The organism is Flavobacterium sp. LB2P53, from assembly GCF_003970305.1.
GTDB lineage: Bacteria > Bacteroidota > Bacteroidia > Flavobacteriales > Flavobacteriaceae > Flavobacterium.
The window spans coordinates 1-57671 of the sequence record NZ_RYDG01000009.1; the positions used below are offsets into that span (position 1 = coordinate 1).

The window sequence follows — 57671 nt, forward strand, 5'->3', positions numbered from 1 at the left end:
ATACTATAAAAAACCTAATTTTAAATACAATAAATAGCTGTAAATCAAAACAATAAAACCTTAACTTAATGACATTGTGCACGCGCCACGCGAACCCAAAGCACCATCACCATACATTTTAAAGGAACGCACATTTAGATTATCTGTTTTATAAATTCCTTTTTTTAAGTATAAATCAATGTTTTTTTGATTTGCAGTAATCATTGCATATACATTAAGCTTCATCACTTTTGCCTTTTGCAAACTATCCATCAAGTGAATAATATCCGGATCCAATCCTGCATCATTTACGGTCGTCAATCCGTAATCAAACATCACTTTTTCGGCATCAAGCAAAGCGGCTATTTGTGTTTTACGAGTTGGTTTTGGAATTATTTTGAACACTAATTCCATTGGATTGTCTACTAAAATTCCCGTTGGCTCCCCGTTTGCAATTTCGATCTGACCACCATCAGCTTTCGTATCCTTTGTGATTCCTGCTAACTTCAAAGCTTTACTATTCACAATAATGGCATGACCGTCGATTCGATTTAAAACTACAGGAATATCAGGAAACGCAACATCTAAATCTGCTTTTGTTGGATATTTTTTGACTTTCCAATCGTTTTGATCCCAACCATTACCCACAATAAAGGTTGGATTTTTATCTTTTTGAAAAGCCTTTAAACGGGAAATTATTTCGTTCATGCTTTTGGTACCGCGCAAATCCGATTCCTGCAAGCTCAATCCATAGCTATAAAAATGGCAATGTGCATCAATCAGGCCTGGATAAATGAATTTGCCTTTCGCATCTATCGTATTCTTGGATTCATATTGTTTTGAAATTTCACCATTAGTCCCAATAGCGATAATTTTACCTTCATCGATTGCCATAGCCGAAGCTTTCTCAAAGGAGTTATTGACCGTGTAAATAGTGGCACCGGTAATAATGGTATCAACGGAAATCTTATTTTTTTGATCACACGAAATCAATAAAAATAAAACAAAGAATAAAGTAATATATCTCATAATAAACATTTTAGTTTTGCTAATATAAAGAACTCCTCCTAATTATTTTAGACAATGTGTAATTATAATGTTTTTTCAAATTCTAAACTGCTCTCGAAATATATTTCTCATAAAAAACGCTCTCAAAATGGAGAGCGTTTTATCTATTTATAAAATCTTAATTAATTGTATTTATGCTTTTGCATACGCATCATCATGCACACTTGCCACCGCTCTTCCAGACGGATCATTCATGTTTTTGAACGCTTCATCCCATTCCAATGCAATTTTTGTACTACACGCCACACTTGCTTCTTGCGGCACACACAAAGCGGCGGCATCACTTGGAAAATGCTCATGAAAAATAGAACGGTAATAATATTCCTCTTTTGAAGTAGGAGTTTGCAACGGAAATTTATATTTAGCATTTGCTAATTGTTCATCCGAAATTTCAACAGCTACAACTTCTTTTAATGTATCAATCCACCCATAACCTACACCATCACTAAATTGTTCTTTTTGTCTCCAAGCTACACTTGGCGGCAACATCTCTTCAAAAGCTTTACGAACCACCCACTTTTCCATAGGATGTTCTGCATTGATCATTTTATCTTGTGGATTAACGCGCATCGCCACATCCATAAATTCTTTATCTAAAAATGGCACACGTCCTTCAATTCCCCATGCTGCTAAACTTTTGTTCGCTCGTAAACAATCGTACATGTGCAATTTACCTAATTTACGTACGTTTTCTTCGTGAAATTCTCTCGCGTTTGGCGCTTTGTGAAAATACAAATATCCTCCAAAAAGTTCATCTGCTCCTTCACCTGATAACACCATTTTGATACCCATAGATTTAATAACTCTTGCCATCAACCACATTGGTGTCGACGCCCTTATTGTAGTCACATCATACGTTTCTAAGTTGTAAATTACATCTTTAATTGCATCTAATCCTTCTTGAATAGTGAATTTAATTTCGTGGTGAATGGTTCCAATATGATCCGCAACTATTTGCGCCGCAGCTAAATCTGGAGAACCATCTAATCCTACCGAGAAAGAGTGCAATTGCGGATACCAAGCATCGGCAACATCTCCGGATTCAATACGTTTTTGCGCATATTTTTTGGCGACAGCCGAAGTAATAGAAGAATCTAAACCTCCAGAAAGCAAGACACCATAAGGTACATCGCTCATTAGTTGTCTGTGAACCGCTGCTTCTAAAGCCACTTTAATTTCGTCAATGCTGGTTACGTTGTCTTTTACAGCATCATAATCTGTCCATTCTCTTTTGTACCATTGTACAAATTCGCCATCTTTACTTGACATATAATGTCCTGGAGGAAACAATTGAATTTTAGTACAATAGCCTTCTAATGCTTTCAATTCAGAAGCCACATAAAAAGTTCCGTGTTCATCCCAACCTATGTATAATGGAATAATTCCCATGTGATCCCGAGCAACAAAATACTCGTCTTTTTCGACATCATAAATAGCAAATCCAAAAATCCCATTCATTTCATCTATAAAATGAGGCCCTTTTTCTTTGTAAAGTGCTAGAATTACTTCGCAGTCACTTTCGGTTTGAAAGTTATATTTACCCTCAAATTGTTTACGTAATTCTCTGTGGTTGTAAATTTCACCATTTGCCGCTAAAACAAGTTGTTTGTCTTCACTGAACAACGGTTGTTTCCCTGAAGCAGGATCAACGATTGCCAGTCGTTCGTGAGACAAAATGGCTTTTTCATTACTAAAAATTCCACTCCAGTCCGGTCCACGATGACGGATAATTTTAGACATTTCTAATACTTGCGGTCTTAAAACTTCCGCTTTTTGTTTTAAATCAAAGGCACATACTATTCCGCACATAATTTTTTTGTTTAAAGTTTAAGGTTTGCTTCGCCTGTTCGAGTAAAACTCTCGAGTCAAGTTATGAAAGAAACCTGCTTTGTTCATTTTGATAGGGCAAAGATGGAGTTATAGTTCTAATTGAAAAACGCAAATACTATTTTTAGTTATAATTTATAACTAAAAAATAGTATTTGCGTTTAAAACGTAATTGAAAGGTGATAAAAATAGAATTGAAGTTGCGGATTGTAAAATGGGACGCGGATGAGACGGATGTAAATAACGGATTTTTATTTAATATCCTCAACCAAATACTTCGTACCATTTATCTCAAAAGTAAATCCTTCTTGATTTCCCATGAGTTTATTTCCCAAAGGAGATTGTGGTGATAATGCGATAATATTGATTCCTTCGACATTGATTTTAGGAAGTGCCACACTCAGGTACAAATAGATTCCGTTCGCTTTTACCAAGCTCCCCACAATAATGGTTTCGGCAACTGTGCCAGCATCAATTTTATCCAAAACTGTTTTTTGGTCCAGTACTTCTCTCAATTTACGATTGAGTTTTTCCTGCTCAATGTGCATCATAGACAAAGCGGTTTCATGTTTATCTCCGGCTGAACCTTTAGCATCGTTTTTAGAATCTTCGGTAAGTGCGACAATCATGTCTTTGAAAACATCGATTCGATCCTGAACTAATTGCAGGTAATGGGTATGTATTTTTTGTTTGAAAGTCATAAGTAGATTTACATGCCTGACAGGGTTCAAAACCCTGTCGGGCATTCAAAGTTTTTAAATAAAAAAAGCGAAGATTGTTTTACTTTTCGGCTCCTTCTCCTTCGGGGAGGCCTGGGGTAGGGATTAAAAATCAAATTTATAGTTCACGCCTAAAATCACCTGAAATCCCTGCACTGGATAATTTTGCCATTTTTGGTAGGCATTATTAGTGATATTATTGGCTCTGGCAAAAGCAGTCAATCGGTCGCTATATTTGTAACCAACATTTGCATTGACATCAAAATAAGACTTCAAAGTTACAGGAGCAGCGTTAGTCACCACATTGGTATTAACCTGAAAATCTTTTCGCTCGCCCACATAGAACACATTTGTACCAGCAAACCACTTCTCTGTTATGTTAACATCCAAGCTTGAATTTAATTTTATAGCCGGCAAATTCCACGCTTCTTGTTGAAAATCATTTGTAAAACTGCTAAAGCTTCCGTTGATTCCAAAAGTCACGTTCTTAGAAAAATCAGCTTTTACTTCACCATAAAAATTCAACGTTCTCATATCGTCATACACCACTTGAAAAGAATTCCCAAAAGCATAGTCCTGATTGGTTGCATTTTCATTGTAATCATTGCTTTTAAACAACGCCTTATTGCGCTCATTAATATATGAACCTCTTATATTATAACTCATATTATTAGTCAATTTCCCTTTTAATCCTGCAAAAACATCATACTGCTGATCCGTAGGTGCAATAGCGAGTGTTGGTGACAAAAAAGGATTTTCATCTACAAAGTCCTGGTACGAGTTTTGTTTTAAATTTCCTTCGGCTCCCGCATAAAAAATCATCAAATCACCAACAACATTATAGGAAGCGTTAAATTTTGGATACACAAAAAATTTATTATTGCTGTTTTGATTGTCCAGACTATAAAAAATAGCGGCACCAATATTCAGTGTCCAATCCTCCTCCTGCATCACAAAACTAGGTGCAATTCCCAGATTTGTAAAACCGTATTTGATTGGTTCTGTATTGGTATTTAAATAATTATTATTGAAACTTCCACCAACATAATCTATGATTAAGTCCGTTTTTACAGCACTATCCATCACATCAAATTCTACAGTTGGCTTGGCGTAAAACCTATTTTCTGAAGAATCAAAAATATCAGAAAAATGATTAAATTTTAGACTCATTTTATTAAAAAAACTTTCGTTAAAGGCTACATTCCCTCCTAACGTCAGCGTACTGTAGGATTGCTGCGGCCTGATTCCACTGATCAAGATTGCTCTGTCCTGAGGCGCCAGCGTAGTACCAAAATCAGCCGGTAATCCATACCAATTGTACGTTTGGTTTTGATATCCTAAATCCAGATTCCATGAAACTTCTTTTCGATTTGATCCATACATCAAATCAATCGAAGTGTCATAAAAACGATCGTCCAGAATCACCTTTTCAATACCCCCTTGGGAGGAGTGATGCCGAAACATGCCACCAATATAATCCGTAGCATTAAGGTCATGATTCACATATAATTCCCCTACAAAGGTTCCGTAATTCCCTACACCAAATGTGGCGTAGTTTTGAAACAAAACGGCTTCTTTTTCTTTCTCTACGCCTGCTGCTTTTCCTTTAGACGGCGTGAAAGTTGATGCTACCGGGAAAGAGAAAATAGTATACTTTACGGTTTCCTTTTTCGTATTATCTTCTTCGTCCAGCAACGGTGTTTCCTTCACTTTGAAAGCATCTAATATGGTTGGTGTGTAGGGCTTGACTACATTTACGGTCTCGGTACCTATTTGCTCTTTCTTTTGTGCAAATGAAACTTGAGAAACGAAAAGAAATAAAATCCCCAACCCAACGCTCCCCAAAGGGAACGGATCCGAAAACGTTACGCTATTATTTATAACCGATATTACTTTGTTTTTAAATGTCATGTTTTATTTTTTTACTGCTAACTTCCTACTGCTACTTTTTTTACTACTGCATTTTTAACCGGTACGTTACACTTCCCATTCTCCTTTTGCGAGGTATTGTGTTTTTCCCCCAATTTTAATATCAAACTGATTTTCAGCTAATTTTCCATCGAAATAAATCTGAGAGGCTCTGTTTATAAAATCGCCCTGATGATTAATCATTTGAATTTCCGGCGAGTGATATTTTAAAAGAAAAGCCTGTAAACACGTGCTCGCACTTCCCGTAGCCGCGTCTTCTATAAGCTGATTTGCTTCAATACAAAACATCCTGCTACTCAGCTTTTTTTCTACCAAACAATAAAAATACAACGCTCTATGACTGGTTTTGCAGTGTGCATGCAGCCATTCGTTCATTTTATCCTTATCAAGAATCAAATGCTCTAGTGCCTTTTTACTTTTAATAGGAACAATCACAAAAGCGCTTCCTGTAGTCACTTCCTGAATGGGAAATTCATCCTCAAAATCAGCTCTGCTTAAATTGCTGAAGGATAAAAAATCTTCCGTTAAAAAAGTATTCAAAAACTCCGGTTGAGCCGCCTGTAGCCAAACCAAATCTCCCGATTGATGTACCGGAATTTCACCAATTGGAACCGACAGCGAAATCTTTTCAGGTTTATTCTCAAATATTTTATGCATCAAAACCCATGATGTTCCTATGATTGGATGGCCTGCAAACTGCATTTCGTGGTCTGGTGTGAAAATCCTAATCGCAGCAGTTTTATTCTCCGGTTGAAGCTTAGTAATAAAGGTGCTTTCGGCAAAGTTGATTTCGCGGGCAATTGTCTGCAGCTGCTGGTCGCTCAAGGAATCAGCACCTAAAAAAACCGCGAGTTGATTGCCTGTATATTTATTCTCTGCAAAAACATCAACGATGTAAAAAGGTAGATTCATTCCGTATGTTTTTTTTTGTTTTCAGTTATTTTTTCGCGTTGATTTTGGTTGTTTTTCTAACTTCCACTCACAGCTTTATTTAGTTATCGATGCATTTGTTTTGGACTCTTCCGCTTTAATTCTTTCTAATTCAGTTTGTGCCTCTGAAACTACATCCTGAAAATCAGTAAAATTCTGAATGACGTTTTCTAAAATGTAAGTCGCCTGATAGCTGTCTTTGAGTCCGTAAAAATTTTTCGCCATTAAGACTAATCCTTTGGCTCCAAAATACTTATAGCTCGCATAATTTTCGGCTAATTTTTGAACGGCAACATTAGAAGCTTCAAAATTTTCTTCTTTATTTTTAAAATAAGCATCGTAGTACAGGGCTTCGGCCGCTAATTCCCCCTTAGCAATTGTCATTACTTTGGCATAAGCCGCTCGTGCTATGGCTTCATCACCAGTTTGCATTGCTGCGCGTGCAATGATAATTTGCGCATCACTTTTGACATTATCATCAGTCTTTGGATTCATTAAGACTTTCTCCGCGTACACTACTGAATTTGGATAGTCCTTATTTTCATAAAAACATTTCATCAGATTGGATTGTGCAAATGTTTTATTCTGAGAAACATCTGCTTCGTTTTCTAGACGGGACAATACCGGAATTGCTTTGTCATATTCCTTATTTTTCAGAAAAAACTGTGCCAAACGCACTAAAGATGGCTCCGTAAATTCACTTCTGGATTGGGCTATTACAAATTCATAATTAGGAATTGATTTGCTTTCAGATCCTTCAGAAAAATACAATTGCGCCAGGTAATAATTAGCCTTCAAGGCGTGTATTCCTGGGGAAAATTGACTTAAATACCCGCTGAAACCTGTAATTGCCTGTTTGGTATTGTTTTGTTGAAATTGTTTTTCGGCAGCTTCAAATGTATCATTATCCAGCTCTGCATCCGTGACAGCCACAAAATCTAGGGTACGTACCCAAATTGCATATTCATCTACTCGGCCCGTATCTACGTAAATTAATCGGGCTGCAGCTACTGCTTCTAATGCCTCCGGAGACCGAGGGAATTCAGCCGCTACTTTCTTAAACTTCACTACTGCCTGATCATTCCTGTCTGAATTAAAATAAATTAATCCCTGGCGCAAAATAGATTTTGAGGCAAAAGAACTCTTTTTGAATTCTGTATTCAGTTGCTCATACGCTTTTAAAGCCAAATCATTTTTATTTTCGGCAACATACGTATTCCCTAGTTCAAATAAAGCATCATCTCGGTAACCCGATTTTGGATACAATTGTAAAAAAGCATTCAATTCCTCTATTTTTTTATCGTTTTTATCCATAAATCCATAGGAAATTGCTTTTTGAAAATACGCATAATCCGCATCGACACTTTTAGAGGCTATCACTTTAGAGTACGCATCCATTGCGGGACCGTATTTTGAGGTTACAAAACGACAATCTGCCAAACGCAAATACGAATCATTCAAACGCACTTTATCCTCTGGTGCTTTTTCAATCTGATTTTCGAAATAATTTCCTGCCTGATCGTACTCTTTCAATTTGAAATAAGCATACGCAATCGTGTAATTGTGATTTTTATATTCAGGAGTTTTTGAGGCTTGTGCAAAGCCTGCAAATTGTTTGAAACTCAACAACGCATTTTTAAAATCATTCAAAACATATTCTGTTTCTGCTTTCCAGAAAGCCGCTCTGGCAGTAAAATACGGATCTTTCTGTTCGTTCATAGACTGCGTAAACATAGTCAAGGCTTCCGGATAATCACCGTCTGTATACAATTCTAACCCATTGAAAAAAGTAACTTTCTGGTACGCTAATTTGTTTTCAGGGGATCTGTTTTTTTCCAATATTACTAAGGCCTCTTTATAGTTTTTAGAAGAAATATAAGAATCAATCAAGAGTCTTTCTATTTCTGAACGGTTGGCATTATTGGGGTATTTCTTCAAAAAAGCATGCAAAATTGCAGGCACACTTTGATAGGAATTTCCAAGTTCATAGCTTAATTTAGCGTAATTCAAACCCGCATCTTCCTGTATTGCTTCGTCAAATGACATTTCCGACGCATTTTTGAAAGCATTTAAAGCTTGCTGTTTCTTGTTTGTATTGAGGTAACTTTCCCCCAAATGATAATAGGCGTTTTGTGCAACAAAATCTTTCCCACCTATGATTTTATTGAACTGAGAAATGGCATTTTCGTAGTCTTTTTGTTTGTAATACGCATATCCTAATTGGTAAAAATCCGTATTATTCCATCTTCCTTTTTTACCTTGATAAGCAACTAAATAGGGAATTGCGGTATCGTATTTTTTTAAATTAAAATAGCTTTCGCCAATGATTTTATTAAGTTCCGATTTTTCTAAAGGATTTGATTTGGCCATTGCTTTTTCCCCTAAATCAATTGCGTTTTGGAAATTTCCTAATTTAAAATTCATATCCGCCTGATAATAAGACAGTTTTTCCTTGTATTTTTCTTCTCCGGAAACGGCGTCAAAATATTTTGTCGCTTGCTTATAATCATCTCCTTCATAGGCCATAAATCCCAAGTAATATTTAGCTTGCGAACCATATTCAGGAGCATTCACCACTTTATTAAAATAAACAGTTGCCTCTTTTTTCTTTTTGGCATTAAAAAAACTATACCCTTTTTGAAAATTAAACTGGTCTTGTTCCTTTCTGCTCAGATTCCTTTCATCCACTTTGTCAAACCATTGCAGGGCTTGGGGATAATTTCCCAAACTAAAATGATACTGTGCCACCTCGATATACGCTTGATTTTGTTTGACACTCGTAGGATAATCCGAAACAAAGCGTTCCATCATCTGATCTGCATTGGCTTGATTAGTACGAATGGCGCAATTTGCCACATAATAGGCACAATCTGATTTTAATTCATCGGTGCCGGCGGATTCTTTTACTTTATTAAAAATAATTTGTGCCGATGCATATTGTTCTTCGTTAAACAACGAAACCGCTTTGTTGAAATCCTTTAAATCGTGGGTATAAATAGTTGATTTTTGTGCCGAAATACTGATAGTGCTACTAATGAAGAAACTACAGAAAAGCCAAGAAATTTTACGCATTGTGGTTTTATTTTAATAATTCAAATGTATTGCATTCTGATCTTTATAACGAATTGCGATTGGTTTTTATTATGAATATTTTTTTTTAACCGTTTATAATTTAACCTTCTTAAAACAGACTGACCAATTATTATACCTTTTAATAACCTGATCACCGGATCCGTTAACACAATAGTAACGGACAACGAGTTTTGGCTTAACACCTTAAAAATATCTTTACTTTAATAAATTTAAACATAAACATATAAAAAAAATGAAAGTTAATTACTATTTTATTTTATTGAGTACACTATGGTTTTTTACTATTAAAGCACAAGAAAACAGCACTTTAAATGGAATTATTACAGACGAATCAGGCAAACCTCTTATTGGTGCATCAATCAACATTAATACCACATCTAAGAACACGATAACTGATATTGCTGGAAGTTACCAATTGCAAAATATAAAATTCGGCACTTACACAATTCAAGTGGCCTATCTTGGTTACGAAAGCCAAAAAATTTCAATCTCCTTAAACCAATCCGAAACAACACAAAATTTTATTTTAAAAGAAAGTTCCTTTCAATTAGATGGTATTATTGTTACCGCCCAAAAAAGAGAACAATTAAATAAAGATGTTCCCATCGCCATTACCTCTTATGGGGGGAAATTTATTGAAAATTTAGGGATTTCAGAATATGATGCCTTTTCAGATTATGTTCCTGGATTACAAATCCAGATTCAAAGTGTAAATAATCCTGGGATCGTTATTAGAGGGATTACCAGTGATAGTGGGGATTCTCGAGTAGAACCACGCGTTTCAATTTTTCAAGATGGCGTTTCCATCAGTAAATCCAGAGGATCTGTAGTAGAGTTATTTGACATTGAACGCGTTGAAGTTCTAAAAGGCCCTCAGGGAACTCTTTTTGGCAGAGGTGCACAAATTGGTGCCATGCATATTATTCAAAACAAAGCTAAAAACGAAAATTCAGGAGAACTAAAAATAGGAACGGGTAATTACAACCAGTTCTCAATGAATGGGTTTGTAAACACTTCCCTTATTAAGGACAAACTATTTGTAAGAGTAGCCGGAATCCTGAGTAAAAGAGATGGTTTTATAGAAAACAGATCCGGAGGCAACTTGAATGGTAAAGAAACACTAGCTTTTAGAACTTCCTTAAAATATTTAATGAGTGATAAAACCAGTTTAGATTTAATTGCAAACTGGCAACAGGATACCCCACCGGGAACGGGTTTCAAAAGCGGAACTTATGCCCCTTTAGGCGGAACAACCAACCCAAATACCTTTGCGGACTTAGAAAGAGGAACCGAATTGGGGATCGACAGAAAAGTTTATGGTCTTACAGCGATATTGAAATCTGAAATCAATCCTAATTGGGATATGACCGCCACCACAGCTTACAGAGAATTTAAATCAGATGAAGCTTTTGATGCCGATGGTACGGCAGCTCCAGTGCTTTACTTTAGAGAAATTGCTGAAGGAAAACAATTCAGCCAAGAAATGAGATTTAATTTTAATGATAAAAATAAATTATCCGGTTTCGTTGGCGCAAATGCTTTTTACGAAAAAGGATCTCAAGCGGTTCCTTTTGAAGTAAATGAACAAAGTTATTTTGCCTTATTGGCAGCTAGAAACACACTAATCGTTAATGGCGTTCCTACCTTATACCCAAATATTCCAAACGACCCTGCTTTTGGTCCATTGGCAGGAGCTCCGCTTTTAGCTTTCAACAAAGAAAAATCAACCAATTTTGGAGAGAATTATTCTGGAGATATCTTCGCAGATGCATCTTATGATTTAACTGATAAATTGACTTTTACTTTGGGTGTAAGAGCTACTTTAGAAAATAGTAATGCCGGTTTAGAGGTTCAAAATGCAGATCAGCCTGGTGTATTGGGTAATTTTTTAGGAGTTTTTCCTAACAACTTATTTGCTCCTACAAATGGAAAACGTACTGCCAGCGAAACCTTCACCTCAGCTGTTGGACGATTTGCTATAAATTATGATATAACGGACCACATTACTCTTTTTGGGAATGTTGCCAGAGGCCGAAGACCTAACGTAATTAATGTTACCGCGAAAACTGTTAATGTATTATCGGATGAAACGGTATGGTCTTATGAATTTGGCGCCAAATCTCTCTTCCTAAACAACCGATTGCAATTTGACATCAATGCTTTTATATACGATTACAGCAATTTTCAAACGACTATCGCACGATTAGACGAACAGAATGGTTTAGTGATTCAGCCAAATGACAGCGGTTCTGCCTCAACTTTTGGTTTTGAAACGGCCTTGCAATATCAGTTTACAAAAAACAGTTCTTTCTTTGTCAATTATGCGTACATCGATGCTGCCTTTGATGAAACGGATTCAGACGGAAACCAACAACAATTGGCGGGAAATACTTTTCGATTGACTCCAAAACATTCCTTTTCTGTTGGTTTTAATTACAATCCATCTGTAAACACTATCTTAGACCTTTACCTTAGACCAAGCTATACATACAAATCGAAAGTGTTTTTTGAAGAAACAAATTTACCTAATATTTCACAAGCAGGGTATGGTCTTTTGAATATCAGAACAGGATTAACCATTAGAAAAAAATACGAAATAGGATTATTCATGACTAATCTTTTTGACAAAAAGTATATTATTGATGCCGGAAATACCGGTGGTGCTTTTGGAATACCAACTTTTATAGCTGGTGCACCTCAGTTCTATGGTGTACAAATGGCTGTTAAATTTTAACAAAAATGAAAAAAACAATAAACACACTACTTGCAGCACTCTTTTTTTGTACTTCTATTTTTAGCCAAGTAGGAATAAGCACAGTAGAAATATCCAGCTTAGATTCCTATCTCGCTACTACAGAGGCCAAAGTAATTGGAATCAAGCCAAACAATGCGGCTAAAATAATATGGGCTGATGGGTATGAAAACAAAAAAACAGCTGTTGCTTTTGTTTATTTGCATGGTTTTGGCGCTAGTCACCGTGAAGGAGAACCGGTTTTAAAAATGCTTTCTACACAATACAAAGCCAACATCTACCTCTCGCGTTTAGAGGAACATGGTATTTATCGTAAAAATACCTTTGAATTTCTTACGCCTGAAAACTATATTGCCTCTGCAAAACTAGCATTAGAAATTGGGAAAAAACTGGGAGAAAAAGTAATTTTGGTCAGCACCTCCACAGGGGGAACTTTAAGCTTGAAATTGGCATCCGAAGATCCTAGCATCTCGGGATTGATCCTCTATTCGCCTTTTGTCGATTTATTTAATCCTGCTATGGCGGGTATTATTCTGCCTGGTGGTAGAGAGAAATTCAAAGCAAACATCGGTGGCGATATGCAAACACAAAACCGCCCAGAGGAACAAGCTAAGTACTGGTCTACCAATTACCACGTCAATGGCTATGTTTCCTTAATCACTATGCTTAAGCAAAACATGACTGAAACTACATTTACAAAGGTCAAGTGTCCGGTTTTCTTAGGCTATTATTACAAAAACGAAAAAGAACAAGACCAAGTCGTTTCCGTTTCTGCCATGCATACAATGTACAACTCTTTAGGAACGCCTGAAAACAAAAAAACAAAAATAGCCTTTCCAGAAAGTGGGGATCATGTTATTGCTTGTGATTTACGTTCAAAGGATTGGCAAGGTGTTTATCAGGCTACGGTAGACTTTTTAAACCAAACAATTTTACAATAAAAACATGAATAAAATCATAATAACAGCAGTTTTAGCAATATGTACGCTAGGTTGCAAGGCTCAACAAGAAAAACAAACAGTCCAATTACTTCCTGGTGAAATTCAAACTCTCTTTAATTTTGATTTACAGGGGCATCGTGGAGCAAGAGGACTCTACCCCGAAAATTCATTAGTTGCCTTTGAAAACGCAATCAAATTGGGAGTAAACACCTTAGAGCTAGACGTAGTTGTTACAAAGGACGACCAAATACTGGTATCACATGATCCATTTTTCAATCACATAATTTGTTTGGATAGTTTGGGAAACACTATTAACAAGGAGGACGAATTAAACTTAAATATCTATCAGACTACTTATTCACAAATACGTCAATATGATTGTGGTAGCATCAAACATCCACAATTTCCGGAGCAGACTAATAGTAGGGGTTCAAAACCATTGCTGTTGGATGTAATTGCGCAGTCTGAACTTTTATCTGACCAAAAGATCTTCTATAATATTGAAATAAAAAGTACTCCAGAGGGGGACAATAAATACCATCCAACACCTCAGGTTTTTGCAGATTTATTTATTAAAACAATCCAAGGACGTATCCCTATGGAAAGACTAACAATCCAGAGTTTTGATTTTAGAGTACTGCGCTATATCCATCAAGCCTACCCTGATTACAAACTAGCGGCTCTGGTGTACAAAGATAGTGTCAAAACAAATTTAGATGCTTTGGGATTTATCCCAGACAGCTACAGTCCAGAACATACGCTATTGACTGCCGAAATTGTAGCGGAATTACAGGCCAAAGGAATGAAAGTTATTCCTTGGACTATTAATGAAGCAAGTCGGATGAAAACGGTTCTAGGTTGGGGAGTTGATGGCATCATAACGGATTATCCCGATAGAGGATTGCGCTTTAAAAAATAAGAACTTTCGTCTTGATTTCATTTGTTCCTTAAAGCAACAAAACTATCCTGTTTGGGTGAGGCTACTGAAAAGGTCCTTAACAAATTATATTTCATTAAAAGAGTAGAAAACCTTCATTTTCTACTCTTTTTTTATGCTAAAATAGGAACTTCAAGCAGCAATAAAGTGCGGATAAATTGGCTTTAAATAAAATTCGGACTTTCCCTTGTTTATACCTGTTTTTTGAAAATCCGTTGAATAGAATAGAATTTATTTTGAATAGAACCGTTATCTTGTTACTTTTACCCCATAAACAAACTGTATTATGTCACAATCTGTCCTGTCTTTAAAAAACGTTACTATTTTCCAAGAACAAAAAACTATTTTAGCTCATGTAAATTTGGAGGTAAAACATGGTGAATTCCTGTATATTATAGGAAAAACAGGTTCCGGAAAAAGCAGCTTAATGAAGACCTTGTATGGTGATTTGGCTTTAAAAGAAGGTGAAGGAAGTATTGTTGACTTTGATTTAGCCACCTTAAAAGAAGATGATATTCCGTTTTTGAGAAGAAAAATTGGAATCGTTTTTCAGGATTTCAAATTACTGCCGGACAGAACCATTAAAGACAATATGTTATTTGTCCTGAAAGCTACAGGCTGGACTGATGCTGATGAAATGCAGCGAAAAATTGATGAAGTGCTGGACAAAGTAGCAATGAAAGAGTTTGGCAACAAAATGCCACACCAAATTTCAGGTGGTGAGCAACAACGTGTTGCCATTGCCAGAGCTTTACTCAACGATCCTGAACTTATACTTGCCGATGAACCTACCGGGAATCTGGATCCACAAACCAGTGCTGAAGTCTTGGAAGTTTTAAAAAGCATCAATGCCAATGGAAAAACAGTCATTATGGCCACTCATGATTATGCGTTGCTTATGAAATTCCCTTCGAAAACATTAAAATGTGAAGACGAACGAATTTTTGAAGTAGTGCAACAGAGAGCCGTGTAATGCTTTCTATTCTTATCCCAATATACAATTATAATGTGTATCCTTTAGCATTGGAGCTGCGCAAACAATGTTTGGAATGCAATATTGATTTTGAGATTTTATGCCAAGATGATGCTTCTGATTCTTCCCTAAATATTTTTAATGAAAAAATAAATTTGCTTTCTCACTGCAGTTTTGTTTCATTAAAAGAAAACATTGCCCACAGAGAAAACAGGAATTCACTTGCCGAAAAAGCAAAATTTGAGTATTTACTTTTTATAGACGGGGATTCTACTATTGTGAATTCTGATTATATCAAAAGATATTTATCAAATTTATTTGATTTTGATGTGGTTTATGGAGGACGCTTGCATCCAGAAAAATGTCCTTCTGATAATCAAAAACTACGCTGGAAGTACGGAAGATTCATTGAAGATAAATCTGCTGCAAACAGAAAGACAAAACCCTACCACTCACTACTTTTTAATAATACCATAATTAAAAAAGTCTGTTTTGACACGGTACAATTTGACAAAACCATAAAAAAATACGGTCACGATGACACCCAACTCTCGTTTCAACTAAGCAAATTAAAATCCAAAGTAAGCCATATAGAAAACCCTGTTGAACATGGCGATTTAGACACTAATCTAGTGTATTTGAACAAGACCAAAGAGTCTTTAGAAAATTTAAATTTATTGTATCAGAAGAAAAAAATTGACATTGAATTTGTACGATTATTACAACTGTATCATTTTTTAAAAACAACCAAATCAACTTTTATTATTTCAAAAATAAATGCCGTTTTTGAAAAATTATTATTTAAAAACTTGACCGGAGAAAATCCTAATATACTGGTTTTTAATTTGTTCAGAGCAGGTTATTTATGCTCCATTGACTTTAAGAGCAGAACCTAAACTCCTTTTTTGAGTCCAATAAACAATTGATGCCAAGTTTGCATAATGGCATCGATGTGATATTTTTTACTCGATAATTTTGCCTTTTTTGCCATTTCACTTCGTAACACCTCGTTTTCGATTAAAATTTCTATAGCCGCTACATAATCCGATTCGTTCCCGTTTTCAATCAAAAATCCATCTTCTTTATGCGTGATTATTGCTCTTGGTCCGCAAGGACAATCGTAAGCAATACAGGGTAATCCGGAAGCCATTGCCTCAATTAACACCATTCCAAAACCTTCATATCGAGACGTCATCAGATAAAATGAAGCATCTAAATATTTTTCGTTAATATTCTGAACAGGTTCATAAAAAACTATATTATTTGAAACATCCAATTTTTGGGCAAGTTGTTTTAAATCGATATTTTCATTAGATTTTCCATAAATTTCCAATATCCAATCTGGATGTTTTAAAACCACTTTTTTCCAGATGTGCAACATGCTGTCAAAACCTTTTTCGTACGTATGTCGCCCTACCGCAATTACTTTTTTGTTTGTTAATTCACCAGATTTTTCCGTTACAAACCATAAAGGATTCGCAATAACCAGTGTGTTTTTTATGTTCCATTCTGAAATACTCTCGTTTGTTTCAACAACAAATCGATTGTATTTTTTTATTCCGTTTTTTTTCAGTTGTAAAACAAGATTCGAGAACAATTTAGTAAAACTGTTTGTCACAATTTCACTTTCTTCAATAAACCTGGAACTATGCATTTCTAGCACCAGAGGAATTTTATATTTTATAATAAAAGGAATTAAATATGCCTTTAGACCATTATCACAAACAAGTATAATATCCGGGTTTACAGTCTTAATACAACTGTTTAGTTTCTTACAATACGCTTTCAAAAAAGAAAGATTTTTTCCTTTTAAAATCATATCGTGAAAAGTGATCTTCTTATTAAAAGAATAAAACAAAGGAGAATGACCTCCGTTTTGAGTCAGAATAACAACTTCATAGCCTAATTGTTCAACCAGATAATTGGCTTTGACAGCAATAACTCTTGCCACACCTCCGGCGTTATTAATGTTAGGAACTACAAATAGCAACTTCATTTTTTTGATTTCAAAAATTCGTCATAATCTCTGATATAATCTTCTTCTTTAAACATATCTGAGGCTAAAACCAAGCAAACTGATCCCGAAGAAAAGTTTTGCAGTTCTCTCCAAATTCCTGTTGTAATAAGTAAACCTACGTTTGGTTTATTTAATAGGTAGCTTTTTTTCTCGATACCGTCATGAACAACCACCTCAAAACTACCGCTCAATGCAATTAAAATTTCTTGTTGCTGAATATGGGAATGACCGCCTCTAAAAGCAGTACTAGGCACATCAAAGAGATAGTAAATTCGTTTGAATTCAAATGGAATTACACCACTTTGAATGTAGGCTAAGTTTCCACGAACATCGTCTATTACAGGAATTTTTAATACTTGTACGTTTTCTACTGTTGTCATTTTCTGCTAATTTTCATTACATCTAACCATTGCATGCCTATATTTTCAATTGAGAAGGATTGTACGCTTGCCAATGCATTTTGTTTACAATGCTGATACAATACTTCGTCTTCAATGAATAAATTCATCGCTTCCGTCATTTTACTACCATTTTGATTTTCAACTAATAAACCATTTTCTTTATTTACAATTATTTCACTTGGACCGGCTAAGCAGTCAAAGGATATTACCGGCGTATTACAGGCTAATGATTCTAGTAGAACATTTGGCAGTCCTTCATTCAAGCTACTCAAAACAAAAAATTTAGCATTTTTCAGGTACTTAAACGGATTCTGTTTAAACCCTAAAAAATGAACTTTATCTCCCAGCTTTTTTTCTTTTACTAACTTTAAAAGAATATTTTTTCTTTTGCCTTCCCCTAATAAAACCAAATGTATCCCTTTTTGGGATAAAGTCGAATGGGCATACGCTTCAATTAATTTATCAAATTGCTTGATATTAGTTTCCATTTGACCTATCCCAATAATATACTTGAAGTTAAGTGAAACAGGTTCTTCACTCTTCCTGACAATTTCCTCAATATCTATAGGGTTGTAAATGGTAATTGCGTTTTTCAGCTGGTGCTTTCGCGCTATTAACTCTTTCGATTGATTAGAAACACTAACCACTTTATAACAATTTCCATACATGTATCGGGTAAGCACCGACCAATTGGGCATATAATGATTAATCAAATAACTGTGCACGGTGAAAATAGTATTGGTTTTATAAAGCCATTTTGAAATTAATAATTCTTGAATGGGTTTTATCCTAAATCGGAAATCAATAATAAAATCAAATTCATGCTCTTTCAAATAGTTCTTCAAAAATAAAAACCGACTGAATTTATTTAAAAAACCGTTGGTTTTGTTTTTCATTTTACCCAAATTGACTAATTTTCCGGCATAGGAATAGGAAACGGCATCCAGGACAATAATAGTATGAACTTCTATGCCCTGTTTTTCAAAAAAAAAGGATAAAACAGCCATCACTTTTTCAGCACCTCCATCACTTAATCGGTACCCTATTAATGCGATTTTATATTTTTTATTGGGTATTATCATTCTCAATTTGTTATTTTCGTCTCAAATATAACGCTTTTAAAAAAACATGCAAGATAATCCACTAGTCACCGTTATTTGTTTGTGTTACAATCATAAAGATTATGTAATAGAGAGCTTAATGTCCGTATTAAACCAACATTACGATACTATTGAGTTGATTATCGTAGACGATTGCAGTACTGATAATTCTAAATCCGTAATTGAGAAATGGCTTCTGGATTATCCACAAATTCCATTTATAGCCAATGACACTAATTTAGGGAATACTAAGTCTTTCAATAATGCCTTAAAAACAGCAAAAGGGGATTATATTATTGACTTGGCTGCTGATGATGTATTATTGCCCAATTGCATCACTTCACAAATAAATGCTTTCAACAACACAACTTTTAAAAATCTTGGAATTGTATATGGAAACGTCGAATTAATCACTGAAAAAGGCAAACACGAATCTTATTATTTCCCTGTTGATAGCTTTCAAAAGGTAGTCAAGGAAAGAACAACGGGAGATATTTATGAATCCGTTCTTTCTGGTGGTGACTGTATTTGCTCCGTTTCATCAATGGTCAAAAAATCACTGTTCGATGCTTTGAACGGCTATGATGAAACGCTGGCGTACGAGGATTTGGATTTTTGGATTCGGGCTTCTCGAACGTACGAATTTGACTTTATTGATGCTATTCTAGTTCAAAAAAGAATTGTACACCACTCCCTAGGCACTCATTTTTTTAAGAAAAAAGATGCCAGAGCCAGAAAAATTAATCAGAGTACATATTTGATCCTTAAAAAAGCAATTGGGCTCAATAGAACAAAAAAAGAGGATAAAGCAATTTTAAAACGCATTCATTTTGAGATGATTCTCACCTATAAAACTGCTCATAATACGTTGTTACTGCGCTATATTATTATGGAAATTAAGTTGCGATTTCATTTGTTAGCTTCATAAACTACACTATCAAATACTCGTCCAGCAAGGCTTTCTCTCCTTCCCAATCTCTGGAAATGGCGTTTTTTATAAATTTTGCCGGAATACCACCAATCAAAATATTTGAACCAAATGACGTATAATCCGCAGTACACACACTACTGGAGCCTATCGTACAAAAATCAGGGGTAGTCGTATTTTGCAGTACCGTAACCCTGCTGGCTGCATAGTTGTAATTTCCTATTCTAATTGGTGCAGTCATTTTAAACTTTTCACCCGTAGTAGTATCCATCATCTGATGGAAATTAGTGTCCATGATTTGTGATTCCGAACCAAAACGGGCATAATCCCCCAATACAACATGCTCCATACAAATCAATTTTGCATTTGAGGCCAATGAAGCCATGTGTCCCAATTCGCACAATCCACCGTCACCAACATAAATAAAATAATCTTTACCTAATTGTATGTGACCTTTAAAAATGAGCGTTCCCAAAATAGTGATTTCGGCAATTCCTTTGTGAAGCGTATTTATTTCATAGGGTTGTCCAAAACCAATCATTCCTTTTTTGACAACCCCCTCAATTTTGATTGCACCCGTTATTGAAGTAAATTTTACTTTTCCATAAAAAAATACAGGGAGCTGCTTAGCAATAGGATACGGGAATTTTTTAAAATTAAAGTACAGTGTTTTGGTCCAGTTTACGGAATAATACAGTTGTAACCGATGATAAAAAAATCTTACTTTTCTGTAAACATTCTTAAGTATTTCAATCATTCTTTTTCTTAATTATAGCATTGAACAATTCTTTTAATGCGGTCTTTTTGTTCATTTCAAATAAAACAAAAACAATCGACACTACTACCATTAGTGACATTAAGCCATACTTTAAAATTGGATTTGGAAGGTATCGGAACAAAAAAGTTGCCACACACAGCAAGATGCAAATTAAATAAGTGTTATAAAAATCGCTTTCAAAATAAAACCCATATCTTTTTTTGGTGATTATTTTTAAACCCAAAAAATGAATGAAATAATAGAGCAAAAAACTAAATCCAAGACCTTCCAAACCATAATAATAATACCCTAAAACATTCAAAATAAGCGAAATGCTATTAAATCCAACAGCAGTTCGCATAAACATTTTCGAATCGCCTTTGGCAATCAAAATATAGCCCATTGACCACGAAACGGCCCGAAACAACATTGCTATTATTCCAAAACAAACCATTGGAATAATGGCGTTGAATTCCGGTGTAAATATAATTTTCACAATCAACGGAATGCACGTTAAAAACAAAATGATTACCGGTGTAATAATCAATATTGAAACAAACGATTGCTGAACAACACTGGTTCTTACTTTTTCATTATCCGCACTAATGAACGCTAATCTTGGAAAATAATCGGTACTCATGACCGTAAAAATTACTCCCACATAGGAATTCAACAAGGTAAAACCGGCATTATAAAACCCAACTTGTTCTAAACCACCCCATTTTCCAACAAAAATTTGAATCAAATACGTTGATAACAAGGTCAGCAAACCACTTAATGTCAATAAAATACCAAGTCTAATAATACTTTTTCCTTCGGTATTTCCTTGTTCTTTGGAAAACACATTTTTTTCAAATGGTATTTTTTTCGAATAATAAAAAGAAACCAATAGTGAGGCTAAAGAGGCAACTATGATGGTGGGGACAATGGCATCAATCCGGTAATAATAATACAACGGAATTGAAACTAACAACCCCAATCCATTTCCATAAAAATTAGCTTTGGCTAAAAACCGCATTTTTCTTAAACCCTGCAAAACAACCAGCTGGCCAATCATTAATTGCCGGAACAACAAGGTGATCGAAATAAAAACAAAGGTAAAAGTATGATTCGAATTCCCAAAAGTAATTTGGCTCAGCCAACTAGAAAACAGGATCACAAGAACGCATCCTAAAATCCCGGTTAGTACTGCGAGCTTTTTTATAAGTGCTGCTACAGATGCAATCGTACTTAAATTGTCGTTTTTGTAGCTACTGGAAAGGTGTTTTACACCACTGGTTTCAATCCCTAAACCAGTAACACCGCCCACAAGATTCATCGCCGAGTTCAACAAAGAAATAATCCCCATTCCCTCAGGCCCAATAAAAACAGTAATACACTTAGTCCGGATAACCCCAATAATAATCATAAAAAACTGAACACCTCCAAAAAGCGAAGTCGTTTTTACAATGCGATGATATGACGTTTTACTATCGGACATTTTTAATATGTATTTAAAATTGCAATAATATGACGAACCTCCTCCGGTGTCAAGGCAGGACTTATGGGCAAACTCAAAACTTCTTCATGAATTTTTTCAGTAATTGGAAAGGACAACATATTCCATCCCGCAGTCTCGGAAGAGAAAGCTTTTTGACGGTGGGGCGAAACTGGATAATGGATAACCGTTTGAATTCCGTTTTGACGTAAATATTCTTGTAAATCCGTTCTATCCTGAGTTCGAATGACAAATAAATGAAAGACATGATTGTTTGACAAATCCCAAAATGGAAGTATTATTTTATCGTTTTTTATTTCTGATAAATAGCGATTGGCAATTGTTCTTCGGCGGTCGTTCTCAGCATTTAAAAACGGTAATTTCACATTTAAAAAAGCAGCTTGCAATTCGTCTAATCTGGAGTTTATCCCTACATAGTCATTATAATACTTGGTTTCCGATCCGTAATTTCGAAGCGACTGAATAACCCTGGCTAATTCAGAATCATTAGTCGTAACGGCACCGGCATCGCCTAATGCCCCTAGATTTTTCCCAGGATAAAAACTATAGGCTTGGGTTTTTGGCTTTTGGTTTTGGGTCTTCGCACTTTCATCTTCAAAGGAAGCCCCGTGAGCCTGAGCCGCATCTTCTACTACTAATAAATTGTTTGCTGCAGCAATTTCATTTATTTTCTCCATTTCTGCCAGCTGTCCGTAGAGATGAACGACTAGAATAGCTCCTGTTTTAGAAGTGATTTTTGCTGTAATTAAATCGGGATCCAAGTTATAGGTTTCTAATTTTGGCTCGCTCAGAACCGGAATTAAATCTGCTTGCAAAATAGCGAGAATACTGGCAATGTACGTGTTTGCTGGCACAATGACTTCGTCCCCTTTTTGCAGTTTTCCTAACACGATATAGGCTTTAAAAATGAGCACTAAAGCATCAAAACCATTTCCCGTCCCAATACAGTATTTTGTTCCGCAATAAGCCGCAAAATTGGTTTCAAACTCGCTGACTTCATTCCCTAAAATATACCAACCATTCGCTAAAAACCCTTTTAATTTTTCCTGAAAAGCAGTCTCATAGGGCTTGTTTGTTTTTTTTAAATCTAAAAATGGTATCATACTAGATTCATTTTATAAAAGTCTTGACCATATACCGTGCAGCCTAATTCTTCTTTTTGTTTCAAAAGTCCGGCATGAAATCCGCTTTCATTAGTATCATTTACAATACCCATATCAAAAAAAAGCATGCCTTGTTTTTTGTATTTTTCTATTAAGGTAATAAATGCAAAATCCAATGCGCGCAACTCCTCGCCTTTTTTAGTGGTAGCTCCGTATTGTGATTTCACCACCGTTTCGGTTTCAAACAGCGTCACTCCGGCAACTATTACATCGTCATAATACACTGAAAATTGTTTGATGTTTTGCGGAAATAATATCTTTAATTTTGTGATTTCTTGCAAGGTATGAACTGGTTTTGCATTGTATTTTTCACGCAATCTTGGTTCTAAAACCAATTCCCAGAAAGAGTCCGGCTCCGCTTCCTCGACAAGTTGCAAGTCGAATGCTTCCATTTTTCTCAAATGCTTCAATTTACTTTTAGAAACAGTCAGTGGCATTGCTAAATTAATGGCCAAATTCATTTCTTTCTTCTCCAGAAAAGCGCCTTTTTTAAGCAGGAAAAACTCCATTTCAGCATTTCCTTTTGAAAGATAAAAAAAAGGGATTTGTTTCAAATAAAAGGATTGGATGCTATGGTCTTTAAAAAAAGACAAAAGACAGTCTACAAGTTCCGCTACTATTTCTGCTTTTATTATAGCTGAATAAACCAAGCCGCCATAGGTCAAACCCTGATGTGAAAAAATGCTGTTTTCCAATTTATTAGCTGGCAAAACTGCTACCAGTTTTTGTTTGTCATAAATCAGTACTGAAAAATCTTCAAAGCGATCCTCATGGTATTCCATAAAATCACGGTGAAACAAAAAGGTAGCATTTTTGGCTTGACCAATAAAGGAATTCCAATGGGTATAATCGCTTTTTTGATATCGTTTGACGGTATAATTTTTCACGCTTTGGTTTTAGACTTTGTGAAAGTAATCATTTTTTATTTAGGTTCTAAAGTGGGCAGATACCATTTGAATTTTACGGCCATCAACCGAATTATAATAATAAAAATTGACGTTGTTATGTATAAAATATCCTTATCCAAATTAAATTCTCGAAGCATAAAAAACAGCATTCCGCCCAGAATACAAATCGTGGCGTAAATTTCCCGTCTGAAAATCACCGGAATATCGTTGCATAAAATATCCCGAATAACCCCTCCAAAACAAGCTGTGATCGTTCCTAATGCAATGCATATAACAGGATGCAAACCAATATTTATTCCTTTTTCAAGACCAATTAATGTAAAAACGCCCAGCCCGACGGTATCAAATAAAAACAAAGAAGTGCGCAAACGATCAAATTTTTTCCTGAAAATAATCGACAAAACAAACCCCAAAAAAATCACATACACGTAATTCAGGTCCAGCATCCAGCCCACGGGCGTCCTACCAATCATAACATCTCGTAAGGTTCCGCCGCCAACAGCCGTTACAAACGCAATGATGAACACCCCAAAAGGATCGAGTTTTTTACTCATAGCGGTCAATGCGCCTGACATGGTAAAAGCAATCGTACCGACAAAGTCTAGAAAGTAAAACATTTAGATTGAAATTTTTTAAATATGGAATTTCTACAAAAATAAAGAAAATACTCGTAAAAATAACCAAAGCAACTGGCATTAATGCTGCTATTGCTTCCAAATAAATATTCGGATCAGATTAGAAAACTGGATTTTCTCTGTGTATCTTTGTCGTGTTTAATTAAATAGAGGAAAGCCTTGAAACAAATTACTTCGATACAAAATCCGCACATAAAATCCTTAGTGCAATTGCAGGAAAAAGCAAAAGCGCGCAAACAATCCGGTACTTTTTTGATAGAGGGAAAACGGGAAATTTCAATTGCCATCAAAGGCGGTTACGAAATAGAAACTTTATTGTTTTTACCTGAACTTTGTTCCGAGACTGAAGCGCATCAATTTTCTGAAAATGCAGAATTGATCGAAATCAACAAAGAAGTCTACCAGAAACTGGCTTATCGCGATACCACCGAGGGTATTTTGGCTATAGCCAAAACCAAATCATTGCGATTATCCGATTTAGAATTATCCGAAAACCCATTGATTCTAGTTGCTGAAGCACCTGAAAAACCGGGAAACATTGGCGCTTTGTTGCGCACTGCGGATGCTGCTAATCTGGATGCCGTGATTATTGCCAACCCAAAAAGCGATTTATACAACCCAAATATTGTGCGTTCCAGCGTAGGTTGTTTGTTTACCAACCAAATTGCAACCGGAACTACAGCAGAAATTATTGCTTTTTTGAAGGAACGAAAAATCAATTTTTATTGTGCAACGCTACAAAACTCCACTTCCTATCATACCCAAGATTACACCACACCAACGGCTTTAGTAGTAGGAACAGAGGCAACTGGCTTGACAGCAGCATGGCGAGAAGAAGCCACGCGAAATATTATTATTCCAATGCAGGGCGAAATCGATTCTATGAATGTTTCCGTTGCTGCAGCCATCTTGATCTTTGAAGCCAAAAGACAACGGGGATTTTAGACTGAAGATGAATGCTTTTTTGATAGGAGATTTCAAAATTTTCATTGGCACACCTAAAGACAATTGGTTTAGAGAAGTGCAACTTTCAGGTAAAAGAGAAATTTTATTTTGCTTCCAAACGTTCCCACAACTTTATGGTGCTATTTTTTCTGCAAAGACAGTAATTGTGTGGTAAAATGGAATAATCCTATTTTCATGCTGATGTGTATTTATTTTTAGAATGTGGGGCAATTGAAAAGCAGTCTGAATCACAATAAAACCCATTTCCGGACGGACTGATTTCAGTTATGACTTTCAAAATTTAGCGTTTAAAAAAATCCTGTAATATCGTGCTTAAATAAAATTGCATATCTGCTAACTTATTGCTATTTTTAAGAAATGAACCATGCCGTTATGATCGAAATAGATTTAGAAAAAGAAAATAAAGCTATAGCTCAGGAGTACAAAGAGTTACTTCGAATAAGCTACCAAACCTTGAGTGATGAGGACAAAAAACTCATCCGAAAAGCCTTTGATGTATCTGTAGAAGCCCATAAAGAGCAACGCAGAAAGTCCGGTGAAGCCTACATTTTTCATCCTATCGCTGTAGCAAAAATTGTTGCTTCAGAAATAGGTTTGGGAGCAACCTCTATTGCAGCTGCATTATTGCATGATGTGGTCGAGGATACGCCCACTACAATTCAGGACATCGAGCGCTTATTTAATCCTAAAGTAGCCCAAATTGTTGAAGGATTAACAAAAATATCTATGGTGCAAAGAGACCTGAACGTTTCAATGCAAGCCGAAAATTTTCGCAAGATGATTTTGACGCTAAATGATGATGTGCGCGTAATCCTGATTAAACTTGCTGATCGCCTGCACAACATGCAAACCATGGATTCGATGCAAGAGGACAAGCAGACTAAAATTGCATCTGAAACCTTGTACATTTATGCGCCACTGGCCCATCGATTGGGTTTGTACAATATCAAGACAAAACTGGAAGATTTAGGATTAAAATATACGGAACCAGCAGTATACAATGAAATCGTAAGTAAAATAAAAGAAACTAAAGAGGAGCAGGATGCGTATATTGAGGCTATTTCAAATATTTTAAAAACATCCTTAGATACTGAAGGAATTGATTATATCATAAAAGGCCGTCCAAAATCAATCTACTCCATCCGGAGAAAGATGCAGGCTCAAAATGTAAGTTTTGACGAAGTGTATGATAAATTTGCACTCCGAATTGTTTACAAATCAACTCCCCATGACGAAAAATTCATCGCCTGGAAAATATACTCCATTGTAACGGACCACTACAGGCCCAGCCCGAGTAGGTTGCGCGATTGGATTTCGTCTCCAAAATCTACTGGCTACGAAGCATTGCATATTACCGTAATGGGACCCAAAGGGCGCTGGATTGAAGTTCAGGTACGCAGCGAACGCATGGATGAAATTGCCGAAAAAGGATATGCTGCGCACTACAAATATAAAAATGGCGCTACCGAAGAAAGTGGTTTGGATGTCTGGCTCAATTTACTAAAAGAAGCCTTAGAGAATTCTGAGACAAATGCAGTAAATTTTGTGGAGGATTTCAAGATGAATTTATATTCAAAAGAAATTTTTGTTTTTACCCCAAAGGGAGAAATAAAATCCTTGCCCAAAGGTGCTACATCGCTTGATTTTGCTTTCAGCATTCACTCCGAAATAGGCATTCGCACCAGGGGAACACGTGTAAACGGAAAATTAGTCCCGTTGAATTTTGAATTAAAAAGTGGTGATCAAATTGAAGTAATCACGTCACAACATCAAAAACCAACGATCAACTGGCTGGATTATGTGACCACTTCAAGAGCCAAAACTAAGATAAAAAATGTTTTAAACGAGAACACCAAGAAAATTGGAGAAGAAGGAAAAGAACTGCTGACGCGTAAACTAAAGCATTTAAAAATAACTTTAAATGAATCTGTTGTAAATGAGCTAGTCAATTTTTTTAAGTTAAAAACAAGCTTAGATTTATTTTACAGAGTCGGGATTGGCGCTATAGAAAACCAACAACTCAAAGATTATGCGGCCCAAAAAAGCAATACTTTTATTAATTTTTTCAAGAATAAAATAAAACGAACCGCCAGCACAGCTGATGAGGACATTCATAAACCAATAATAAGCAGCAATTATGACATGCTCGTATTTGGCAAAGAACATGACAAACTGGATTATAAATTATCCCCGTGTTGCAACCCAATTCCCGGGGATGACGTGTTTGGGTTTGTCACGATAAACGAAGGGATAAAAGTGCATAAAAAAGATTGCCCAAACGCGATTGGAATGCAATCCAACTATGCCTACCGGATCATGACGGCCAAATGGATTGACTCTTCCCAAGAAGAATTCAAAGCCATCATAAACATAACCGGAATGGATGTTTTAGGACTTACCAACCAGCTGACAAAAGTGATATCGAATAATATGCATGTGAACATCCAGAGTATTTCTTTGAGCACAGAGGCAGGTATCTTTCATGGGCAGGTGGCCGTAATTGTTCAGAACAATACAATCTTAAAAAAATTAATCAATAATATCAAAAAGATTGATGGAATAGATAAGGTAACCCGAGTTTATAAAACCTAGAAAAGTTGCTGGTTTTTTACATAATGTAGCTTTTCATACCTGAAACGGAACAAACTTGAAACTAAACAAACCGGAAATTTTAATCTTTAAACTAAAAAATTTATCTTTGCCAGCATATGACACTCATTTCCACAGATAACAACAAGAATCAAGAAATTGTAAAAAATGTTTTCACAATGTATCTTGAAAAAAAAGGACATCGCAAAACGCCTGAACGTTATGCTATTCTTCAGGAAATTTACGATAGTGAAGAACATTTTGACGTAGAGAATCTCTACATCAAAATGAAAAATAAAAACTATCGGGTTAGTAGGGCAACCCTTTACAATACTATCGAATTATTATTGGACTGTGCTTTAGTGCGCAAACACCAATTTGGACAGAATCAGGCACATTACGAAAAATCATATTTTGACAAACAGCACGATCACATTATCATGACTGATACCGGTGAAGTAATCGAGTTTTGTGACCCTAGAATCCAAAGCATCAAAAAAACAATTGAGGAAATTTTCGATATAGAAATTACAAATCACTCCTTATACCTTTACGGTGTAAAAAAGGAAAAGAATACTCTGGACGAACAAGATCGTTCCTAAATACAAAAATTAACTACAAATAACATATAGAATGACGGTAGATTTATTACTAGGGTTGCAATGGGGAGATGAAGGAAAAGGAAAAATTGTGGATGTTCTTACTTCGAAATATGACATTATTGCACGTTTTCAAGGAGGTCCAAATGCAGGACACACTTTAGAATTTGATGGAATAAAACATGTTCTTAGAACTATTCCTTCCGGTATTTTTCATAAAACTGCTGTAAACATCATTGGAAACGGAGTTGTAATTGATCCTGTAGTTTTTCAAAAAGAAATTGAAGGCCTTGAAAAATTTAATTTAGACATCAAAAACAAATTAATCATTTCAAGAAAAGCGCATTTAATTTTGCCAACGCACCGCTTGTTAGATGCCGCATCAGAAGCATCTAAAGGAAAAGCAAAAATTGGTTCTACTTTAAAAGGAATTGGCCCTACTTATATGGACAAAACCGGAAGAAACGGAATCCGTGTGGGTGATATTGAATTAGAAGATTTTACAGATCGTTACAGAGCTTTGGCTGACAAGCACGAAGCCATGATAAAATTCTATGATGTTGCGATACAATACAATTTAGAAGAATTAGAAAAAGAATTTTTTGAAGCTATCGAAGAGCTAAAAAAATTAGACTTTATTGATAGTGAAGAATATTTACACCAAGCGCAAAAAGCAGGTAAATCAATATTATGTGAAGGAGCCCAAGGTTCGTTATTAGATGTTGATTTTGGAACCTATCCATTTGTGACTTCCTCTAATACAACTGCCGCAGGCGCTTGTACCGGTTTAGGGATTGCTCCAAATAAAATCAAGGAAGTATACGGAATCTTCAAAGCCTATGTAACACGCGTTGGAAGTGGCCCGTTCCCTACTGAACTTTTTGACGAAGATGGTGCAACTATGGCCCGTGTTGGAAATGAATTTGGATCAGTAACCGGCAGACAAAGACGTTGTGGCTGGTTAGACTTAGTAGCACTGAAATATGCGGTTCAGGTGAATGGTGTAACCCAACTGATGATGATGAAAGGGGATGTCCTTTCAGGATTTGAAACGTTGAAAGTATGTACGGAATACAATTATAAAGGAGAAAATATTTCACATTTCCCATACAACATTGAACCGGAAAATGTAACTCCAGTGTATCAGGATTTCAAAGGATGGAAACAAGATTTGACTGGTATGACCACATATGATGAGTTACCAATCGAATTAAAAGAATACATTGAATTCATCGAAAAAGAAGTAGAAGTGCCTATCAAAATTGTTTCTGTAGGTCCAGACAGAAAGCAAACGATTCTGAAATAAGATTATGAAACGTCCCGATAAATCGGGACGTTTTTTTTAGTTTAAAAATCAATTCCTACGAATGAAAAACCCAACCATTAAAATACAAAAAACCGAATTGCTCTCAGACAATTGGTACCTTTTAAACAAAGTCACTTTTGACTATCAAAAAAAAGACGACTCCTGGATTACCCAAAAAAGAGAAGTCTATGATAGAGGAAACGGAGCCGCCATTTTACTTTATAACACTTTACAAAAAACCGTTATTCTTACACGCCAGTTTCGCTTGCCAACCTATCTTAACGGGAATGAAACCGGCATGATGATTGAGGTTTGTGCCGGCCTTTTGGATCAAGACAATCCGGAGCAATGCATCATTAGAGAAACCGAAGAAGAAACAGGATATCGTATTTCTACAGTCAAAAAAGTCATGGAAACATATATGTCGCCAGGAGCTGTAACTGAAATATTGTATTTATTTGTTGGCGAGTACGATGAATCTATGAAAGTAAGTGACGGTGGCGGAGTAGCACATGAGGAAGAAAATATAGATGTGATTGAAATGTCTTTTGAAGAAGCGTATGCCATGATTGAATCTGGTCAAATGCAGGATGCCAAGACTATTATGTTACTACAGTATGCTAAAATTCATAATTTGGTTTAATGAGTAATCCCACTAAAGGAGTTCTATTTGCCTTATTTGCTACCTTGTTATGGTCCGTAAATATGGTCATCGCCAGTGGCATAAAAGACCACATTCCTCCTATAGGACTGGCCTTTTGGCGCTGGACAATTGCATGTCTCGTTTTGGCTCCATTTGCTTTAAAAAGCACTACTAGAAATTTCACAATTGTTAAAAAACACCTCCGGTATCTTGTGTTTACGGCGGTATTGGGAATCACTATTTTCAACACGTTAATTTACATTGCAGGAAAAACAACGAGTGCTGTGAATTTATCGCTAATCGCCATTTCGATTCCGTTATTTATTGTTGTAATCTCCAGAATTATTTTTAAAGAGACCGTATCTAATCTGAAAATCATAGGAATTGTAACTATAATCACAGGGGTTCTAGTGCTAATTACCAAAGGTTCGCTTCAGGCCTTGCTAAAAATCAACTTTACCATTGGGGATTTATTGATGCTTGTGGCTTGCTTCTTTTTTGCGTATTACACTATTTTAGTGCGTAAAAAACCACCTGAATTAACACCAAAAGTATTTTTGTTTAGTGTTTTTGTAATAGGCACACTGCTCCTTTTTCCTTTTTATCTTTGTGAACATTTGTTTTACAAAAAAGTTGTTTTTGACACTAAAACGATTCTGATTACCACCTATGTTGGCATTTTTGCTTCGCTGGTTTCTTTCTATTTGTGGAACGAAGCCATACGATTGATAGGCACATCGAAAACAGCTCTAATCTATTATTTAATCCCAATATTCAGCGGTATTCTTGCTTACTTTTTCCTAAATCAAGCAATTGGATTGATACAAATTATTAGTATGGGCATCATTGTTTCTGGTTTATTAATTACCAATAAGAAGTAATTTTTAATTTTTGACAAAATAGAAAAGCAGAATGAATTTATTTTCATTCTGCTTTCATGTTTATACGGTTTTCTAAAAAACATTATTTATTGGGCTGCGGAGTCATTCGCAAATACGGTTTAACCCTTTCGTAGCCTTTTGGAAATTTAGTCGGGATATCTTCATCTTTAACCGCAGGCGAAATTACAACACTGTCTCCATCTTTCCAGTTGGCCGGTGTGGCCACGCTGTAATTAGCTGTCAATTGCAGACTATCGATGACACGCAATAATTCATCAAAATTTCTACCGGTTGATGCCGGATAGGTCAATGTCAATTTTATTTTTTTGTCTGGTCCTATTATAAAAACGGAACGAACGGTGAAACTCTCACTTGCATTGGGATGAATCATGTCATATAGTTCCGCGATATGCTTGTCTTCATCGGCTATTATAGGGAAATCTACAGTAGTATTTTGAGTTTCATTGATGTCTTTAATCCATTCCATGTGTGAATCGACGCTATCTACACTCAATGCGATTACCTTGACATTTCGTTTTTTAAATTCAGGATAATACAGTGCTGCTGTTCCTAACTCAGTGGTACAAACCGGTGTAAAATCAGCGGGATGTGAGAACAAAATGCCCCAGGAATCTCCCAGCCAATGATAAAATTCTATTTTTCCTTGTGACGTTTCTGCTTCAAAATCAGGAGCAATATCGCCTAATCGTACTGTTGCCATGCTTGTTTATTTTAATAATTAGTAACACTGTAAGGTATTGAAATAAACACACTATAGAGGGAAAACAACTCTTAAAATTCTACTAATTTTTATAAAAACCAGAATGAAGCCCTTTAAAAAATAATGCCATTAGGAAACCAAATACCCTAAGCTCTGATAGCAGCGACATCTCCCGATTAATAAAAACAAGGCTATTCAGCCGTAGTTTATATTAATCGGGAATACAAGTACAGAGCAGGATACGAGCGAAGCGAACTGACGAAGTAAATATAGCTACGAAAAAGTATTATTTTTTCTTTAAATTAGGCAAAAAGAAAGCAATAATTCCGATCAGCGGCAAATAGGCACACAGGTAATAGACATAAGTGATGCTGGTGTGATCTGCTAGATTTCCGAGTAAAGCAGAGCCTAAACCTCCCATTCCGAAGGCAAAACCATAGAAAAGTCCAGAAACCATTCCGAGTTTTTTAGGCAGTAATTCCTGTGCAAAAACCAGAATAGCCGGAAAGGCTGAGGACATTATAGTTCCAATGAGGACGGAAAGGACTCCGGTCCAAAATAAATCGACAAACGGCAACAGTAAGGTAAAAGGCGCGGCTCCCAAGACAGAGAACCAAATGACGTATTTCCTGCCGTATTTATCGCCCAAAGGCCCACCAATTAAAGTTCCTATTGCACAAGAGGCTAAAAACAGAACCAAGTGAAACTGGGCATCCTGCACTGATAATCCAAATTTTTCGATTAAATAAAAGGTGAAATAACTGGACATACTGGCCATGTAAAAGAATTTTGAAAATATCAAAACCATCAAAATTCCCACGGAGATTGCGATCGTTTTTTGGGACAAATTAGGCAAATTGATTACCGCTTTTTTAGTGCTCCTTAAACTCAAATGATTTTGATACCACAGGGCAATCCTACTCAAAACAACCAATCCGATAAGGGCGACGGAGACGAACCAAATGATGTGATATTGGGAATTAGGAACCACAATTAAGGCAACCAGTAAAGGCCCGATTGCTGTTCCTGCATTGCCCCCCAACTGAAAAATGGATTGTGCCAAACCCCGTTTTCCTCCAGAGGCCAAAAAGGAGATTCGGGATGCTTCAGGATGAAAAATAGACGAACCGATCCCGACCAATACAACCGACACTATGATCATTGAAAAACTGGACGCATAGGACAAACCCACAATTCCGGATAAGGTAAAAAGCATTCCGAAAATTTGGGAAAAAGGTTTTGGTCTTTTGTCCGTGTAGAGTCCCACGATCGGCTGCAAAATGGAAGCCGCTAATTGATAGGCCAAGGTAATTAACCCGATTTGGGTGAAGGTTAAATTAAAATTTTCTTTTAAAATAGGGTACGCGGCCGGAATAACGGCCTGTAATAAATCATTGAGCAAATGAGCAAATGCAATAGAAAACAGGACAGGATACACGGTTTGCTGTGCAATAACGGCAGTGTCAATTTGTGTTGCATTATCAGAAGATGAATTCATATTTTTTAATAAAACTGTATTATTAACGCGAATAAGGAGTAGCAAAAAGCAGCCTAAACCGTTAAATTAATTAAAAACAAAAGACTGAAAGCCATACTATTTAAGATGCTTTTGACTCCTTTTTGACCTAGCTGTATACTCTGAATAAGGTGCTAAAATTAGTTAAAAATTGCGTTTTAATCCGTAAAAAAGATGGAAAAAAATTAAAACAAGCACGATTTGTTATTACAGTAAATTAAAATCCTGTTTAGGTATTTATAGAAATTATTACGCCTCTCTTTGTAGAAATTCAGTACTGCCTTGCCTATTTTTTTTTACAAAAAAAGTAGAAAAAATATATTTTTATGCGTTTAAACGGTAATACCCGCTTTTAAACGGTAAAAAAAGAGTGTTTTACTAAAAAATATTTTATATTTAAAGCGTTAAATTATAGCGTTTGGATAATTCTGTAAAAGGACAGTTGCTAAAAAACAAAAGGACTCTCGACTAAGTGGACTATATTTACAAAAGAGAACTATTCCTAAAAAAGTTAGCACCGAATCACATTAATTTTCAGCAATTTTTTTTTTAAAATTAAAATAAAAATTCCGCGTAATTCGGGTAATTCGTGGCTGGAATAATTAAGTGGTATTAGTTACGGACAGTCCTGTAAAATAATCCTATTAATGGCAGAACAGCAAAACTTATTTAGAGAAATACTTAAAAAGTATATTTATAAAAAATAAAACTTACTTATATTTTTAATAGTACTCTGAATTTTAAAATTGATTCGCATTATTATCTATATTTGGACCAATATCCAAAGTAAATAAACCAACTTTAAAATTTATAACATGAAAAAAATACTAACATTTGTTGCAATTGCATTCTTCACTACTGCTCTTAGTGCGCAAGAAGTAAAAGCTGTCGCAAAAGCTAAAAAAGAATCCTGTTGTGCCAAAAAAGACTCCAAAGCAATGACTGCCGCAGAAGTTGAAACATGCAAAACAAAATGCAAAGCCGAAGGAAAAAAGTGTGCGGCAACAATGGCAAAAGTCAGCGGAAAAAAATGCTAAACTAAAACCTTCCATTTTCACTTTATAAAAAACGACGCTTATTTCAGCGCCGTTTTTCTTTTTAATAACCAGAAAAAAAAATGTTTAACACCGTTGGGGATAAATCATCGACATTCGTTAACCATAGCTTAAACTCCTTTCGAATCCCAGCTTGTTAAAATTGATTTCATTTGTAGCAACTACTACAGCATGAAAACAACACTACTGCTATTATCCGATACGGAATTACAAACAAGATTGCAGCACCAGGATCAGCTTGCCTTTGGCATCTTATTTGACCGTTATTGGAAAAGATTGTATACCTATGCTTTTAAAATCTACAAAGAGGAAGCCATTTGCGAAGATATTGTTCAGGAAATATTTATTAGTCTCTGGGAAAAATCAGCCAATACATTTATTGAAAATTTAGAAGGTTATTTACTCCGAGCCGTCAAATACAAAGTTGCCAATCACATTCGGGATTTAAAATTTGATTCCGGGCATCTTGAAATACTTCAAAACATCCCGAATCCTTCCGGAACCGACAAGCATTTAGTATACCAAGAATTTGAATCCGAAATTTTTAAGCAAATAAAGAAACTCCCTCCCAGAAGCCAAGAAGTCATAATCCTGAGCCGATTGGAACATTACACCAATATTGAAATTGCCCAAAAATTAAACATTTCAGTCCGCACCGTAGAAAAGCACATCAGTGATGGATTGAAATTGCTTAAAATGAAGATTGACCCCTGCCAATTCTCGATTTTTATTACGGGAATGTTGCTGCAATGTTAATCCACTCCCCCTTCTGTTACCAAATCTTTAAGACTGAATTTCCCACTACGTAAAAACAATACCAGCGGGTACTTATAGTAAAAAGACCCGTTTTGCAAAAAGAAGACTTCCTCACATTAGCCCAAAAATATGTTCAAAATAAATGCACGCTATCCGAAAAAGAGGCTGTAGAAACCTTCTTCTTTAAACAAACAGAGAAAGAACAAAACATCATAATCCTTTCTTTAACCCAAGAGAAAAGAAATGCAATCCTGCATAAAATAAATACTACCATTAACAAGCCCAAAGGAAAGCTGCAAAAACGCTATTCGAATATAGGCAAAATAGCTGCCATTGCACTTCTTTTTATCGGAATTTCTTTCGTAATAACCCAATCTACCAGTACAAATCGCATCACACAATCCGCTGCCAAAGGGGAAATAAAAACACTCTTTTTGCCTGATGGCAGTCAGCTGGTTTTAAATGGCAACAGCAGCGTTACTTACGCAACCAATTTCAAAAACAACCGAAAACTAGACCTTAAAGGAGAAGCTTATTTCAAAGTAGTTCGCAATCCAAAAAGTCCTTTTACAGTAGAAACCCCTCAATTCAAAATCAAAGTTTTAGGAACTTCTTTTACCATTAGCGCGTATGAAAATTACCCCAATACCATCCGTGTGCTATCCGGAAAAGTAACCGTGAATTCTAAAGAAAATCCCAATCACAACGTATTGCTAACTAAAAATCAACAACTGCGTTTTCATACATCACAGCTTCCACTGCTCACAAACAATACCCGGGAAGATTTCTTGGCTTGGACTAAAAATATTATAGTACTCGAAAATACAAGCCTTGGCGAAACAGCCGCAATTTTGAAAAATAAATTTAATGTGACCATTCTTTTTGAGCATCCGGAATTAGAACAACTCCGGATTACCGGAAAATTTAAAAACGAAAATGTCACTACTATCCTCAACAGTATTGCCGAGGTAAAACAATTAGAAATTCACGTTCAAAACCAAAACACCATTTTTATACGAGAAAAACCAAAGAAGTAAATGCTGGAATTCGCTATTAAAACCAATACTTAAGTGGCATTCGAATTGAGATCCCATTAAAACAAAATAAATATTTAAAACCTATTAAAATGAATTTGAAAATCCAATTTCTTTTTTCCCTAAAATTAAAAAAATACCTGTACCTGTTCAGTTTCCTCTTCATATTTTCTGAAATGGCTGCAATGCCTCATACAACTATAACTACCGAGGAGAAAAATTTCTCTATCGACATCAAAGAAATCCAAATCAGGGAAGTCTTTGATATCTTAGAAAAAAAGACTCCTTACACCTTTGTTTTTGACGAAGCAATCGCCTCTTCAAAACAACGTTTGACTTTAGTGGTAAACAAGGAAAGCATACATACTATTTTAAATAAAATTACCGCCCAAACTGGCTTTCAATTTCGCCGCATCAACAATACCATTTCTGTAACCAAATCTCCTTCAATCCAGCAGCTCACCCGCGGCACAGTAAATGATTCTCAAGGCTTGCCTTTACCTGGAGCAAGCGTTTTAGAAAAAGGAACTACAAACAGCACCACAACTGATTTTGACGGAAAATTTAGTCTGACCACCTCCACGGCTAATGCGATTTTAGTAGTTTCCTATATGGGTTTTGATAACAAAGAAGTATCCGCAAATAATTCTGCGCCACTGGTAATCCGCTTAACAGCGAACACTAATGCGCTGAACGAGGTTGTGGTAACTGCTTTAGGAATTAAAAGACAGGAAAAACAATTGGGTTTTTCGCAACAAACTATCAATGCCGATAATCTGGCACAAACCGCTCCAAATAACTGGTCTTCAGGCCTAAAAGGAAAAGTGGCCGGTTTAAATATCGTTTCCTCAGGATCCGGGCCTCTAAATTCCCAACAAATTACCTTAAGAGGAAATAATTCGTTGAATCCCAATGGGAATAATGCCTTAATTATTGTAGATGGTGTTCCCCTAAACAGTAAAATAACCAGCTCAGGATCTGACAGTGCGTATATGGGCCGCGATTCTCCAGTTGATTTTGGTAACGGTATTTCAGACCTTAACCTTGATGATATCGAAAACGTAACAGTCTTAAAAGGACCCGGAGCCACTGCACTTTATGGAAGTCGTGCCGCAAATGGTGCGTTAATTATCACTACCAAATCCGGTAAAAAGAACAAAGGCCTTGGGATTAGCTATAATACAGGAGTCACTTTTGACGTCATTCAACGTTGGCCAGATTACCAATATGAATATGGTCAGGGTACCGGAAAATCATTTGATCGAAATGGAAATCCGTATTATTCCTATTTAAGTTCTGCCGATGGAAACAATACGGGTTCCACCAGTAGCGCCTGGGGACCAAAATTTGACGGACAATCCTATTTTCAATACGATCCCGTAACGCAGACTCAAGGAACCGAAAGAACACCTTGGACTCCCTACAAGAATAATATTAAAGATTTCTGGCGTACCGGAATTACTATAAACAACAACCTCACGCTTCAAGGCGGGGACAAAAATGGTTCCATGAGAATGTCTATTGGTCATTCTAAAAATGAATGGATCATGCCTAATACCGGATTTGAAAGAATTACAGCCTCTGTGAATGCGGATTATAAAATCTCAGATAAAATTAAAATTGCTTCGGTGATCAATTACAACAACAGAGACAGTGACAATTTACCGAGTACCGGTTACAATAATGGCTCTATCGCCTACTTTACGATTTTCCAAAATCCAAATGTAGATCTCGATTGGTACCGCCCTATTTGGAGACAAGGTCAAAACCAAATCCAACAGCTGCAACCCTTCAGTAGTTATATTGATAATCCCTATTTAATTGCCAATGAAGCTACAAATTCCTTAGCAAGTAACCAAATCGTGGGAAATCTGAACGCCACAATCCAGTTGGCTCCCAATTTAGATCTTTTATTGAGAACTGCTTTAAACACCTACCATCAGGATCGGGAGCAAAAAAGACCCTACAGTATCAACCGGTATGCTAAAGGATTTTTTAGAACACAGGATGTATTTATGCAGGAAGTAAATTCTGATTTTTTATTGACTTACAAGAATAAGCTGTCAAACGATTTTTCCTTTTCTGCGTCAGCAGGTGGAAATGCGATGAGCTATAAATACCAAAGAATGGATGCTGCTGTGGAAGGCTTAGTAGTTCCTGATGTTTATAAATTGGCAAATGGGATCAGCAATCCAATCATAAGTGTAAATGACAGTTATAAAAAAGTCAATAGCTTGTACGGACTGTTCTCCCTTTCTTTTAAAGATCAGATTTTCTTAGATGTTACGGGCAGAAACGACTGGTCCAGTACTTTACCAGTACAAAACAATTCTTTCTTTTACCCTTCTGTAAATACCAGTTTTATTCTTTCTGAAATATTCAACTTACCCAAATCACTGGAATATTTTAAATACCGATTGTCTCTTGCCCAAGTGGGTAATGATACTGATCCGTATAGAACCAGTAAATACTACGATCAATCTGCCTTTGCAAGTTCAGCAGTAGCGCCATCAACCTTGTATAATGCCAATTTTAAACCGGAAATCACCACCAGTATTGAAACCGGTTTTGAAGGGCGATTATTCAAAAACAGAATCAATTTTGACGCGACGGTCTATCAGACAACAACTAAAAACCAAATTATTTCTGTTCCCTTAGACATCACAACGGGATTCAGTTCCGGCATCATGAATTCTGGCGAAGTTCGAAATCGAGGAGTTGAACTCACCCTAACCGGAAAAATTGTCAATATGGATAAATTTAAGTGGTCAACCACTTTAACTTGGTCCAAAAACTGGAATCGCGTCATGGAACTTGCCGATGGTATTCAGGGACAACAAACCATTGGTTCAGGAGGTTCAGCCACATTGATTGCCAAAGAGGGTGGGACAACAACCGCAATATACGGCTACGGTTTTGTACGATCTCCTGACGGTCAGATTGTATATGACAATGCGGGTTTACCGGCCTATCCGGATGAAATTCAATACATAGGCGATGCCACTCCGGATTGGAGAGCCGGATTATACAACAGTTTTAAATTTGGAAACATAGGTTTAAATGTCATGTTGGGTGGTCAACTTGGCGGTATCATCTATTCCCAAACCCATCATAAACTATCTGAAATGGGTAAAATCAGATCTACCATAAAAGGACGCGAAGAAGGAGTGATTGTAGGCGAAGGAGTAGTATTAAATTCCGATGGTACGTATTCTCAAAACACTACTGAGGCACTGACTCCGGACTGGTACGCCAGGTATTACCGCAGAGCCAATGTCGAGTCCAACTCTTTTGAAGCTTCTTATGTAAAATTGAGAGAAGTAAGTCTGCAATACAGTTTCTCTCCAATATGGCTTAAGAATACCGGCATTACAAGTTTAGATGTATCGGTTTTTGGTCGAGACTTAGCGGTTCTTTCTGACTTTCCTATTTTCGATCCGGAAACGGCAGCCTTAAATGGAGATACTATTTTACCCGGTATCGAAATGGGTCAAATGCCCACTCCTGCTACCTATGGTTTTAATTTAAAAGTGAATTTCTAAACTATTATTTAAAGATGAAAAAGATACAAATTTTTACTGCAACTTTAGTTCTAATACTGCTAAACTTTGCTTGCACGGGCGATTTTAGCGAGCTCAATGAAGACCCTAACCGGATTGCCCAGATAAGTCCGGGAACATTAATTAATCCTATTATTTATGGTCTGGCTACACACAACGCGACTAGAAGTGCGGGTGTCACGTTCGATTTGATGCAGGTATCGCTCCCCTTTCCCAGCGTTTCCGGAGGGCTTCACCGTTATGATTTAAGTCAGGAAATAGGGTATTCGTCCTGGGCTAATTATTACAAATGGCTCAATAATATCAAGGAAATGAAAACTGCGGCGATACGGGCAGAGGATCGCAATTATGAAGCCATTGCACTGACACTAAATGCTTGGGTGTATGCCAATCTTACGGATATTTTTGGACCGGTTCCCATGACCGAAGCTGTAAACGGTGAGGAAGGCAACCTTTATCCCGCATTTGATTCTCAGGAATTAATTTACACCACTATTTTAGCCGATTTAGAACGAGCAAATGCCCTTTATAATTCCGCTACACCTATGATTTATGCCAGTGACATCCTCTTTCAAAACAATGTCACGAAATGGAGAAAATTCACTAATTCCCTTCAAATGCGTTTGTTGTTGAGAATATCCAACCGTACCGAAACCAATTCTTTTCAAAAGTTGGCAACGATGATTCAAAATCCAACACAATACCCTGTTTTTGAAAACACATCCGAATCTGCCATCCTGAAAGTAACTGGAGTAACCCCTAATGTTTCTCCTTGGGGAAGACCGCAGGATTTTAGTTTAAACGTAAAAATAGCCTCTTTTTTTATAGACAATCTAAACACCATGGCCGATCCCCGAAGACCTGTTATTGCTGGTGTTGCAAGAGACTTGAACAATGTTTCCATAGGCTACAAAGGAATTCCCAGTGCCTATGCAGGAGCTGAATCTCAGTTTGCTTACAATGCTTCTACGTTTAATGCAACTCAGATAACCAATCCCATGAATATTTTCTTGATGACGTATGCCGAAGTAGCTTTTATAAAAGCCGAAATGGCGCAAAGAGGATTCACCACGGATGCCGAAACGCATTATAAAAAAGGAGTTAAGGCCGCCATGGAGCAATTGGGAGCCACAATGCCCAGTACTTATTTTGATAATTCATTAGCAGCTTATGATGGCACTTTAGAAAAAATCATGCTTCAAAAATATTATGCCCTTTATTTTATCGATTACCAACAGTGGTTTGAATACCGCAGAACTGGATTCCCAATTCTTCCAAAAACGACTGCCATGGAAAATAATGGAATTATGCCTTCCCGTTTTTATTATCCAACGAGCATTCAAATCAACAACCAGCAAAATTACCTCAAAGCAGTTGAAATGTTGGGTACAGATGATATTAACACTAAAGTTTGGTGGGACAAATAAAATCTTAATTTAAAATAAATAAACAATGAAAAAATCAACATTCTCCATTTGTGCCTTGCTGTTTTCAATAGGAATTATGGCACAAACCAACGTTCAAGGTTGTGTTTTTGAAGACCACAATCAGAACGGCAAAAAAGAACGAAATGAAAAAGGAATTGCTAATGTTTCCGTAACCAATGGTCTGGAAGTGGTCCTTACCGATGAAAAAGGCAAATACATCCTGCCTATTAGCGACGATGCAATTATAGCCGTAATTAAACCCGCCAATTATAAAGTAGGCGTGGATGAAAATAATCTGCCTCAGTTTTTTTACAATCACAAACCCAAAGGCTCTCCTCAATTAAAATTCAAAGGAGTAGACCCCACGGGAAAATTGCCTAAATCAATCGATTTTGGTTTGGTTCCCCAACAGGAAAATCAAGAGTTTACAGCCCTTATCTTTGGTGATCCGCAACCTTATACCCAGGCTGAAGTTGACTTTTTTGCCAAAGGGATTGTAGCCGAAGTAGAAGGAATTAAAAATGTTCCTTTCGGATTGAGCCTGGGAGATCTAGTAGGAAATGACCTTGCTCTTTTTAATCCTTACATTAAAGCGGTACAAAAAGCGGGGATTCCGTGGTACAATTTATTGGGAAATCACGATCTTAATTTTGATGCCACCACAGATGAAATGGCCGATGAAACCTACGAAGCCCATTTTGGCCCAGCAAATTATGCCTTCAATTATGGTAAAGTCCATTTTATCGTAATGGATAATGTGCTCTATCCTGATCCCCGAAATCAAAAAGGATATTGGGGCGGTTTTACACCAAAACAGTTGCAGTTTATAGCCAATGATTTGAAATTGGTTTCAAAAGAACATTTAATAGTGCTGGCTTTTCATATTCCAATAAGTGAGCCTACCGATGAAGATACTTTCAGAAATGCAGATCGGGATCAGTTATTCGAACTTTTAAAAGATTTCCCAAACACACTTTCTCTTTCTGCCCATACCCACATTCAACGCCAGGATTACTTTGACAAAACCGATGGCTGGTTACAGGAAAAACCACACCATCATTACAATGTTGGAACCACTTCCGGAGATTGGTATTCCGGAAAACTGAATTCTGAAGGCGTTCCGGTTTCGACCATGCGTGATGGAACACCAAAAGGATATGCCTTTATTAATTTTAAAGGAAATAAATACAGTCTGGATTATAAAGTGGCGGGCAAACCCAAAACCTATCAAATGGAGGTTTTTGCACCCAAAGTAGTGGAAAAAGGCCGTCCTACCCGATCCGGAATTTATGTGAATTTCTTTATGGGAAGTAAAAACGACAACCTCGAATACCGCGTAGACCAAGGCGAATGGAAAGCAATGGACTATGTAAAGGAAATAGATCCTTCGTATGCCACTGAGGTTTATGAATGGGATCTAACCGAAGAATTAATTCCTGGCAGACGCTCGTCTAATCCTATAGAAAGCAAACATCTTTGGAAAGGAAAAATTCCTACGAATCTGGAAATAGGCGTACATACGATCGAGATTAAAGCCACAGATCAATTTGGAAAAACCTACACTGAAACAACTTCCTACCGCTTGGAGAATCAAAAATAAGTTTGTTTGTTTTTTATTTTTTAAAAGGCTCGCTAAAGATTTTAATCCAGGCGAGCTTTTTTTTATTCAAAATAAATAGGAGTACGCTGCTCCCATATAATAGTACGGCACATTCCTTTTTCTGGATTTCAAACTAAAATCAACTTTTTTTCTTTCAAAGCAGTGCGAAATCATAGTCCTATACCAACGTATCACCATCCTTTCCGATATTGGAATGAAGTAAGTGAAGCTAGTTTATCGTTTTTCTTTAGCAACCGAGAAATTACACCAATTGAACCAAAAAATACCAAAACAACAACGTGATAAAAGATAGTGGTATTCCAAAACCAATCATCATACTGCTCAATCGAGGTTTTAAACCGTGCGTAGAAGCTAAAATACAAGCTGTAATCATTGGGGCCATAGCCGACTCTAAAATAGCAACTTGAATAATTTTAGAATGCTGTTGCAAAATCAATACATACAACACATAAATAAGAGCCGGGGTCAAAATTAATTTATACAAAAGGCCCAGTCCTAAAAACTTCCAGTGCTGGCTTTTCCGTTCAAAACGCAATTGCAAACCAACCGATAGCAAAGCCAAAGGAGTTACTGCACTTCCCATTTTTTGAAATAAAACTTGGATGTACTCATGGAAATCCACATTACAAACATTCATCAAACAGGCTACTAAAAAAGTTATAAAAGGTGGAAAAAACAGAATCTTCTTGGCAATTTGAACACCATTTGGACTTCCGGTAGAGTATACTGTTGCCACCAGAATCCCTAAGGTCGAAAGCACTACAAAAGAACCGGGCTGATCTACTAAAATAGCCGTTTTCAAACCTTCTTCACCGTATAATGCTTCAATTATTGGAAAACCTAAAAAAGATGTGTTCCCTAAACCAGCCGTGATAATTAAACACCCAGTGAGTTTCTTAGACCAGCCAAATTTGTTTCCTAAAAAACTAAAAAACAAATAGGAAACTACAAATCCAATCCAGGCTACCCCAATAGGGAATAACAATTCAGGACTCCAGTCTATTTTTGGAATATAATACAAGGCCAGAGCCGGAAGGCAAATATAAATAACAAGCTTATTTAACAGCTTGTAAACACTAATAACAGGGAATGCTTTTATATTTTGCAGCACAATACCGAGGAATAAAAAAACAAAAATCAAGATAAAATTATTCATAATGGTGCAAAGATATTGACAAATCCTTTATAAACTCAATTCAAAAAATAAAATTATTGATTTAGCTGTGCATCAAAAGCCTGATCACGATCAATTTGATATTTTATGCAAATCACCATTCATTCACCATCCTTTTTTATTAATTTTACTTTTAAAAAAAGCTGCTTTGCCAAATAAAAAACTACTTCATTCTGCCCTTAACGAAAAACCTGGGGTTTCTTCTCCTGATGCTATCAGTGCTGCAGCGGTGGAACATATCCAGCAATTTAGAAAAATACAGCCTTCATCTAACGAACTCTTTAGCGGCATATTAGCGGGAAATATCACAGCTTTGAGTCGTGCCATTACGTTAGTAGAAAGTACAAACACCAACCATTTAGCGAAAGCCAATGAAGTCATAAATGCTTGTTTGCCTCACGCCAATAAATCCGTCAGAATAGGAATAACAGGGGTTCCCGGAGTAGGAAAAAGCACTTTTATTGAAGCCTTTGGTTTGCACTTGACCAGTTTAGGAAAGAAAGTAGCTGTTTTGGCAGTAGATCCGAGCAGTACCATTTCACACGGAAGTATTTTAGGTGATAAAACCCGAATGGAGGAATTGGTTAAAGACAAAAATGCATACATCAGACCATCTGCTTCTGGGGAAACCCTAGGTGGAGTAGCCCGAAAAACCAGGGAAACCATCACGCTTTGTGAAGCCTGCGGTTTTGACACTATATTGATCGAAACGGTGGGTGTTGGTCAAAGTGAAACCGCAGTACACAGCATGGTAGATTTCTTTTTGTTGTTAAAAATTACCGGGGCTGGTGATGATTTACAAGGAATAAAACGCGGTATTATGGAAATGGCTGATGCCATCGTAATTAATAAAGCCGATGGAGACAATATCCGAAAAGCTCAATTAGCCAAACTGGAATTCAAGAGAGCTCTACATCTTTTTCCGGCTAAAAAATCAGGCTGGATCCCTACCACTTCTACCTGTAGCTCCATAAGTCACGAAGGAATCGCGGAAGTTTGGGAAACCATTCATAAATTTCTGGAACTTACTAAAGTCAATAATTATTTCTTTGAAAAACGGAAAGAACAAAACCAATATTGGATGTTAGAAACCATCAACGAACAATTAAAAACTAATTTTTACAATAATCCGGAAATTCAAGCATCAATGAATGCAACTAAAAAAGCGGTGCAAAATGATGAAATTTCACCCTTTGCAGCCGCTCAAAAATTATTAGAAACCTATTTTAAAAAATAGATTTACTCCTCGTAAAGTTTGATTTCTCTATCGTAAAACTCATTGGCAAGAACAATTAATCCTTCCATTTCTGCATTTAGTTCGCCTTCATCCAGATCTTCGGCTTCTTCGATAAATTCGACTTCATCATCTTTCAGATTGATAATAAATCGGGGATAATCCAAATGAATGATAAAAATATCTTCAGGAAAATCGGTGTTGTCGCCCAGTAAAAATTTTGGTAATTCCATGAATTTAATAGTTAAGTATTTATTGTTTTATTTATTCTCGCTTTGCATTACCAACTTTCTTGTCAATCTCGCAAAGCGAATATACAAAAATAAAGCGGCTGCCGTCAATCCTGCCAAAAGCCCGATCCAAATTCCAACTGCTTTTAGATTGGTATAGTTTCCCAGATAGTAGGAAATTGGAAAACCAATAACCCAATAGGACACAAAGGTAATATACATGGGGATTTTCACATCTTGCAAGCCACGTAAAGCACCAAGAACAACAACTTGAATTCCATCTGAAATTTGAAAAACAGCGGCTACTAACAGTAATTTTGATGTGATAGTGATAATTTCAGAATTATCAATCATTTGAGCCGAATCAGACATATTCAAAAATAAATGTGGCAGGTATTGATGAAACGCCACAAAAATAATGGCAAAAAATGTTTCTAAAATTATAGCCAGTAAAAAGATAGAACGGGCTACAACAATCAATTCTTTGTAATCATTCATTCCCTTGGTATGACTCACGCGGATCATGGCGGCAACACTCAATCCCATAGCGACCATAAATGTTGATGATGACAGGATGAGGGCTATTTGATTGGCGGCCTGACTGTTTTTTCCAATCGAACCTGAAAGCCAAATAGCAGCGGTAAACAATGCTACTTCAAACAGCATTTGCATGGCTGAAGGCAACCCAAGATTGATGATTTTTTTTAACACTGATTTTCGTATTTCCTTGAAACTGAAATTTTTGAAATATCGTTTTAATGCTGCATTTCTTTTTATTAAATAATGCATAAAAACGACCATCATAATTCTTGAAATGACAGTTCCTAAAGCCGCCCCAAGAATACCTAATTTAGGAAAAATCCAAATGCCATAAATAAGAACATAGTTAAAAAAAATATGCACCACATTAGCCATAAGTATGGCATACATAGAATATTTAGTTTTTGCTAAACCATCCGCAAATTGTTTGTATCCCTGGTATATTATTACCGGAATCAAAGAAAAAGCAACCCAGTCAATGTACGGAGCAGCCATGTCAGCCACTTCTTTGGGTTGGTGCATCAAGTACATAATTTGTTTGGACAAAACGGTCAGAATAAATAAAGCGACTCCAAGAACTGTACATAAAAGCAATCCATGGTGAAAAATAGAACGGATTTTACCCTCCTCTTTTTCCGCATCAGCTTCTGCAACTAAAGGAGTAATTGCTGTTGAAAATCCTATTCCTATCGATAACGCAATAAAGATGAAACTGTTTCCCAGTGATACCGCCGCCAGCTCCGTAGACCCTAATTTTCCTACCATGAAATTGTCAACAATCCCTATTAAGGTATGTCCCAACATTCCTAAAATTATGGGATACGCTAATCTTATATTATAAGAAAACTCTTTGAAGTATTGGGAGAAATTCACTTTTTGCTTTTTTGATGGCAAATATAATTAGAAGCTTTCAATTGCATCACTACTATTTGATATATATCACTACTTTTTTAGTGAAACAGGCTGCAAGTTATAAATTCTATAACAAAACGAAATAATTGTATAACTTTTTCAGCATTGGTACTGTTACTTTTGATATGTTGTTTTGGGGGCAGTTTAACCTACAAAACAGAATATAAATTTAAAAAATACAATTATGAAAATCACAGAAAAAATGAAAATCGCATTTGCATGTACCATCGTAATGATGTTTGCAAATAATGTACAAGCTCAAGAAACAACCAAAGTAGAGCACTATGATCAAGGATTCCGTTTAGGAGTTGGTGTAAATGGTGGATATTCCGTAAATGATCCATACAAATTAACTTTAGGAGCCGATGCCAGATTACAATATGATTTATCAAAACGATATTCTGTAACCGTAACAACTGGTTTCAACAACTTATTTGTAAGTAAAGCTAACGGATCTGATCTAGGGTTTATTCCGGCAAAAGCAGGTTTTAAAGCTTTTATATGGGACGATCAATTTTATGTAATGGGAGAAGCCGGTGCTGCTTTTGCAGTGACTAACGGTTATAATGAAACCTCATTAATCGTAGCGCCAAGTATTGGTTACGCTACAAAATACATTGATATCTCTTTGCGATATGAGCACTATTCTGATTTTCCTAGAGTGAATAACAATGGAACTCCAGGAGAAGGTGTAGGACAAGTTGGCGTTCGTGTGGCTTATGGTTTCAAACTATAACGTTATTTTGCATTCGGTTAAAAACCGCAAACTTCCCGAATCAGGCTACACTTAACGATGTATCCATGCCTTGCAAACAAATCAAAACCCGAACCTGTTGTGCGCATGCATCACATCCTGCAACTCGCTCCATTTTGCCAATCACTTTAAAATCATCGGGATTTATAGATTTCATAACAAATAATTTATCTTTGCAACTCAAATGTAACAAACTATAAGGATTAATCCTGATGAATTTTAGGAGCATATTCCAGCTATTCGTTGCAATCTTTTATTATTTTAAAGAAAAATAATAAAAGGATTTCCACTATTATCTGGGCTAGGCACTTGTTTTCAAAACACATACAATGGAAAAATTCACACTCGAATTACTGTTTCAAATTATCGGCATTGGTTCCGCATCAGGACTTGTTTACAAAGACAATTCGCTACTGATTATTGGCGACAACAGCGGCTTTCTTTACGAATATCACATCGATTCCAAGGATTTAAAACGCTATCCGCTACTGGAAAATCCTACAGAGAACACGCCAAAAAAAGACAAAGCTGATTTTGAAGCCATAACCCATTTTGAAGACAGCGTGTATGTTTTTGGCTCCGGTTCCACCGAAAAAAGGAACAAAATGATTCAAATCAACTCCAGCCATAAAAGAGTAACTGCCACAAATGATATCACTAATTTATATGCAGCGCTGCAAAGTTTCGGGGAAATAAAAGCCGAAGATTTCAACATTGAAGGTGCTATCTACAATGGCAAAAGTTGGTTTTTAGTGAATCGTGGCAACGGAAGCGCCAATAAGAATGTCCTTTTTACCATCGAAGGAAAAAACCTCACTACTGATTTCGCTATTCTTTCAAACAACTACAAACTCCCAAAAATACAAGGAGTACGAAGTAGTTTTACCGATGCCGTTTTAGTCGACAACAGCATTTATTTTTTGGCCACAGCCGAAGATACCAAATCTACTTATGAGGATGGCGAAATTTTAGGAAGTCTTATTGGAAGCATCAACCTGACAACCATGAAAATCGATTTCACACAAAAAATTAGCAGCACCCATAAATTCGAGGGGTTGACTTTATACGCCAATTCAAAAGAAAAAATAGAATTCCTGCTCTGTGAAGACAAAGATACCGAGGTTTTAGAAACCGAAATTTACAAACTGACATTGGACAAAAAATAAAGTCCATTTGATTAAAAAATGTTCGTTGCTGTCAAAATAACAGAACGTTAAATTTAGATTAAATAGAAAATCAAAATAGATTTCAAATGTAAAACGGACTACTTTTACAGTAAACTTAGCCTTTTATTGGCCTAAAATAATTCTCCAAATGACAGATTTAAAAAATAAAAATGCCCTGATTACCGGCGCAGGAAAAGGAATTGGTAAAGCAATCGCTTTGGCCCTAGCCAAAGAAGGTGTTAATGTAATTTTGATTGCCAGAACACAGGATGAAATAGACAGCGTAGCGGCAAAAGTGCGTTCGTTGCGCGTAAAAGCACTTGCAATAACTGCTGATGTTGCTGATATCAACTCGGTAAACGCTGCCGTTGAGCAAGCATTGGCTGAATTTGGAACCATTGATATTCTAATCAACAATGCCGGAATAGCCGCTTTTGGAAAATTTTTAGAATTAGAACCTACGGATTGGGAACGCATCATTCAGGTAAACTTAATGGGAACCTATTATGTAACTCGCGCCGTTTTACCCAATATGATCGAAAGACAAACCGGGGACATCATCAACATTTCTTCCACAGCCGGATTAAGTGGCAATGCATTGACAAGCGCTTACAGTGCCTCAAAATTTGCCGTTTTAGGATTAACGGAATCGTTGATGCAGGAAGTGCGTAAACACAATATTCGTGTAACGGCCTTAACCCCAAGTACGGTTGCCACGGAAATGGCCAAAGATTTAAAACTGACCGACGGGAATCCGGAAAAAGTCATGCAAGCAGAAGATATGGCAGAGTTAATCATCGCACAACTCAAACTTAACCGACGCGTTTTCATTAAAAACAGCAGTATTTGGTCTACAAATCCGTAAAAATTTTCAAACATATAAGTCATATAATTTTTTTTAAAACCATTAAGGGATTAAGAAAATTAAGCGTCTAACTTAATGAACTTAATCCCTTAATGGTTTTTAATCTTTTGCTTATATGACTTATATGTTTAAAAACTAATTAAACCAAAGTTGTAACAAATTCCATTCGAACACTACCGTCTTCATCAATTTTTGTCAAATTGATTTTTTGTAATGTATTTACTAATTCCGGATTCCAAGGGGTTTTTACTTTCACATAGTTTTCCGTAAACCCGTGAATATAGCCTTCTTTATTTTCACTTTCGAACAAAACGGTTCTATTGCTTCCCAATTGACTTTCGTAAAAAGCACGGCGTTTTTTGACGGATAAACTGCGCATCATTTTACTGCGTTTGGCCCGAACATTCGCAGGAACAATACCTGCCATGGTTGCTGCCTCAGTATTATCACGTTCAGAATAGGTAAAAACGTGCAAATACGAAATATCCATATCATTCACGAAATGATAGGTTTCCAGGAAATGCTCGTCTGTTTCTCCCGGGAAACCCACAATGACATCTACGCCAATGCAAGCATGCGGCATCACTTCCCGAATTTTATTTACCCTTTCAGTATAAATTTCACGTTGGTACCGACGCTTCATTAATTTCAAAATATCATTGCTTCCAGACTGCAACGGAATATGAAAATGCGGCACAAAAGTTCTGCTTTTTGATACAAATTCAATCGTTTCATTTTTCAATAAATTCGGTTCAATAGAGGATATTCGCAATCTTTCTATTCCTTCTACTTTGTCTAATTCCCGAACCAATTCCAGGAAAGTATGTTCGTGTTTTTTATTACCAAATTCCCCTTTTCCGTAATCACCAATATTTACGCCGGTAAGCACAATTTCCTTGATGTTTTGTTTCGAAATTTCGGCTGCATTTTTCAATACATTTTCCAGTTCATCACTTCTGGAAATCCCTCTTGCTAATGGAATTGTGCAATAGGTACATTTGTAATCACAACCGTCCTGTACTTTCAAAAACGCACGGGTTCTATCCCCAATCGAGTAACTTCCCACATAAAAATCAGCTTCGGCAATTTCACAGGAATGCACTTCGCCAAAATCATTTTTGGACAAATCATTGATATAATCGGTCAATTTAAATTTTTCGGTAGCACCAAGAACTAAATCCACACCATCAACAGCCGCTAATTCTTCCGGTTTCAATTGCGCATAGCAACCCACCGCCGCTACAAAGGCTTTATTGTTCAATTTCATCGCTTTTCGCACAACTTGCTTGAACTGCTTATCCGCGTTTTCCGTAACGGAACAGGTATTAATCACATACATATCAGCCACTTCCTCAAAACCTACCCGATCAAAACCCTCGTCTTGCAGGGTACGGGCAATTGTTGACGTTTCTGAAAAATTCAGTTTACAACCTAGTGTATAAAAAGCAACTTTTTTTCTGTTTTCCATAAGATAACTCAATTAATGAAATCGTTGTCAAAAAATTAAGAGTGCAAATTTACGAACAATATTCTGGAAAATGAAATCAATAATTTTCTATATACTAGCATCGTGAAGTAGACTAATTTAGACTCAAAAGATGAAAAAAATAATTTTAATTATATTCCTTTTTAATGCAATTCAAGCAAATGCTCAAAACATTGTTGAATGGCATGATAAGTACCAAATGCAGCTTTCCGATTTTCAATCTAGCGCTACTCAAATTGGGAATATAAAATCAATAGTATTCATAACGCTTCCAGTCCTGATTTTGCGTTTCAAATGAGCAATATTGAGTTCCTGTTTACCAAGGATTTTAATTCAAAAGTGCTACGCATCCATTATTGCAATTAAAACTAATACAGCAAACCATTTAGTGAATTTTGCTCAGTATGAATTTAATTTATCTGTACTCTATGCATAAAATTGCTAAAATAAATTTACAACCCAAAAGGAATTTTTTCTGACACCACCTTTTACAAGTGCTTTTTAACGCCGTTCAGAAACAATACAAGAAGGAATATGCAATTGCTTCAAAAACTACTGAACTGAGACAAAAAGAGAAAAGCTTTTAGAAATTCGAACAGGTCTCCTACAAAGATTACAACAATACCTTGATTTTTATATTAGTTAAAACTCCTAAAAAAAATCTTAGTTCAATATAAACCGTCTTACCACCTCAGCCACTCCATGATTATTATTTGATGCCACGATAAAATCTCCTCTGTGTCTTAATTCAGGATCCACATTATCCACCCAAATACCCAATCCAGCATATTCAATCATGGTTAAATCATTCCCTGCATTTCCAACAGCAATAATTTCACTTTGCAGAATATTTAATTTTTTGGCTAAAAATTCAATACTGGCTCCTTTATCAATTCCATTTTGTGCTACTTCCAGAAAAAACGGCTTAGACATGCTGACACTTAGATGCGGCATAGCGATTTTCAGGTCTTTTTCTACTTCTTTAAGATAACTTGGCTCTTGCAATAAAATACATTTTACAGCTGAAGACTGCACTTCCTCTTTAAAACTCACCACTTTATTATGGGCTAAACCGGTAATTTTCTTTTCAATTTCTATGTATTCAGAATCCGTTTCACTTACAATTTTACCGTTAATATAGGTAATAATATGTGTCTTACTTTTTATACTATAATCGTACAATTCATGGATTTGCTTTTGTGTTAACATTTGCTCAAAAATAATTTTATCTTCCTTTAAATCGGTAATTACTGCCCCGTTGTAGGATATCATGTAGGAATTATCCAATTGTAGCTCTTTGGCGTAGGCAATCATTGCAGGTGTAGGTCGTCCAGAAGCCAGAATAACATAAACCCCTAATTCCTGCGCCTTAGCCAACATCCCTTTATTCTCGTCTGAAATGGTATGATCATCGTTCAACAATGTGTCGTCCATGTCCAAAACCAACATTTTATATTTCATTTTTATTTTTTAAACGTAGTAGTTTCAATTACTGCGGATTCACAAATTACTTTTTCAATTTGATTGAATTCTGACGATTGTCAAAAATTTGAAGAATACGAATTTTCATTTCAGAATGAATTTTATACGTTAGAATAATCATTCTTCTGTATGGTTCTCCCAAGAATTCATCAAGTTGATATTGTTCCACAAAATGAATATTTTTACTTTGAATTACAATATCTCTGATACCATTTCTCGCTCCTTGAAGATAGTTAAATTTAATAAATTCAACTATTAGTCTTAAATCGGCTTTCGCTTCATTATACTAAAGTAGGGTGATTTGTTTTTACCTATTACCATTTCTCAATTTACTTATATATATATCCTCAATAGTTGTATATTTTCCTGATAAAATCATCTATCAGCTTCTTTATAAACTGGATAACAGCTATAGTATGAGCAACAAATTTCTGGTCTAAAACAGATTTAAACACTATTATTTTCTCAGTTTACGTTCATGATCGATGTGAAGTAATCAATCCATCAATTCTATTTTTTTTCGCAGTTATATCCGTCTTATAGCCGTATTTGAATAGCAAATATACTAATTTAAATACTCATTCTGAATTCTTCAATAACGGGGTTTACTTTTGCAAACTCGGTTTCCTGAACAAACAATTCAACCGCTAAATCTGAATTTCCAAATCCTCCTAATCGAGCCGATTGTATATTGTTTTTCACTACTACATTTACACCAATCGCTTCGATTTTTTCTTGTAACGCCATTGCTAAAATTTCACTTCCCGAAAACACTTTCATTAATCCCATTTTACTCTTTATTTAATTGTTTAGCTCCGCAAAATTTCCAACTTTGAGGATGCGTTAAAGGTCTCCTGACCTTGTTATTTATAATCTAATATCCTGTTCTTAGCTCCCAGCTCCGCAAAGCTTCCAACTTTGAGGATGCGTAAAAGGTCTCCTGACCTTATTATTTTCAATGTAATATCTGTTCTTAGCTCCGCAAAATTTCCAACTTTGAGGATGCGTAAAAGGTCTCCTGACCTTGTTATTTTCAATGTAATATCTGTTCTTAGCTCCCCAAAGTTTCCAACTTTAAGGATGCGTAAAAGGTCTCCTGACCTTATTATTTTTAATGTAATATCCAGCTCCGCAAAGTTTCCAACTTTGAGGATGCGTTAAAGGTCTCCTGACCTTGTTATTTATAATCTAATAGTTTTCCCTATTTTATTTTGACCTCGTTACCAAATAAAATTATTCGTTATTGAAGACGGTTTTAAAACATCTATTACTGGATTGTCAACTTTTGTAATTGCTATGATTCCTTCATCATTTACATAATTCGATGCACTTGAATAGTAATAATGTGACGCTTTAATAACTATTCCCGCTCGTATTGGGTTCATGTGGATATAATCTAATTTAGACCACATAAATTTTTCAGAAAAGATTTCTTCGGGATGGCTGCCATATTGCCAAAACTGATATTTTTCATTACGCGTATGACTTTTACAAGCAAATTCAAATCGTTTTAACATCCAGTCTGCGCGACTTTCTGGTCCGTTTTCTATTTTATTCAAAATAGTCTTTGCCGTAAACTTTTTGAAATCTCTAATCAAATCAGATAATTTACTTTCTTCGGATTGAATAATCAAATGAATATGATTGGACATAATTACAAATCCATACAAAATCATCCCTTTGTTTTTTATGCAAAAATCCAAGCTTTCAATAATGCAATCTTTGTAATTTTTTCTAGAAAACACATCTACCCAATCTACAACTGTTGCCGTAATAAAATGAGGTTTTGATTGGTCTCGGATAATGTAGCCTTCTTTCATATCGTTATTATTTCAGTCTGAGACTTGACTACACCTCCTCAAAGTTAAAAACTTTGAGGAGCAAATATGTAGCCTATTCTATTGTTATTATTTCAGTCTGAGACTGAACTACACCTCCTCAAAGTTAAAAACTTTGCGGAGCATAAGGAGTATAAATTATTCTAGCTATGGAAGTCATCTCCAACTTCAGGTTCTAAATCTTCCTCCTCTTCCTCTTCCTCTCCTCCATCAAAATCGAATTCAAAAGGCTCCACCAGCATTTTTTCAGCAAGAACCTCTATTCGCTCGGTGAATTGTTCCGACAAAATAATACGTTGAGTTTTGACAATGCTATTCGAAATACGCATGATTTTTGTCTCATGACGCAATTTCAAAATTGGATCTGCATCATCAAGAACAAGCATTTTTAATCGGTTTACATTATAACCAGCCGTAGTAAACATTTCACTTAGTTTATTTGGAGTCCCTATCAACACATCAATTCCGCTGGAAATATAATTCTTATCGTATTCCATATCTCCTTTGTCATGAACACCATAGACTTCTAAATTAGAATACTTCCCATATTTTTCAAATAGGGATTCCATTTCCAATACTTTCGCTTTGTCTTCAACAATTATCAAAGCCCTTGGCGATTCTTCGGTTGCTCCTGTCAATCTCTGAATTACATTTAGCACGATTGTAGTTGATTTCCCGCTTCCTTTTGGTGCAATAATAATACAATCCGAACCACTTTTTAGTGTCGAAAATGTTTCTTTTTGAATTGCATTGGCCTCAGTCAAACCGTTTTCAATCAGGGCTTGTTGTAACGCTTGGTTTATTTTTTTTAGTTTCATTTATTTTAGATTGAAAGATTAAAAATTAAAAAATTAAAAGATTAAAGCTATTGCCTAATCTTTAAATCATTAAATTTTTAAATCATTAAATTAATTTTATTTAGATGCGAATAACTTCACATCATTCTCAGAAATTTCGTTTCCGCCAAGGATAATCAAACGCTCCACTACATTTCGTAATTCCCGAATATTTCCTGTCCAATCATAATCCTGCAATAAATGAATCGCTGCTGAAGAGAATTTTTTTACCGCATTTCCTTGCTCCAAAGCAATTTTTTCGGCAAAATGAGCAATCAACATCGGGATATCATCCCGTCTTTCGTTCAATCCCGGAACTTTTATCAAAATCACGGCCAAACGATGGTATAAATCTTCCCGGAAACGTCCTTCGGCAATTTCGACTTTCAAATCTTTATTGGTTGCCGCGACTACACGAACATCGACTTTGATATCTTTGTCCGCTCCCACTCTGGTAATCATACTTTCCTGTAAAGCACGCAATACTTTAGCTTGCGCCGAAAGACTCATATCTCCAATTTCATCCAAGAAAATAGTGCCTTTATCTGCCGCTTCAAATTTTCCTGCGCGGTCTTTCACTGCGGAGGTAAACGCTCCTTTTACGTGACCAAATAATTCGCTTTCAATCAATTCCGATGGTATAGCCGCACAATTCACTTCGATTAAAGGGAAGTTAGCTCTCTCACTTTTTTCATGTAATTGATGTGCAACCAGTTCTTTTCCGGTACCGTTGGGTCCCGTAATTAAAACTCTGGCTTCGGTTTGGGCTACTTTCTCAATCATCACTTTAATGTGATTGATGGCGTCGCTTTCGCCAATCATTTCGTAGTTTTTGCTGACTTTTTTCTTCAGAAATTTGTTCTCTACTACAAGTTGTTTTTTGTCCAAAGCATTTCGAACTGTATTCAACAATCGGTTTAAATCGGGCGGTTTTGAGATGTAATCAAAGGCTCCCAAACGCATTGTATTGATAGCCGTTTCCATATCGCCATGACCAGAAATCATCACCATAGGAATTTCGGGCTTGATTTTTTTTACAGCTTCCAGTACCTCAACACCATCCATTTTAGGCATTTTGATGTCGCACAAAACCAAATCGTAATCGTTATTTTTTATTTTTTCAAGACCTGCAAGACCATCTTCGGCTTCTTCCACCTGATAAGTATCATTTTCTTCCGAAAGTATTTTTGTAAGTACTCTTCGAATGGCGGCCTCATCTTCTATGATTAGTATTTTTGACATCTCTTTTCTTTATTGGGTTAATCAGTTAACCAAATAACCGATTAAACTTCTATTAGTATTTCAACCATTTATATAATTCCCTCCAAGTGGGTTTCTTGCCATACATTAGTATTCCTATTCGGTATATTTTTGCGGCAAACCAAACTACAGAAAAGAAGGTGCCAAATAGCAGCGTTACTGAAATGGCGATTTGCCACAAAGGTACGCCAAACGGAATTCGCATCAGCATAACAATTGGTGATGTAAGCGGAATCATTGAAAAAATAACGGCAATTGTTCCGTGTGGATCATTGATAACCGTAAAAAAACCAAGGTAAACACTCAGCATCAATGGCATAATGATAGGTAAAAGGAATTGTTGTGAGTCCGTCTGATTGTCTACTGCGGCACCAATGGCTGCGTAAAACGAACTGTACAAAAAATAACCGCCGATGAAATAAATCACGAATCCAATCAAGATATTTGCAATGGGCAGATTCCATAATTCCTTAATATACATTTGGGCAGTTCCAGTCATTTCCTGCTGTGCAGCTTGCATCAATTCAGGCGAAACGCTGGCGCTTGGACCCACATTTACCCCAAAAAAGACTGAGGCTGCAAACATTAATGAGAGTCCAATGATAGCCCAAATAAGGAACTGCAGCAATCCGGCTAGCGCAGTTCCAATGATTTTGCCCATCATC

The 57671-nt window shown here is 36.2% G+C and carries 50 protein-coding genes (1 of these 50 running past the window's edge); 23 read left to right on the forward strand and 27 right to left on the reverse strand.

The features are described 5' to 3' along the window. Positions 1 to 60: 60 nt before the first annotated feature. From EKL95_RS11465 to EKL95_RS11490, 6 genes are all read right to left on the reverse strand, one after another. Positions 61 to 1008, reverse strand: coding sequence for an amidohydrolase (locus EKL95_RS11465; RefSeq protein ID WP_126564262.1), 948 nt, complete (start codon positions 1006 to 1008; stop codon positions 61 to 63). Between the two features lie 171 nt (positions 1009 to 1179). Beyond that, on the reverse strand, positions 1180 to 2856 hold the full coding sequence (gene asnB / locus EKL95_RS11470) for an asparagine synthase B (protein WP_126461053.1): 1677 nt from the start codon (positions 2854 to 2856) through the stop codon (positions 1180 to 1182). Positions 2857 to 3125: 269 nt separating this feature from the next. Continuing rightward, positions 3126 to 3575, reverse strand: coding sequence for a hypothetical protein (locus EKL95_RS11475; RefSeq protein WP_126564263.1), 450 nt, complete (start codon positions 3573 to 3575; stop codon positions 3126 to 3128). A 123-nt stretch (positions 3576 to 3698) separates the two neighbouring features. Next, positions 3699 to 5504, reverse strand: a complete 1806-nt coding sequence (locus EKL95_RS11480; RefSeq protein WP_158614862.1) for a TonB-dependent receptor — start codon at positions 5502 to 5504, stop codon at positions 3699 to 3701. 66 nt (positions 5505 to 5570) lie between these two features. Then, positions 5571 to 6434, reverse strand: a complete 864-nt coding sequence (locus tag EKL95_RS11485) for a PhzF family phenazine biosynthesis protein (RefSeq protein ID WP_126461071.1) — start codon at positions 6432 to 6434, stop codon at positions 5571 to 5573. A gap of 75 nt (positions 6435 to 6509) precedes the next feature. After that, positions 6510 to 9524, reverse strand: a complete 3015-nt coding sequence (locus tag EKL95_RS11490) for a tetratricopeptide repeat protein (protein WP_126564264.1) — start codon at positions 9522 to 9524, stop codon at positions 6510 to 6512. A gap of 253 nt (positions 9525 to 9777) precedes the next feature. On the opposite strand from EKL95_RS11490, the gene EKL95_RS11495 reads away from it, so the two are divergent. The 5 genes from EKL95_RS11495 (at position 9778) to EKL95_RS11515 (ending at position 16044) form a co-directional block, all read left to right on the forward strand. After that, positions 9778 to 12279 (forward strand): TonB-dependent receptor, encoded by a 2502-nt coding sequence (locus tag EKL95_RS11495; protein WP_126556292.1) that lies wholly within the window; start codon positions 9778 to 9780, stop codon positions 12277 to 12279. Between the two features lie 5 nt (positions 12280 to 12284). After that, positions 12285 to 13238 (forward strand): alpha/beta hydrolase, encoded by a 954-nt coding sequence (locus EKL95_RS11500; RefSeq protein WP_126564265.1) that lies wholly within the window; start codon positions 12285 to 12287, stop codon positions 13236 to 13238. A 4-nt stretch (positions 13239 to 13242) separates the two neighbouring features. After that, entirely contained in the window at positions 13243 to 14157 is a 915-nt protein-coding gene (locus EKL95_RS11505) for a glycerophosphodiester phosphodiesterase (protein WP_126564266.1), read from the forward strand. 304 nt (positions 14158 to 14461) lie between these two features. After that, entirely contained in the window at positions 14462 to 15148 is a 687-nt protein-coding gene (locus tag EKL95_RS11510; RefSeq protein ID WP_126461087.1) for a cell division ATP-binding protein FtsE, read from the forward strand. After that, entirely contained in the window at positions 15148 to 16044 is an 897-nt protein-coding gene (locus EKL95_RS11515; protein ID WP_126564267.1) for a glycosyltransferase family 2 protein, read from the forward strand. The genes EKL95_RS11510 and EKL95_RS11515 overlap by 1 nt, the downstream gene beginning before the upstream one ends. On the opposite strand, the gene EKL95_RS11520 is transcribed toward EKL95_RS11515, so the two are convergent. From EKL95_RS11520 to EKL95_RS11530, 3 genes are read right to left on the reverse strand one after another with little or no spacing between them, the layout of a single operon-like run. Then, the gene (locus tag EKL95_RS11520) at positions 16041 to 17144 is read right to left on the reverse strand and encodes a glycosyltransferase family 4 protein (protein WP_126564268.1); all 1104 of its coding nucleotides are present in this window, start codon (positions 17142 to 17144) and stop codon (positions 16041 to 16043) included. The two genes, EKL95_RS11515 and EKL95_RS11520, sit on opposite strands and share 4 nt — an antisense overlap. Further along, positions 17141 to 17545 (reverse strand): sugar 3,4-ketoisomerase, encoded by a 405-nt coding sequence (locus tag EKL95_RS11525; RefSeq protein WP_126461096.1) that lies wholly within the window; start codon positions 17543 to 17545, stop codon positions 17141 to 17143. Before EKL95_RS11525 ends, EKL95_RS11520 begins: the two co-directional genes overlap by 4 nt. Further along, positions 17542 to 18648, reverse strand: a complete 1107-nt coding sequence (locus tag EKL95_RS11530; RefSeq protein WP_126564269.1) for a glycosyltransferase — start codon at positions 18646 to 18648, stop codon at positions 17542 to 17544. Before EKL95_RS11530 ends, EKL95_RS11525 begins: the two co-directional genes overlap by 4 nt. Before the next feature lie 46 nt (positions 18649 to 18694). Between EKL95_RS11530 and EKL95_RS11535 the strand changes: the two genes are divergently transcribed. Continuing rightward, positions 18695 to 19594: a glycosyltransferase family 2 protein gene (locus EKL95_RS11535; RefSeq protein WP_126461102.1), complete on the forward strand. Its 900-nt coding sequence runs from the start codon at positions 18695 to 18697 to the stop codon at positions 19592 to 19594. 1 nt (position 19595) lies between these two features. On the opposite strand, the gene EKL95_RS11540 is transcribed toward EKL95_RS11535, so the two are convergent. The 5 genes from EKL95_RS11540 to EKL95_RS11560 are packed head-to-tail and all read right to left on the reverse strand — an operon-like array spanning position 19596 to position 24537. Then, positions 19596 to 20351: an acyltransferase gene (locus EKL95_RS11540; RefSeq protein WP_231507370.1), complete on the reverse strand. Its 756-nt coding sequence runs from the start codon at positions 20349 to 20351 to the stop codon at positions 19596 to 19598. Next, positions 20344 to 21831 (reverse strand): oligosaccharide flippase family protein, encoded by a 1488-nt coding sequence (locus EKL95_RS11545; protein WP_126564270.1) that lies wholly within the window; start codon positions 21829 to 21831, stop codon positions 20344 to 20346. The genes EKL95_RS11540 and EKL95_RS11545 overlap by 8 nt, the downstream gene beginning before the upstream one ends. Positions 21832 to 21833: 2 nt before the next feature. After that, positions 21834 to 22952: a DegT/DnrJ/EryC1/StrS family aminotransferase gene (locus EKL95_RS11550; RefSeq protein WP_126564271.1), complete on the reverse strand. Its 1119-nt coding sequence runs from the start codon at positions 22950 to 22952 to the stop codon at positions 21834 to 21836. Beyond that, a complete protein-coding gene (locus tag EKL95_RS11555; RefSeq protein ID WP_126564272.1) occupies positions 22949 to 23899 on the reverse strand; it encodes a GNAT family N-acetyltransferase in 951 nt (316 codons plus the stop codon). The genes EKL95_RS11550 and EKL95_RS11555 overlap by 4 nt, the downstream gene beginning before the upstream one ends. A 35-nt stretch (positions 23900 to 23934) precedes the next feature. Beyond that, positions 23935 to 24537 carry a trimeric intracellular cation channel family protein gene (locus EKL95_RS11560; protein ID WP_126556317.1) on the reverse strand — a complete coding sequence of 201 codons (603 nt, stop codon included), beginning with the start codon at positions 24535 to 24537 and terminating at the stop codon, positions 23935 to 23937. A 177-nt stretch (positions 24538 to 24714) separates the two neighbouring features. On the opposite strand from EKL95_RS11560, the gene EKL95_RS11565 reads away from it, so the two are divergent. The 6 genes from EKL95_RS11565 (at position 24715) to EKL95_RS11590 (ending at position 31539) form a co-directional block, all read left to right on the forward strand. Beyond that, positions 24715 to 25500: a TrmH family RNA methyltransferase gene (locus EKL95_RS11565; RefSeq protein WP_126556320.1), complete on the forward strand. Its 786-nt coding sequence runs from the start codon at positions 24715 to 24717 to the stop codon at positions 25498 to 25500. Positions 25501 to 25893: 393 nt separating this feature from the next. Next, positions 25894 to 28113, forward strand: coding sequence for a RelA/SpoT family protein (locus EKL95_RS11570; RefSeq protein ID WP_126556323.1), 2220 nt, complete (start codon positions 25894 to 25896; stop codon positions 28111 to 28113). A 116-nt stretch (positions 28114 to 28229) separates the two neighbouring features. Continuing rightward, positions 28230 to 28712 carry a Fur family transcriptional regulator gene (locus tag EKL95_RS11575; RefSeq protein WP_126461125.1) on the forward strand — a complete coding sequence of 161 codons (483 nt, stop codon included), beginning with the start codon at positions 28230 to 28232 and terminating at the stop codon, positions 28710 to 28712. A gap of 31 nt (positions 28713 to 28743) precedes the next feature. After that, entirely contained in the window at positions 28744 to 30015 is a 1272-nt protein-coding gene (locus tag EKL95_RS11580; protein ID WP_126461129.1) for an adenylosuccinate synthase, read from the forward strand. A 61-nt stretch (positions 30016 to 30076) separates the two neighbouring features. Further along, a complete protein-coding gene (gene nudK, locus EKL95_RS11585) occupies positions 30077 to 30658 on the forward strand; it encodes a GDP-mannose pyrophosphatase NudK (RefSeq protein WP_126515818.1) in 582 nt (193 codons plus the stop codon). Next, positions 30658 to 31539 carry a DMT family transporter gene (locus EKL95_RS11590; protein WP_126556329.1) on the forward strand — a complete coding sequence of 294 codons (882 nt, stop codon included), beginning with the start codon at positions 30658 to 30660 and terminating at the stop codon, positions 31537 to 31539. The genes nudK and EKL95_RS11590 overlap by 1 nt, the downstream gene beginning before the upstream one ends. Before the next feature lie 82 nt (positions 31540 to 31621). Here EKL95_RS11590 and EKL95_RS11595 read toward each other — a convergent pair whose 3' ends face one another. Next, complete coding sequence (locus tag EKL95_RS11595) at positions 31622 to 32260, reverse strand: peroxiredoxin (RefSeq protein ID WP_126556331.1); 639 nt, start codon at positions 32258 to 32260, stop codon at positions 31622 to 31624. A gap of 286 nt (positions 32261 to 32546) precedes the next feature. Continuing rightward, complete coding sequence (locus EKL95_RS11600) at positions 32547 to 33758, reverse strand: MFS transporter (protein WP_126556334.1); 1212 nt, start codon at positions 33756 to 33758, stop codon at positions 32547 to 32549. Between the two features lie 833 nt (positions 33759 to 34591). On the opposite strand from EKL95_RS11600, the gene EKL95_RS11605 reads away from it, so the two are divergent. The 6 genes from EKL95_RS11605 to EKL95_RS11630 all read left to right on the forward strand — a co-directional run bounded on the left by EKL95_RS11605 (position 34592) and on the right by EKL95_RS11630 (position 43208). Continuing rightward, complete coding sequence (locus EKL95_RS11605) at positions 34592 to 34813, forward strand: hypothetical protein (protein ID WP_126461142.1); 222 nt, start codon at positions 34592 to 34594, stop codon at positions 34811 to 34813. A gap of 189 nt (positions 34814 to 35002) precedes the next feature. Further along, entirely contained in the window at positions 35003 to 35587 is a 585-nt protein-coding gene (locus EKL95_RS11610) for an RNA polymerase sigma factor (protein WP_126461145.1), read from the forward strand. A gap of 92 nt (positions 35588 to 35679) precedes the next feature. Continuing rightward, positions 35680 to 36624: a FecR family protein gene (locus tag EKL95_RS11615; protein ID WP_126564273.1), complete on the forward strand. Its 945-nt coding sequence runs from the start codon at positions 35680 to 35682 to the stop codon at positions 36622 to 36624. An 89-nt stretch (positions 36625 to 36713) separates the two neighbouring features. Then, the gene (locus EKL95_RS11620; RefSeq protein ID WP_126564274.1) at positions 36714 to 40163 is read left to right on the forward strand and encodes a SusC/RagA family TonB-linked outer membrane protein; all 3450 of its coding nucleotides are present in this window, start codon (positions 36714 to 36716) and stop codon (positions 40161 to 40163) included. 14 nt (positions 40164 to 40177) lie between these two features. After that, positions 40178 to 41608, forward strand: a complete 1431-nt coding sequence (locus EKL95_RS11625; protein ID WP_126564275.1) for a SusD/RagB family nutrient-binding outer membrane lipoprotein — start codon at positions 40178 to 40180, stop codon at positions 41606 to 41608. 25 nt (positions 41609 to 41633) lie between these two features. Further along, on the forward strand, positions 41634 to 43208 hold the full coding sequence (locus EKL95_RS11630; RefSeq protein ID WP_126564276.1) for a calcineurin-like phosphoesterase C-terminal domain-containing protein: 1575 nt from the start codon (positions 41634 to 41636) through the stop codon (positions 43206 to 43208). A 262-nt stretch (positions 43209 to 43470) separates the two neighbouring features. Here the strand turns inward: EKL95_RS11630 and EKL95_RS11635 are convergent, their stop codons facing one another. Beyond that, entirely contained in the window at positions 43471 to 44385 is a 915-nt protein-coding gene (locus EKL95_RS11635; protein WP_126453692.1) for an AEC family transporter, read from the reverse strand. A 166-nt stretch (positions 44386 to 44551) separates the two neighbouring features. On the opposite strand from EKL95_RS11635, the gene meaB reads away from it, so the two are divergent. Next, entirely contained in the window at positions 44552 to 45640 is a 1089-nt protein-coding gene (meaB, locus tag EKL95_RS11640; RefSeq protein WP_126564277.1) for a methylmalonyl Co-A mutase-associated GTPase MeaB, read from the forward strand. Positions 45641 to 45642: 2 nt separating this feature from the next. On the opposite strand, the gene EKL95_RS11645 is transcribed toward meaB, so the two are convergent. Both EKL95_RS11645 and EKL95_RS11650 read right to left on the reverse strand, forming a co-directional pair. Then, positions 45643 to 45870, reverse strand: a complete 228-nt coding sequence (locus EKL95_RS11645) for a hypothetical protein (RefSeq protein WP_126453696.1) — start codon at positions 45868 to 45870, stop codon at positions 45643 to 45645. 27 nt (positions 45871 to 45897) lie between these two features. Then, positions 45898 to 47280 (reverse strand): MATE family efflux transporter, encoded by a 1383-nt coding sequence (locus EKL95_RS11650; protein WP_126564278.1) that lies wholly within the window; start codon positions 47278 to 47280, stop codon positions 45898 to 45900. 223 nt (positions 47281 to 47503) lie between these two features. Here EKL95_RS11650 and EKL95_RS11655 point away from each other — a divergent pair, with 223 nt between their 5' ends. After that, entirely contained in the window at positions 47504 to 48055 is a 552-nt protein-coding gene (locus tag EKL95_RS11655; protein WP_126564279.1) for a hypothetical protein, read from the forward strand. A 40-nt stretch (positions 48056 to 48095) separates the two neighbouring features. On the opposite strand, the gene EKL95_RS15325 is transcribed toward EKL95_RS11655, so the two are convergent. Then, a complete protein-coding gene (locus EKL95_RS15325; protein ID WP_255416248.1) occupies positions 48096 to 48230 on the reverse strand; it encodes a hypothetical protein in 135 nt (44 codons plus the stop codon). A 172-nt stretch (positions 48231 to 48402) separates the two neighbouring features. Between EKL95_RS15325 and EKL95_RS11660 the strand changes: the two genes are divergently transcribed. Further along, positions 48403 to 49239 (forward strand): DUF6929 family protein, encoded by an 837-nt coding sequence (locus EKL95_RS11660; RefSeq protein WP_126461172.1) that lies wholly within the window; start codon positions 48403 to 48405, stop codon positions 49237 to 49239. Positions 49240 to 49387: 148 nt separating this feature from the next. After that, positions 49388 to 50104: a 3-ketoacyl-ACP reductase gene (locus tag EKL95_RS11665; protein WP_126461175.1), complete on the forward strand. Its 717-nt coding sequence runs from the start codon at positions 49388 to 49390 to the stop codon at positions 50102 to 50104. Positions 50105 to 50243: 139 nt separating this feature from the next. On the opposite strand, the gene mtaB is transcribed toward EKL95_RS11665, so the two are convergent. After that, the gene (gene mtaB / locus EKL95_RS11670; protein ID WP_126564280.1) at positions 50244 to 51572 is read right to left on the reverse strand and encodes a tRNA (N(6)-L-threonylcarbamoyladenosine(37)-C(2))-methylthiotransferase MtaB; all 1329 of its coding nucleotides are present in this window, start codon (positions 51570 to 51572) and stop codon (positions 50244 to 50246) included. Between the two features lie 130 nt (positions 51573 to 51702). On the opposite strand from mtaB, the gene EKL95_RS11675 reads away from it, so the two are divergent. Beyond that, positions 51703 to 51888 carry a hypothetical protein gene (locus tag EKL95_RS11675; protein WP_126555233.1) on the forward strand — a complete coding sequence of 62 codons (186 nt, stop codon included), beginning with the start codon at positions 51703 to 51705 and terminating at the stop codon, positions 51886 to 51888. A gap of 365 nt (positions 51889 to 52253) precedes the next feature. On the opposite strand, the gene EKL95_RS11680 is transcribed toward EKL95_RS11675, so the two are convergent. The 6 genes from EKL95_RS11680 to EKL95_RS11705 all read right to left on the reverse strand — a co-directional run. Next, complete coding sequence (locus EKL95_RS11680; protein ID WP_126461185.1) at positions 52254 to 53051, reverse strand: Cof-type HAD-IIB family hydrolase; 798 nt, start codon at positions 53049 to 53051, stop codon at positions 52254 to 52256. Positions 53052 to 53642: 591 nt separating this feature from the next. Beyond that, positions 53643 to 53861, reverse strand: coding sequence for a DUF2007 domain-containing protein (locus EKL95_RS11685; protein ID WP_113633582.1), 219 nt, complete (start codon positions 53859 to 53861; stop codon positions 53643 to 53645). 431 nt (positions 53862 to 54292) lie between these two features. After that, positions 54293 to 54892 carry an REP-associated tyrosine transposase gene (locus EKL95_RS11690; RefSeq protein ID WP_126461188.1) on the reverse strand — a complete coding sequence of 200 codons (600 nt, stop codon included), beginning with the start codon at positions 54890 to 54892 and terminating at the stop codon, positions 54293 to 54295. Between the two features lie 161 nt (positions 54893 to 55053). Next, the gene (locus tag EKL95_RS11695; RefSeq protein WP_126461191.1) at positions 55054 to 55728 is read right to left on the reverse strand and encodes a DEAD/DEAH box helicase; all 675 of its coding nucleotides are present in this window, start codon (positions 55726 to 55728) and stop codon (positions 55054 to 55056) included. A 96-nt stretch (positions 55729 to 55824) separates the two neighbouring features. Continuing rightward, on the reverse strand, positions 55825 to 56988 hold the full coding sequence (locus EKL95_RS11700; RefSeq protein ID WP_126461194.1) for a sigma-54-dependent transcriptional regulator: 1164 nt from the start codon (positions 56986 to 56988) through the stop codon (positions 55825 to 55827). A gap of 52 nt (positions 56989 to 57040) precedes the next feature. Further along, positions 57041 to 57671, reverse strand: partial view of an ABC transporter permease gene (locus EKL95_RS11705; RefSeq protein WP_126564281.1) — the final stretch only. The gene runs 686 nt beyond the window's last position; 631 of the gene's 1317 nt are visible here — the last part of the coding sequence; the start codon falls outside the window, past its right edge; its stop codon occupies positions 57041 to 57043.

What these genes read in the sequence shown, in the direction of transcription:
- EKL95_RS11495 (WP_126556292.1), top strand. Translation starts at nt 9,778, where the DNA reads ATGAAAGTTAATTACTATTTTATTTTATTGAGTACACTATGGTTTTTT.
- EKL95_RS15325 (WP_255416248.1), bottom strand. Translation starts at nt 48,230, where the DNA reads ATGAAATCTATAAATCCCGATGATTTTAAAGTGATTGGCAAAATGGAG.
- EKL95_RS11530 (WP_126564269.1), bottom strand. Translation starts at nt 18,648, where the DNA reads ATGATAATACCCAATAAAAAATATAAAATCGCATTAATAGGGTACCGA.
- EKL95_RS11485 (WP_126461071.1), bottom strand. Translation starts at nt 6,434, where the DNA reads ATGAATCTACCTTTTTACATCGTTGATGTTTTTGCAGAGAATAAATAT.
- EKL95_RS11560 (WP_126556317.1), bottom strand. Translation starts at nt 24,537, where the DNA reads ATGTTTTACTTTCTAGACTTTGTCGGTACGATTGCTTTTACCATGTCA.
- EKL95_RS11595 (WP_126556331.1), bottom strand. Translation starts at nt 32,260, where the DNA reads ATGGCAACAGTACGATTAGGCGATATTGCTCCTGATTTTGAAGCAGAA.
- EKL95_RS11645 (WP_126453696.1), bottom strand. Translation starts at nt 45,870, where the DNA reads ATGGAATTACCAAAATTTTTACTGGGCGACAACACCGATTTTCCTGAA.
- EKL95_RS11570 (WP_126556323.1), top strand. Translation starts at nt 25,894, where the DNA reads ATGATCGAAATAGATTTAGAAAAAGAAAATAAAGCTATAGCTCAGGAG.
- EKL95_RS11465 (WP_126564262.1), bottom strand. Translation starts at nt 1,008, where the DNA reads ATGAGATATATTACTTTATTCTTTGTTTTATTTTTATTGATTTCGTGT.
- EKL95_RS11540 (WP_231507370.1), bottom strand. Translation starts at nt 20,351, where the DNA reads ATGATTGAAATACTTAAGAATGTTTACAGAAAAGTAAGATTTTTTTAT.
- EKL95_RS11605 (WP_126461142.1), top strand. Translation starts at nt 34,592, where the DNA reads ATGAAAAAAATACTAACATTTGTTGCAATTGCATTCTTCACTACTGCT.
- mtaB (WP_126564280.1), bottom strand. Translation starts at nt 51,572, where the DNA reads ATGGAAAACAGAAAAAAAGTTGCTTTTTATACACTAGGTTGTAAACTG.
- EKL95_RS11665 (WP_126461175.1), top strand. Translation starts at nt 49,388, where the DNA reads ATGACAGATTTAAAAAATAAAAATGCCCTGATTACCGGCGCAGGAAAA.
- nudK (WP_126515818.1), top strand. Translation starts at nt 30,077, where the DNA reads ATGAAAAACCCAACCATTAAAATACAAAAAACCGAATTGCTCTCAGAC.
- EKL95_RS11635 (WP_126453692.1), bottom strand. Translation starts at nt 44,385, where the DNA reads ATGAATAATTTTATCTTGATTTTTGTTTTTTTATTCCTCGGTATTGTG.
- EKL95_RS11500 (WP_126564265.1), top strand. Translation starts at nt 12,285, where the DNA reads ATGAAAAAAACAATAAACACACTACTTGCAGCACTCTTTTTTTGTACT.
- EKL95_RS11480 (WP_158614862.1), bottom strand. Translation starts at nt 5,504, where the DNA reads ATGACATTTAAAAACAAAGTAATATCGGTTATAAATAATAGCGTAACG.
- EKL95_RS11575 (WP_126461125.1), top strand. Translation starts at nt 28,230, where the DNA reads ATGACACTCATTTCCACAGATAACAACAAGAATCAAGAAATTGTAAAA.
- EKL95_RS11655 (WP_126564279.1), top strand. Translation starts at nt 47,504, where the DNA reads ATGAAAATCACAGAAAAAATGAAAATCGCATTTGCATGTACCATCGTA.
- EKL95_RS11475 (WP_126564263.1), bottom strand. Translation starts at nt 3,575, where the DNA reads ATGACTTTCAAACAAAAAATACATACCCATTACCTGCAATTAGTTCAG.
- EKL95_RS11535 (WP_126461102.1), top strand. Translation starts at nt 18,695, where the DNA reads ATGCAAGATAATCCACTAGTCACCGTTATTTGTTTGTGTTACAATCAT.
- EKL95_RS11525 (WP_126461096.1), bottom strand. Translation starts at nt 17,545, where the DNA reads ATGACAACAGTAGAAAACGTACAAGTATTAAAAATTCCTGTAATAGAC.
- asnB (WP_126461053.1), bottom strand. Translation starts at nt 2,856, where the DNA reads ATGTGCGGAATAGTATGTGCCTTTGATTTAAAACAAAAAGCGGAAGTT.
- EKL95_RS11700 (WP_126461194.1), bottom strand. Translation starts at nt 56,988, where the DNA reads ATGTCAAAAATACTAATCATAGAAGATGAGGCCGCCATTCGAAGAGTA.
- EKL95_RS11490 (WP_126564264.1), bottom strand. Translation starts at nt 9,524, where the DNA reads ATGCGTAAAATTTCTTGGCTTTTCTGTAGTTTCTTCATTAGTAGCACT.
- EKL95_RS11550 (WP_126564271.1), bottom strand. Translation starts at nt 22,952, where the DNA reads ATGATACCATTTTTAGATTTAAAAAAAACAAACAAGCCCTATGAGACT.
- EKL95_RS11515 (WP_126564267.1), top strand. Translation starts at nt 15,148, where the DNA reads ATGCTTTCTATTCTTATCCCAATATACAATTATAATGTGTATCCTTTA.
- EKL95_RS11675 (WP_126555233.1), top strand. Translation starts at nt 51,703, where the DNA reads ATGAAAAAAATAATTTTAATTATATTCCTTTTTAATGCAATTCAAGCA.
- EKL95_RS11620 (WP_126564274.1), top strand. Translation starts at nt 36,714, where the DNA reads ATGAATTTGAAAATCCAATTTCTTTTTTCCCTAAAATTAAAAAAATAC.
- EKL95_RS11685 (WP_113633582.1), bottom strand. Translation starts at nt 53,861, where the DNA reads ATGGGATTAATGAAAGTGTTTTCGGGAAGTGAAATTTTAGCAATGGCG.
- EKL95_RS11545 (WP_126564270.1), bottom strand. Translation starts at nt 21,831, where the DNA reads ATGTCCGATAGTAAAACGTCATATCATCGCATTGTAAAAACGACTTCG.
- EKL95_RS11695 (WP_126461191.1), bottom strand. Translation starts at nt 55,728, where the DNA reads ATGAAACTAAAAAAAATAAACCAAGCGTTACAACAAGCCCTGATTGAA.
- EKL95_RS11690 (WP_126461188.1), bottom strand. Translation starts at nt 54,892, where the DNA reads ATGAAAGAAGGCTACATTATCCGAGACCAATCAAAACCTCATTTTATT.
- EKL95_RS11680 (WP_126461185.1), bottom strand. Translation starts at nt 53,051, where the DNA reads ATGAAATATAAAATGTTGGTTTTGGACATGGACGACACATTGTTGAAC.
- EKL95_RS11505 (WP_126564266.1), top strand. Translation starts at nt 13,243, where the DNA reads ATGAATAAAATCATAATAACAGCAGTTTTAGCAATATGTACGCTAGGT.
- EKL95_RS11520 (WP_126564268.1), bottom strand. Translation starts at nt 17,144, where the DNA reads ATGAAGTTGCTATTTGTAGTTCCTAACATTAATAACGCCGGAGGTGTG.
- EKL95_RS11600 (WP_126556334.1), bottom strand. Translation starts at nt 33,758, where the DNA reads ATGAATTCATCTTCTGATAATGCAACACAAATTGACACTGCCGTTATT.
- EKL95_RS11510 (WP_126461087.1), top strand. Translation starts at nt 14,462, where the DNA reads ATGTCACAATCTGTCCTGTCTTTAAAAAACGTTACTATTTTCCAAGAA.
- EKL95_RS11590 (WP_126556329.1), top strand. Translation starts at nt 30,658, where the DNA reads ATGAGTAATCCCACTAAAGGAGTTCTATTTGCCTTATTTGCTACCTTG.
- EKL95_RS11660 (WP_126461172.1), top strand. Translation starts at nt 48,403, where the DNA reads ATGGAAAAATTCACACTCGAATTACTGTTTCAAATTATCGGCATTGGT.
- EKL95_RS11625 (WP_126564275.1), top strand. Translation starts at nt 40,178, where the DNA reads ATGAAAAAGATACAAATTTTTACTGCAACTTTAGTTCTAATACTGCTA.
- EKL95_RS11580 (WP_126461129.1), top strand. Translation starts at nt 28,744, where the DNA reads ATGACGGTAGATTTATTACTAGGGTTGCAATGGGGAGATGAAGGAAAA.
- EKL95_RS11630 (WP_126564276.1), top strand. Translation starts at nt 41,634, where the DNA reads ATGAAAAAATCAACATTCTCCATTTGTGCCTTGCTGTTTTCAATAGGA.
- EKL95_RS11610 (WP_126461145.1), top strand. Translation starts at nt 35,003, where the DNA reads ATGAAAACAACACTACTGCTATTATCCGATACGGAATTACAAACAAGA.